The sequence below is a fragment of the Paraburkholderia piptadeniae genome, assembly GCF_900007165.1.
GTDB lineage: Bacteria > Pseudomonadota > Gammaproteobacteria > Burkholderiales > Burkholderiaceae > Paraburkholderia > Paraburkholderia piptadeniae.
The window spans coordinates 57,672-99,956 of record NZ_CYGY02000070.1; the positions used below are offsets into that span (position 1 = coordinate 57,672).

Genomic DNA, 42,285 nt, shown 5'->3' on the forward strand with positions numbered 1-42,285 from the left:
GAGGAACGAGAAAACCGGAATTGGATCGAGGTCGCCCGGCTGTTCTTCCAGCTTCGAAAAATCGATAGTGCGACCGTCGATGCGCGGCGGCGTGCCTGTCTTGAGACGGCCTTGCGGCAGTTTCAGCTCTTTCAGACGAGCTGACAGCGACACCGCAGCAGGATCCCCTGCTCGTCCGCCCGTATAGTTGTTGAGCCCGACATGAATCTTCCCGTCCAGGAAGGTGCCGGCCGTCAAAACCACGGCACGCGAGCGGAAGCGGACGCCAACCTGCGTCACCGCGCCCGCGACGCGATCGCCTTCGACCATCAGATCATCGACGGATTGCTGGAAAAGCCAAAGATTTGGCTGATTTTCGAGCCGCCGACGGATCGCCGCCTTGTACAACACGCGATCAGCCTGTGCTCGGGTCGCCCGGACTGCCGGACCCTTTGACGAGTTGAGAATGCGGAACTGAATGCCGCCTTCGTCGGTTGCGGCCGCCATTGCGCCGCCGAGTGCGTCGACCTCTTTCACCAAATGGCCCTTGCCAATGCCGCCGATCGACGGATTGCAGCTCATTTGGCCGAGGGTTTCGATGTTGTGCGTCAGCAGGAGCGTCTTGTTGCCCATGCGAGCGGACGCCAAAGCGGCTTCCGTGCCGGCATGACCGCCACCAACGACGATTACGTCAAACTCTGTGGGATAAAGCATCGCAGATCTCACGCCGGATTCGCCGTGAGCCTTCAAGGAAAATATATGGCCGAAATTATAGCGGGTTCGCTTTTGACACGAATTTCGTCCAAAGGGCATAGGAATAAAAAACGGCGTGTTTCACGTGAAACACGCCGCTCATTTGACAGCCAACCCGTCAAAAATTCCTTCCGCTACGCCACCTTTTTCGTAAGACCGAGATACGTTTCGATCACGCGCGGATTCTGGGCCAGCGCGTCGGCTGCGCCTTCTAGAGCCAGTTCGCCCGTTTCCAGCACGTAGCCATAGTCCGAGATTTGCAGTGCCGCGCGTGCATTCTGCTCGATCAAAAGCGTCGCGACGCCCGTTTGCCGCAAGGCGCTGATGATATGAAAAATCTCCTTCACGATCAGCGGTGCCAAGCCGAGGCTCGGCTCGTCCAGCATCAACAAGTCCGGCTTACCCATTAGCGCGCGGCCGACCGCCAGCATCTGCCGCTCGCCGCCCGACAGCGTTCCCGCCGCCTGCTTGCGACGCTCCTTCAGACGCGGGAAGAGTTCGAACACCGGATCGAGCTGATCCGGATAGTTTCGATCGCCGGCGCGTTTGCGACGATACGCGCCAAGCACGAGATTGTCCTCGACCGTCATCGTCGCGAATAACTCGCGCTTCTCCGGCACGAGACACATGCCGCGTGCCACGCGCTTTTCGACGGGTACGGCACTCACGTCTTCGCCGAGATACGTGATTGCGCCCTTTGCGTGTCCCGTCAGCGGCAGCGCGCCCATGATCGCGTTAAGCAGCGTCGACTTTCCCGCGCCGTTCGGACCGATCACCGTAACGATCTGACCGGGACGCACGGTAATCCTTGCGTTGTGGAGCGCTTCGACCTTCCCATAGCGGACCGACAGGCTGTTCACTTCGAGAATCGGCTGCGCCGCGGCTTGAATTGTCGTTTGATTCTCCATCACTCCACCCCGCCCAGATAGGCTTCCAGCACAGCCGGATCGTTCTGCACATCCTGCGGAAGCCCTTCCGCGATCCGCGTTCCAAATTCCATCACGACTAAACGGTCAGTGAGATTCATCACGAAGTCCATATCGTGCTCGACTAGCAGCACGCTCATGCCCTCCTCGCGCAGCTTGCGCAGCAACGTCGCCAGCTGCTGCTTTTCCTGGTAACGCAGGCCTGCCGCAGGTTCATCGAGCAACAGAAGCGTCGGGTCGCAGCAAAGCGCACGCGCAATTTCGAGAATCCGCTGTTTGCCGAGGGCGAGACTGCCCGCTTCGTCGTACATATGCTCTTCCAGACCGACGCGTCGGATCTGTCGGGCGGCCTCCGCCATCAGACGCGCCTCCTCCGCAGCATTGAGGCGCGCCACGCTGCGCCACACGCCGGCGTGCCCCCTCAGATGCGCGCCGATCGCGACGTTTTCCAGCACGGTCATGCCCGGCAGCAGCTTCACGTGCTGAAACGTCCGTCCGATGCCGCGTTTGACGATTTCACGTGAATTCATCTTGTCAATACGCTCGCCGCGGAACGTAATCGCACCGCTTGTCGCTTGCAGCACGCCCGTGACCAGATTGAACGTCGTCGACTTGCCCGCGCCATTTGGGCCGATAAGACCGATGATCTGCCCTGCCTTCACATCGAAGCTGACGTCGTTCACGGCGACCAGACCACCGAACTGCTTGCGCGCCTTGTCGACGACGAGCAGCGCTTCGCCTGCTGCCGGCTTGCTGCGCTGCGGCAGCGCGTCCGCGTGATCGGGCACATGCGCATGCGGGCCGCGAGGGAAAATTCGCGCCACAAACGGCCACACGCCTCGGCGAGCATACTGCAGCAGCAGGACCATCAGAATGCCGAAGACGATGATTTCGAAGTTGCCGTTCTCGCCGAGCAGTTTGGGCAGCAGCGTCTGCAGGTAGTCCTGAAGCACGGTCAGAATGGCCGCGCCCAGTACCGCGCCCCAGACGTGCGCGACGCCGCCCACCACCGCCATGAACAGAAACTCGATGCCGTGGTTGAGACCGAAAGGCGTCGGGTTTACCGCGCGCTGCAAATGCGCGTACAGAAAACCCGAGATCGCCGCCAGCACAGCCGCATAGACGAAGATCACGACACGCATCCACGCGGTATTGACGCCCATCGCCTCTGCCATCAGCCCGCCGCCACGCAGCGCGCGGATCGCCCGACCCGGACGGCTATTAAGCAGATTCTGAACAGACACGACTGCGCCGAGCACGACGATCCAGATCAGGTAATAGATATGCCGGCCGGATTCGAGGTTGATGCCGAGCACGTTCAGCACCGGAATCCCGTTGATCCCGTCGTATTTGCCGAGCATCTCCATGTTGCCGAACAGAAAGAACAGCGCGAGGCCCCACGCGATCGTCCCGAGCGGCAAAAAATGCCCCGACAGCCGCATCGTTACAGCCCCGAGCAGCAACGCGATCAAAGCCGTCAGGACGACGCCGGCGATCAGTGCAAGCCACGGCGAGACGCCGAACTGCGTCGTCAGATACGCGGTCGTGTAGGCGCCGACGCCGACGAACGCCGCCTGTCCGAAGCTCGTCATCCCGCCGATCCCCGTCAGCAACACGAGACCGATCGCGACGATCGAGTAAAGGCCGATGTAGTTGAGCAGCGTCACCCAGTACTCAGGCACGTGGATCGGCTGCGGCAGCACGGGCAACGCAAACATCACCACGAGAAACAGCCAGAAGAACTTGTTTTGCATGATGCGTTTCATCGCGTCACTCCTCCTCTTCTTCCGCATGCGGGCTGGCAAGACTCCGCCAGAGCAGCACCGGAATAATCAGCGTGAACACGATCACTTCCTTATACGAGCTGGCCCAGAACGACGAATATGACTCCAGCAGTCCGACGAGTATCGAACCCGCCGCAGCGAGCGGATAGCTGACCAGCCCGCCGATGATCGCCCCGACGAAGCCCTTCAGGCCGATCAGAAAGCCCGAGTCGTAGTAGATCGTGGTCAGCGGCGCGACGAGAATCCCGCACAGCACGCCGAGGCCTGCCGCGAGCGTGAACGCGAGTCGCCCAGCCTGCGTCGTACCGATGCCGACGAGCCGCGCGCCGAGCCGGTTCACCGACGTTGCGCGCAAGGCCTTGCCCGAGATCGAGCGGTCGAAGTACACGTACAGCACGCCGATCAGCACGACGGCCACGCCGACCACCCACACGCTCTGCCCCGAGATCGACATGCTGCCGACGTTGAACGTCGCATCCGTGAACGCGTTGGTGCGCGAGCCTTCCGCGCCGAACATCACGAGCCCGAGGCCGACCATCGCGAAGTGCACGGCCACCGATACGATCAGCAGCAGGAGCGTCGTCGCTTCGGCAACAGGCTCGAACGCGAGGCGATAGACGAACGGCCCCATCGGCACGACGATCAGCAGCGTCAATGCGATCTGCGCGATCATCGGCAGCGGCTGCATGAACACACCGCGCGTGATTGCATAGACGGCGACAGGGAACAGCAGATACTTACCAGCCAGCGTCGCGAGCGTACGCGCCGCATGACGCCGCCGTTCCGCATGCCGCGCCATGCCGGTCACTTCCACGACGAAGCAAGCAAGCCCCATCGCCATCAGCAGCCAGCAGGTCGCAGGAAACTTCTGCGTCTGCAACGCGGCAAGCGTCAGCGCACCGTACGAAACGAACTCCCCTTGCGGGATGAAAATGGCGCGCGTCACGGAGAACACCAGCACCAACGCGAGCGCAAGCAATGCGTAGATCGCGCCCGTCGTGATGCCGTCCTGCGCGAGGATCGCCGCAATTGATAGATCCATACTTCCTCGTCCTGGAACGTCGAAATCTAAAGTGAGAAACAGAGAGAACCGCAGTGAGAACCGGCTGATCGACCACCAGCCGCAAAGCAAAGCCGCACTTCATAAAACAACTGCCGCGCCTGAGAAAACGACGCGGCAGAGCTTGCCATTGTTACCGACCAGAAATTGCCGCGTGACTTAAGAGCCGCCCTACTGACTCATTGCCACGCGTTGCGAGAGATGCGCACCTTCTTAGTCGTTCTGAAGTTTCCACTTGCCATCGGAGATTTCGACGATCACGCGTGCGCGCTTGTCGAGACCGTTGTGGTCGGTGGCCGTCGTGTTCATGATGCCGTGCGCGAGTGGCAGATCCTTGACGTTCTCGAGCGCGTCACGCAGCGCGACGCGGAATGCTTCCGTGCCCGGCTGGCCTTTCTTCAGCGCTTCGGGAATCGCGCGCTGAAGCATCTGGCCCGCATCCCACGCGTGACCACCGAACGTCGCGACGGAGCCCGCACCATACGCCTTCTCATAGGCGTTCTTGTACGCTTCCGACGACTTCTTCACCGGGTTCGAGTCGGGCAGTTGATCCGCGACGAGAATCGGGCCTGCGGGCAGCAATTCGCCTTCGCAGTCCTTGCCGCACACGCGCAGGAAGTCGTTGTTCGCGACGCCGTGCGTCTGATAGATCTTGCCCTTGTAGCCGCGCTCTTTCAGCGCCTTCGCCGGCAGTGCCGAAGGCGTCCCCGAACCTGCGATCAGCACGGCATCCGCATTCGATGCAACGATCTTCAGCACCTGCCCCGTCACCGATGCATCGGTGCGGTTATAGCGCTCGTTGGCCACGAGCTTCAGATGATGCGCATTCGCCGCCTGGCCGAACACCGTGTACCAGTTCTCGCCATACGCATCCGCGAAGCCGATGAACGCCACCGTCTTCACGCCGTGCTTTTCCATGTAGTCGGCGATCGCGTCAGCCATCAAGCCATCGTTTTGCGGCGTCTTGAATGCCCATGTGCGCTTTCCGTCCATCGGCGAAATGATGGCGGCCGATGCCGCGAGCGAAATCATCGGTGTCTTGCCTTCGGCGATCGGGTCGAGCATCGCGAGCGAGTTCGGCGTCACCGTCGAGCCGATGATCGCATCGACGTGATCTTCGTCGATCAGCTTGCGCGTGTTCTGCACTGCGCGGCTCGTATCCGATGCGTCATCTAGCACGATGTATTGCACGCTCTTGCCTGCGATCTCCTTCGGCAGCAGCGCAATCGTGTTTTTCTCCGGGATGCCGAGCGATGCGGCCGGTCCCGTCGTCGACAGCGTGACGCCGATCTTCACTTGCGCCATCGCTCCCGTCGCGCCGCAAACGAGCGCCATTGCAATCGCGGAACGGACCCACTTCTTTGTCGTTTTCATTGCATGTCTCCAAACGCTTTAAATGCGTGTCGTAATCCAGTTCGAGAACCGGGTAACTGAATCTAGTTATCGGGTATAAGCCTGCCAAGCATGGTTTTCCCTGCTCGTTGCAATTGAGTCAACTCCAGGCTTTACCGCTTTAGTTGTCTCCCCTGTGGATCAAGCTGAAGCTGCACTGCTTTATTCGATTCATCTCGCGTGCAATAAAAAAGACGCGTCAACTGCCCGCGTCTTTTTGAATGAATTCGAGTTCGTTAATTCTTCTCGTTTAATCGGAAGCAAGCTTCCATTTGCCGTCGACGATTTGCACCATCACGCGCGCCCGCTGATCGAGACCCGCGTGGTCGTTCGCGCTCATGTTGAAGATGCCGTGCGAGCCCGGCATGTCCTTCGTGCTTTCGAGCGCGGCACGCAGCGCTTCACGGAATTGCGCCGTGCCCGGCTGGCCCTTTTTCAACGCGACGGGAATCGCGCGTTGCAGCAGCAGGCCTGCGTCCCACGCATGGCCACCGAAAGTCGAAATCGAACCAGTGCCATTCGCGCTTTCGTAAGCGCGCTTGTACGCGAGCGACGCCTTCTTCACGGGATTCGAATCGGGCAATTGATCTGCGACGAGCAGCGGACCCGCAGGCAAATACGTGCCCTCACAGTCCTTGCCGCATACGCGCAGGAAATCGTTGTTCGCGACGCCATGCGTCTGATAGTACTTGCCCTTGTAGCCGCGCGCGCGCAGCGTCTTTTCCGGCAGCGCGGCCGGTGTGCCCGCGCCGGCGATCAGCACGGCATCCGGGTTCTGCGACATCATCTTGAGCACCTGGCCCGTCACCGATGCATCGTTGCGCGCGAAACGCTCATTCGCGACGACCTTGATCTTCGCGAGATCGGCGGCCTTGCCGAACTCCTTGAACCAACTCTCGCCATACGCATCCGAGAAGCCAATGAAGGCCATCGTCTTCACGCCGTGATTCGCCATATGCTGCGCAATGGCCGTGGCCATCAGGATGTCGTTCTGCGGCGTCTTGAAGACCCACGAGCGCTTTGCATCCATCGGTTCGACGATCGATGCGGCCGCTGCCATCGAGATCATCGGCGTTTGCGTTTCGTTCGCGATGTCGATCATCGCTAGCGAGTTCGGCACGACAGTCGAGCCGATCAATGCGTCGACGTGGTCTTCACTGGTGAGCTTGCGCGCGTTCTTGACGGCTTGCGTCGAATCGGTTGCATCGTCGAGCACGATGTAGTCGATTTTCTGGCCCGCGATTTCCTTCGGCAGCAACGCGCTGGTGTTCTTCTCCGGAATGCCGAGCGAGGCCGCCGGCCCCGTTGCCGACACTGTCATGCCGATTTTCACGTCCGCCCATGCTGCGCCGCTGTACGTTGCGCACACGCCCGTCGCGACCAATGCCGCGCTGATCCAACGCAATGCCGACTTCATTCCGCTCCTCTATGCCCGATGTTCGAGTTGATTCGAATACGTTGAAATGCCGACCCGATGGTCAGCGAATGGCGAGTGTAGCGGACGCATACTACGCGCGGCAAGCGGTTTGAAGGCTTTGAATCTTTGGGGAAAATGCTGCGGGAGAAACGCGTGCGGAGGCGCCAGAATTACAATGCTGCGCGAGGGCGGAGCATGCGCCATTAAAGCGATTTTGGATGGGAAAAGTAAAAAGCGCTGTTGGACTAAATCCAACAGCGCTTTTGTATGGGCACTGAGTGCCTCATTGTCTCCTCGTTCTCCACCTGCAAAATTCGGTGCATCAGAACTGTGTGAAGATTAAACGGGGACCGTTTGACGGGCAACTAGCATTTACCCTAGTGGTGCAGCGCCGCACATAAATGGGGCGGGTTCTTGTAGTTTCGCTTCGTTTTCGGCGCAGATCAGCCGCATTACGCAATTGATTCGGATGGCGAATCAATTGCGTCATCCGCTCACGCTCGCAGCGGTTTAAAGCGCTGGACGATCTCGCCGACGATGCCGCGCCTGAACGCGAGCACGCAGAGAATGAAGATGATGCCCATCACGATCGTCGCGGACTCGCCGAGCGAGTGAAACCAGTCGACGCCCGTCACTGATGCAATTACACCGCCGATATCGCCGAGCCGGTCCTCTAGCGCGACGATCAGCGCGGCGCCGAGCAATGGCCCGAACAGTGTGCCCATGCCGCCCACCAGCGTCATCAGCACGACGAGGCCCGACATCGTCCAGTACGCATCTCCGAGCGTTTCGAAGCCGAGTACGAGCACCTTCAGCGCCCCAGCAAGACCCGCGAGACCCGCCGACAGAACGAACGCCAGCAGCTTGAAGCGGTTGGTGTCGTAGCCCAGCGAGATCGCGCGCGGCTCGTTTTCCTTGATCGCGATCAGCACCTGCCCGAACGGCGAATGCACGATGCGCACGATCAACAGAAACGCCAGCACCATCACGACGAGCACGATGAAGTACAGCGTCAAATCCGACGAAAGGCTCAGCACGCCGAATAGCTTGCCACGCGGCACGCCTTGCAGGCCGTCTTCGCCGTGCGTGAACGGCGCTTGCAGGAACACGAAGTAGACCATCTGCGCAAGCGCGAGCGTCACCATCGCGAAGTAAATGCCCTGACGGCGAATCGCGAACAGGCCGACGACCAAACCGAGCAATGTCGCGGCCGCAGTGCCCGCGATCAAGCCGAGCTCGGGCGACAGGCCGACCGTCTGGATCGCGTAGCCGGTGATGTAGCCGGCCGTCGCCAGGAACATTGCGTGGCCGAACGACAGCAGGCCCGTGTAGCCAATCAGAAGATTGAATGCGGCCGCGAACAGCGCAAAGCACAGCACCTTCATCACGAACACGGGGTACGCGCCGACGAACGGCGCGGCGATGAGCGCGATCAGCAACAAACTGTAGAGCGCTTTTCTCTGCATCATTTTTCCTTGCCGAAGAGACCTGCCGGACGCACGAGCAATACGAGCGCCATGATCACGAAGACCACGGTCGCCGACGCTTCCGGATAGAACACGCGCGTGAACCCTTCGATCACACCGAGCAGCAGGCCCGTGAGGATCGAGCCCATGATCGAGCCCATCCCGCCGATCACGACGACGGCGAACACGGTGATGATCATCGGCTGACCCATCAGCGGCGAAACCTGGATCACGGGCGCGGCGAGCACACCCGCAAACGCGGCCAGCGCGACGCCGAAGCCATACGTCAGCGTGACCATCATGGGCACGTTCACGCCGAATGCCTCGACGAGCTTCGGATTCTCCGTGCCCGCGCGCAGGTACGCGCCGAGGCGCGTCTTCTCGATCACGAACCAGGTCGCGAAGCATACGATCAACGACGCGACGACCACCCACGCGCGATAGTTCGGCAGGAACATGAAGCCGAGATTGGTTGCGCCCGCAAGCGCCGACGGCACGTCGTACGGCTGCCCCGACGAACCGTAGATCGACCGGAACACGCCTTCGACGACCAGCGTGAGACCGAACGTGAGCAGAAGGCCATAGAGGTGATCGAGCTTGTACAGCCAGCGCAGCATCGAGCGTTCGATCAACACGCCGAAAAGCCCGACGATCAGCGGCGCAAGGACGAGCATCACCCAGTACGGCAAACTGAAATACGACAGGCCCATCCACGTGAGCATCGCACCCAGCATGAACAATGCGCCGTGCGCGAAGTTGATCACGTTGAGAAGACCGAAGATCACGGCCAGTCCAAGACTCAGGATCGCGTAGAACGAACCGTTCACGAGTCCGAGCAGGAGCTGGCTGAGCATCGCCGGTAGCGGAATGCCAAAGATATCCATTGAAGCCGTCGTCAAAGTGAAAGCGGCATGCACGCGTCAGGCCTGCGAAGGCCCGACACGTCCAGCACGCAGAACATCGACGCCTGCTTTGTCTTGATGAATCAGACCAGCAGGCGCTCCTCGGCGCCGCTTATTTCCACAGCGCGCAGCGCGTTTCCTGCTTCGTCGTAAAGGCCTGTTCCCCCGGAATCGTGGCGGTGATCTTGTAGTAATCCCACGGCTCCTTCGACTCGGCCGGCGTCTTCACCTGCATCAGGTACATGTCGTGGATCATGCTGCCGTCCTGACGGATGTAGCCCTTTGCATAGAAGTCGTCGATCTTCTGCTTCTTCAGCTGCGCCATCACCTTGTCGGCGTCCGTCGAACCGACCGTCTGCACTGCCTTCAGGTAGGTCATCGTCGCCGAATAGTCGGCCGCCTGCAGGCTCGACGGCATCTTCTTCATCTTCTCGAAGTAGCGCTGCGCCCACTTGCGCGTGGTCGCGTCCTTGTTCCAGTACCAGCTGTCCGTCAGCACGAGGCCTTGCGTCGTTTCGAGGCCGAGGCTGTGGATATCGTTGATGAAGATCAGCAGCGCGGCGAGCTTCATCGACTTCGTGATGCCGAATTCCTTCGCGGCCTTGATCGCGTTGATCGTGTCGCCGCCCGCGTTCGCGAGGCCGAGGATCTGCGCCTTCGATGCTTGCGCCTGCAACAGGAACGAAGAGAAGTCCGATGCCGACAGCGGGTGACGCACAGCGCCGACCACCTGGCCGCCATTGGCCTTCACGACGTCGCTGGTCGCCTTTTCGAGCGCCTTGCCGAACGCGTAGTCAGCCGTCAGGAAGTACCACGTCTTGCCGCCCTGCTTCGTCACGGCCGAGCCCGTGCCCTTCGCGAGCGCCGTCGTGTCGTACGCATAGTGAATCGTGTACGGCGTGCACTGCTCGTTCGTGAGCGTATCGGCGCCCGCGCCGATGCTGATGTACACCTTGTGCTTCTCGCCCGCGACCTGGTTCATCGACAGCCCCGTCGCGGAGTTCGTGCCGCCGACCAGCAAGTCGACGCCGTCGCGGTCGAACCATTCACGCGCGCGCGAAGCGGCGATGTCGGCCTTGTTCTGGTGGTCCGCATACACGACCTGAATCGGCTTGCCGTTCACCTTGCCGCCGAAATCCGCCACTGCCATGCGAATCGCTTCGAGACCACCCTGCCCGTCGATGTCGGCATAGAGACCCGACATGTCGGTGATGAAACCGATCTTCACTGCATCGTCGGCAGCCCGCGCGCTGCCCGTCGTCAATGCGACGCTTGCGGCCGCCGCAAAACAGATTGACGCGAGTCGCGCGAGTGTCTTCCTTTTCATTACTGTCTCCTTCTTTCTGCGTTGTGGTTGTCAGAGGCAATCAGGTGCTTACACCCCGAGCAGATCGTGCAGCACCGGCATTTTGCTTTCGAGCTCCTTGGCTTCGAAGTGCTCGACGATGCGTCCATGCTCCATCACATAGAAACGATCGGCGAGCGGCGCGGCAAAGCGGAAGTTCTGTTCGACCATGACGATCGTGTAGCCGCGCGCCTTCAGCGTCACGATCATGCGGGCGAGAGCTTGCACGATCACAGGCGCAAGACCCTCGGAGATTTCATCGAGCAACAGCAGGTTCGCGCCCGTACGCAGAATGCGCGCGACAGCGAGCATCTGTTGCTCGCCGCCCGACAGACGCGTGCCCTGGCTCATCCGCCGTTCCTGGAGATTGGGAAACATCTGGTAGATCTCGTCGACCGACATCATCAACGACTTGTCGCCGACGGGCGGCGGCAGCAGCAGATTTTCTTCGCACGACAGACTCGAAAAAATGCCGCGCTCTTCCGGGCAATAACCGACACCGCAGTGAGCGATTCGATGCGTCGGCATCGAAATCGTTTCGCGCCCGCCGACACGGATCGCCCCCGTGCGGCGCCCCGTCAGGCCCATGATTGCTCGCAGCGTCGTGGTGCGGCCCGCGCCATTGCGGCCGAGCAGCGTGACGACTTCGCCGCGGCTCACGGTCAGATCGACGCCGTGCAGAATGTGCGATTCGCCATACCACGCCTGCAAGCCGGCGATTTCCAGTGCCGGTTCGCCGCTCACCACACTCACTGCCGTGTTTTCCTGTTCGCTCACTGTGCTCATGCATGCGCTCCGGCAAGCGCCGCGTCCGCACTGCCCATATAGGCTTGCATGACGAGCGGATTCTTCGAGACTTCCGCGTACGTGCCTTCGGCGAGCACTTCGCCGCGTTGCAGGACGGTAATCGTGTCGGAGATGCCGGCAATCACATTCATGTTGTGTTCGACCATCAGGATCGTGCGACCGCTCGATACTTTTTTGATCAGCGCAGTCACGCGGTCGACGTCTTCGTGACCCATGCCTTGCGTCGGTTCATCGAGCAGCATCAGTTCAGGTTCCATCGCGAGCGTCGTCGCGATTTCGAGCGCGCGCTTGCGGCCATACGACAGTTCTACGGTGCGCACGTCGGCGAAATCGGTCAGACCGACCTGCGTCAGCAAATCGATTGCGCGATCATCGAGTTCACTCAACGTGCGCTCGCTCTTCCAGAAATGAAATGCCGTGCCCAGCTGACGCTGCAAGCCGATGCGCACATTCTGCAAAGCCGTCAGATGCGGAAATACAGCGGAAATCTGGAATGAACGGATAATGCCGCGGCGCGCGATCTGCGCCGGGCGCTCGCCCGTGATGTCGATGCCGTTAAAGACGATCTGACCCGCAGTGGGCACGAGAAATTTGGTGAGCAGATTGAAGCAGGTGGTCTTGCCTGCGCCGTTCGGCCCGATAAGCGCGTGGATAGAACCGCGCTTCACGCGAAGGTTCACACTGTTGACTGCGGTAAAACCTTTGAACTCACGTGTGAGCCCGCGCGTTTCGAGTATCGTATCGCCGAGAATCATGTTCCCTTCCATGCGAAGTAAGGCGAAGCACTACCGCGTTTTATTTCGCGCGAGGATTCGGCGCGACTGTTCATTGGCGAAGACGTCCCCGAGCCAATCGTGGCGTGGTGCACCAACGCGGACGGTCATCCATGCCGCACCACGCAGCATGGGTGCCATTGTCTCGCCAATGATGCAGCGCAATCATTGGGATTTGCACTTAGTGTTTAATGCGACCTTCGCCGAATGAAACGTTAAACGTTGCGTGTCATGCAACGGACATCGTAGACGCGACATGCGTTTCGATCGTGACAGTGTCTCTTCGCGCGCGACGGTCGGCGCGAATCATGTCGCTCGCGCGCTCGGCGATCATCAATGTCGGCGAGTTCGTGTTGCCCGATGTGATGGTCGGCATCACGGATGCATCCACGATGCGCAGCCCTTCGATACCGAGCACCCGCAAGCGGCTGTCGACTACTGCGCCTGGATCATCGGCCGTGCCCATGCGACAGGTGCCGACTGGATGGAAGATGGTCGTGCCGACATTGCCCGCCGCGGTCTGCAATTCTTCCTCGGTCTGAAACTGGATGCCGGGCAAGATTTCTTCTGGCCTGTATCGCTTCAACGCAGGCGCGGCCGCGATACGGCGCGTGAGACGCAATGCATTAGCGGCCACATGACGGTCGTAATCCGTCGACAGATAATTCGGCGCGATCAACGGTGGTGCATGCGGATCACGCGACTCGATGTGAATACTGCCGCGCGATGTAGGCCGCAAATGACACACGGATGCCGTGAACGCATTGAAGCGATGCAGCGGCTCGCCGAACTTGTCGAGCGAAAGCGGCTGCACGTGATACTCGAGGTCGGGGCGTGTGAGCGATCCGTCGTCGACATCGGAATTCGCGAATGCACCGAGTTGCGACGGCGACATTGACATCGGCCCGCTCTGCATCAACAGATATTGCAGGCCGATCATCATCTTGCCCCACCAGTGTGCCGAGGCCGTGTTCAACGTGCGCACGCCGTGCACCTTGTACGCCATGCGCAGCTGCAAATGATCCTGAAGATTTTCGCCGACGCCGCGCAGATCCTTCACCACGTCGATGCCCAGGCTCTGCAAACGCGCGCCGTTACCGATGCCCGACAGCTCGAGCAGTTGCGGCGAGTTCACCGCGCCCGAACTCATGACGACTTCGATGCGCGCGTTCGCGATGTACTCGACGTTGTCGCCGCGATATTCGACACCGATACAGCGCTTGCCTTCGAACACGACACGCTGCGTGTGCGCGCCCGTGATGACGGTGAGATTCGGCCGCTTCATCGCGGGCCGCAAAAACGCCTTCGACGCGTTCCAGCGAATGCCGCGCTTCTGGTTCACGTCGAAATAGCCAACGCCCGTGTTGTCGCCGCGATTGAAATCGTCGGTGGCGGGTATGCCTGTTTCCCGCGCGGCTTCGGCAAACTTCTCAAGAATCTTCCATTTGAGGCGCTGCTTTTCGACGCGCCATTGACCACCCGCGCCGTGAAATTCATTAGCGCCACCGTGATGATCTTCGCTGCGCTTGAAGACAGGCAGCACGGCATCCCACGACCAAGACGCATCGTTCGTCACGCGCGCCCATTCGTCGTAGTCTTCGCGCTGGCCGCGCATGTAGATCATGCCGTTGATCGACGAGCAACCGCCCAATACACGGCCGCGTGGATACGACAACGCGCGTCCGTTGAGTCCGGGTTCAGCGCGTGTTTTATAGAGCCAGTCAGTGCGCGGATTGCCGATGCAATAGAGGTAGCCGACGGGCACATGAATCCAGTGGTAGTCGTCTTTGCCGCCTGCTTCGAGCAGCAGCACTGTGACGTCGGGATCTTCGCTGAGGCGATTGGCCAGCACGCACCCCGCCGTGCCCGCACCGATGATAATGTAATCGAACTCGCCTTCGAGTTTTCTCGCGCTCGTTGCGCGCGATTCTGCTGTCGTGCTCACCCTTGTCTCCTTCGCATGGCCACGTTGCATGGCATCTCATTGCGGCTTGGGCGTTCGGTGTGTCTCGTGCTTTCTTCTACTTTGCTGCGTGGCATTGCCCTCGAACGAAGGCAATGCCCTTGCCCTGCTATTGCACTGAAGCCGCCTTACTTCGCCACGGGCATCGTGAACTCAGCGCCCTTCGCGATGCTGTCGGGCCAGCGTTGCATCACGCTCTTGTAGCGCGTATAGAAGCGCACGCCTTCTTCGCCATAGGCATGGTGATCGCCAAACAGCGACTTCTTCCAGCCGCCGAACGAGTGCCACGCCATCGGCACGGGAATCGGCACATTGATGCCAACCATGCCGATCTGAATCTGCCGCGAAAACGCGCGCGCGATGCCGCCATCCGACGTGAAGCACGACACGCCGTTCGCGAGCTCGTTCTTGTTGATCAGCTCGACGGCGGAAGCGAAATCGGGCACGCGCACGACGCACAACACCGGGCCGAAAATCTCTTCGCGATAGATCTTCATGTCGGTCTGCACGTTGTCGAACAGCGTGCCGCCAAGGAAGAAGCCCTTCTCGTGACCAGGCACCTGATGACCACGCCCATCGACGACGAGTTTTGCGCCCGCCTCGATACCCGCATCGATATAACCCGACACCTTCTCGCGATGCGCGGCCGTGACGAGCGGACCCATTTCGGCTTCAGCTTCCATGCCGTTCATGATCTTCAGCGACTTCACGCGCGGCGTGAGCTTCTCGATCAGTTCGTCCGCGATATGGCCAACCGCGACGGCCACCGAAATCGCCATACAGCGCTCGCCCGCCGAACCATAGGCCGCGCCGATCAGCGCATCGACAGCCTGATCGAGATCGGCATCCGGCATCACGACGAGGTGATTCTTCGCACCGCCCAGGGCCTGCACACGCTTGCCGTGCTTCGTGCCTTCCGTGTAGATGTATTCGGCAATCGGCGTCGAGCCGACGAACGACAGCGCGCTCACGTCGGGATGTGCGAGCAGCGCGTCGACGGCCACCTTGTCGCCATGCACGACGTTGAAAACGCCGTCCGGCAAGCCTGCTTCCTTCAGCAATCCGGCAAGGCGGTTCGATGCCGAGGGATCGCGTTCAGACGGCTTCAGCACGAACGTATTGCCGCACGCGATCGCAACGGGGAACATCCAGCACGGCACCATCATCGGGAAATTGAACGGCGTGATGCCCGCGACGACACCCAGCGGCTGACGCAGATTCCAGTTGTCGATGCCGCCGCCGATCTGATCGGTGAAATCCGTCTTTAGCAGGTTCGGAATGCCGCACGCGAACTCGACGATCTCGATGCCGCGCATCACTTCGCCCTTCGCATCGGAGAACACTTTGCCGTGCTCACGCGTAATCAGCTCGGCGAGCTCGTCGTGGTGACGGTCGAGCAAATCCTTGAACTTGAAGAGCACACGTGCGCGCTTGATCGGCGCCGTTTCGCTCCATGCGGGAAATGCGGCTTTAGCGGCGGCGACGGCCGCATCCACTTCGGCGACGCTCGCGAGCGGCACGCGAGACGTCACGTCGCCCGTCGCCGGATTGAACACGTCGCCGAAGCGCTGGCTCGTGCCATCGACGGGACGGCCGTTGATCATATGCGTTAGCGCGCGCGCTTGCGCCCGGGTCTGATCGGTCTCGCTCATGGTGTCTCCTGTGTTGATCGGAGTTGGCGCTTTAGCGCTTACTCCCGTCCCATGCAAGTAGTTGCGAAGTGGTGCTTTTGGTCATCGATGCTGCGGCGCAATGCATGCGCCCCCTCACATGATCATTCAAGCGTAATCGGCAAACACCTTCGGAATCCAATGAGTAATGCTCAACTGCGATATAAGGCGCGTTAATATCAGCGGATGGACCTGACCTTGCTCCGCGCATTCGCAACGGTCGCGCGAGAAGGCAATCTGACGCGCGCCGCGGCGCAGTTGCACCTGACCCAGCCGGCCGTCAGCCTGCAGATAAAGAATCTGCAGGCTGCGCTTGGCGTGACGCTGTTCACGCGCACATCGCATGGGCTCACGCTCACGCGCGACGGACAGGCGCTGCTGCCTCACGCTGAGCGAGCGCTCACGGCCGCCGGCGACGTCGAACGCGCGGCGGCCACGCTGCGCCAGGAAGTGCGCGGACGCCTGCGTATCGGCACGATTCTCGACCCGGCGTTTCTGCGGCTCGGCGGCTTTCTGAAGCAGCTCGTCGAAACGTGGCCGCATATCGAAACGCAGTTGCGGCACGGCATGTCGGGTTGGGTGCGTGATCAGGTGCGGGCAGGCGAACTCGACGTCGGCTATTACATCGGCCAGCCCGAGGATGACGAAGCGCGCGAAGGCGCAATCTTCCACGCGGTCACGCTGACGCACTTTCAGTATCGCGTGCTCGCGCCCGCCGGCTGGAAGGATCGCGTGAAAGGCGCGCGCGACTGGCGCGCGCTCGCCGCGCTGCCGTGGATCTGGACGCCGCCCGCGTCCGCGCACAACCGGCTGCTCACGCGCCGCTTCGCCGAAGCCGGCGTCAAGCCAATCAAGGTCGCCGAAGTGGACCAGGAACCGTCGATGCTCGATCTCGTCAAATCGGGCGTCGGGCTCACGCTCGCGCGCGATTCGACCGCGCTTGCCGAAGCGCACGCGCATGCGCTGACGATCGTCGAAGGCGTGACCGTGCCCACGGAATTGACGTTCATCACGCTCACCGCCCAGAAGGACGAGCCGGCGATCGCCGCGGCGTTGAAGCTGATCGAACAGCAGTGGTCGACTTGAGCAGCGAGCGTGTGAAGGCACACGACGAGCCGCATCGCGCGATATCAGCCAGCCTCATGACACTGCTGCATTTTCAACGTCTTTGCGCACCATTTCAGCACCCTTCAGTCGCCGTGGCCTTTAACTACATCGTCACGAGCTTTTTGCTAGATTGACGCTTTGCCGTTTTCCGCGCTGTTCCTGAAATTCGCTTCGAATCCCTTTTGGCTCTGACGGGCCTCTGACGATCGGCGAGCGCACTCAGCTGATCGAGGCAGGCGGTCCCATTGTCAGAAGCCGTTCACGCTCACCTTCCGACAGGAGCTTCACATGGCACGCAACATCGAAATCAAAGCCCGCGCCCAGCAGTTCGAGCAGCTTCGCGAGCGCGCCGCAGCCCTTTCGCCTGACGCTCCGCTGATTTTCCGCCAGCAGGACTTCTTCTATGACGTGCCGCGCGGCCGACTGAAGCTGCGCCAGTTCGACGACGGCACGCCCGCCGAGCTGATCTTCTATCAGCGCGACGACCGCGACGGCCCGAAAGCGTCGTACTACACGCGCAGCCCGGTGACGAACCCCGAAGCGATGCACTCGCTGCTCGCCACCGCGCTCACAACGCGCGGCATCGTCACGAAGGAGCGCCACGTCTATATCGTGGGACGCACGCGGATACATCTGGATCGCGTCGACGGCCTCGGCGATTTCGTCGAGCTCGAAGTCGTGCTCGCGCAGGATGACGACGAGGAAGGCGGCGAGGCCGAAGCGCACGCGATGTTCGCGCAGCTTGGCGTGCCCGAATCGGATCTCGTCGCGGTCGCGTATGTCGATATGCTGAATCAGGAGCCGTTGAAGGCCGCCTGATCCGCAAAAGGCCCGCCGGTCAGGCGGCTGGCGCGCCCGGCGCCAGATGACCGAGCGGCAGCGGGCCGTTGCGCTTGAATGTCGTCAGCACGATGTTCGAGCGCACGCTGTCGACGCCCGGCACGCGCATCAGCTTTTTCATCACGAACGACGACAGCGCGTTCAGATCCGGCGCCACGATGCGTAGCAGATAGTCCGCATCGCCGACAACGGCGTGACATTCAAGCACCTCGGGCAGCACGTCGATCTGCTGCTGGAACTGCTCGATGATCGAATCGCCGTGATGCTTCAGCTTGAGGCTCGTGAATGCCGTCACGCCGAGCCCGAGCTTTTCCGGCCGCAGCACGACGCGATAGCCGTCGACCACGCCGATCGCCTCGAGCCGCTGCAAGCGCCGCCCGATCTGCGACGGCGACAGCGGCACCTGCTCGCCGAGTTGCTGGTGCGTCGCGCGCCCGAAGCGCTGCAGCACGTCGAGAAGCGCCAGATCGAAGTGATCGAGCTCTACCATGTGATTTCTCCGCATCGTTTGGCTATCCGATGCACGATTATCGCATCCTGCGGCCACATCGCGCCGAAGTTGCGCCCTTTCCGCGTCCCGCCCGCTCTACACTTGCACGGTCCAATTTCCCGACCGAAGCAGGTGCAGCAAGCCATGTCCGTTACGAACACCGCGAAACTCAAGGAGCAATTCGACGCCGGCCTCCAAACCCGCGCGGACTTCACCATCGACCAGCCGATGCATCGGTACGGCGCGGTCGATCATGCGGTATGGAAGCAGCTCTATATGCGGCAGACGGCGCTGCTCAAAGGGCGAGTCTGCGACGAGTTCCTGGAAGGCGTCGAGCGCCTGAATCTGTCACCGGAAAGCGTGCCGTCGTTCGATGCGATCAACGAGCAGTTGATGCCCGCGACCGGCTGGCGAATCGTCGCCGTGCCGGGCCTCGTGCCCGATCAGGTGTTCTTCGAGCATCTGGCGAACCGCCGCTTCCCCGTCACGTGGTGGATGCGCCGCCCCGATCAGCTCGACTATCTGCAGGAACCCGACTGTTTTCATGATCTGTACGGCCATGTGCCGCTACTGATCAACACCGTTTTCGCCGACTACATGCATGCGTATGGCCGCGCCGCCCTCGCCGCGCACGATGCGAACGCGTTGCCGCTGCTCGCGCGCCTCTACTGGTACACGGTCGAATTTGGCCTGATCCGCGACGCCGCGAGCCCGAACGGCGTGAAGATCTACGGCGCGGGGATCGTGTCGAGCAAGGGTGAAACGCTCTACAGCCAGCAGAGCGACGCGCCTAACCGCATCGCGTTCGACCTCGAGCGCGTGATGCAGACGCAATACAGGATCGACACGTTCCAGAAGACCTACTTCGTCATCGACGATTTCTCGCAGCTGTTCGAGGTCGCGCGCACCGATTTCGCCCCGCTGCTGGCTAGGCTCGCTGACGCGACGCCGCTTCCGGCGGGCGAAGTACGCGCGACGGATTGTGTCATCACGCACGGCACGGGCGAAGGCTGGGCGACGGACGGCGACGTCTGACGCGGCACGCTGCAGCGCACATTCAACCGTGAAAAAATAGAACGAATCCGTGCGCGGGCGCTGCGCCAGCGCGCACGGCCTCAACAGGTGACACGATGACGATCCAGAAACTTTCTTCCGATGAACGCGCGACACAGGTCGCGCAACTGAACGGCTGGCAGAGCGTCGAAGGCCGCGACGCCATCACGCGGCAATTCAGATTCGCCGACTTCAACGAAGCATTCGGCTTCATGACGCGCGTCGCGATCAAGGCGCAGGAGATGGACCATCACCCCGAGTGGTTCAACGTCTACAGCAACGTCGAGATCACGCTGTCGACGCACGATGCGAACGGAGTCACCGAGCGCGATATTCGCCTTGCGCGTTTTATCGACGAAGTGGCTAGCGGAAAATAATGCGGAAGTGACGCGCAGCAGGTTGATCTGCAGAAAGCGGATCACGCTCAAAAATACGGATGAAAGCGTGAAGTGAAAGCGTTTTGCAGGTCATCAGGCGACCAAACCTTCACTTCGTTAGGCCATTTTTAATGGACACGTAAGAATCCCATGCGGCGCGGGCATTCTCGTCCAAACCTTCCTGCGTCAGCGCGGTCTGACGCTGTACAATCATCAGCGCATACGGCTTGGAGAGCGCGCTTGCCTCCTTGCACAGAACGAGTTCGTCGCCGCTCGAAGGCGAGCGGGTACGCCAGAAATTGATCGCGGCTTCCAGTTCGTAGATCGTAATATCGGACATGGCTTGCTGATCTGTCGAAGGCCGAATCGAACGGCACGTCGCACGGCATTCTGTGCAGCAGGCGCCCCGGCGAACCGCGTGCCTCATGCCTAACCCATTGTACTTGAGCGAAATCCATGCGACTCCTTCTGATCGAAGATGACCGCCCAATCGCACGCGGCATCCAAAGCAGTCTCGAACAAGCCGGCTTTACGGTCGACATGGTCCACGACGGCATCTTCGCCGAACAGGCCCTCACGCAAAACCGCCACGAACTCGTGATCCTCGATCTGGGCTTGCCCGGCATCGACGGCATGACGCTGCTCGCGCGCTTCCGTCAGAGCAACCGTCATACGCCCGTGATCGTGCTGACCGCGCGCGACGAGCTGAACGACAGGGTGCAGGGCCTCAACTCCGGCGCCGACGACTACATGCTGAAGCCGTTCGAGCCCGCCGAACTCGAAGCACGTATTCGCGCCGTGATGCGCCGCAGCGGCCCGCACGGCGACATGCCGCGTCCCGAAGTGTCGCTGGGCGGCGTGCGTCTGTCGGGCGTCGATCGCCGCATCTTCAACGACGACAAGCCGCTCGAACTGTCGCCGCGCGAATTCGCCGTGCTCGAAATGCTGCTGATGCGCCATGGCCGCGTCGTCAGCAAGGCGCAACTGCAGGATCACCTGACGCATTTCGGCGGCGACCTCGGCGATACGGCCATCGAAGTCTATGTGCACCGCGTGCGCAAGAAACTGGAGAACTGCCGCGTCGAGATCGTCACGGTGCGTGGCTTCGGCTATCTGCTCCAGGAAATCCGACAGGCGTCATAATTGTCGTCAGACCGTCTGGTCTGACGGCGTCCGGGCTGTCCGACAGGCGACCGCGAGCGCATTGGAATGCGCGGCGGTCGCCTGTGCCATTGAGCCCGGCAGCGGCCAGCCAGGATCGCGCGAGCGTCGCGTTGCATCCGCGATGCATGCCTCGTGCGACCCGTCGAGCGCGCGCCGCTGAAACCCGCCGTTCAAACGTGCGCTGATGCTGCCGATCGTCCGTCGGCGCCAGCCTTTTATCGCGGGTTCGATCATGCCCTATCCCGCTGCGAATAGCCTGCGCCGCCAGTTGCTGCGCCGGCTCGCCGCTCCGCTTTCGCTGCTCGCGCTGATGAGCGGCCTCATCGCATACTGGCTCGCGTGGCAATACACGCAGCACGTCGTCGACCGTTCGCTCGCCGATCTCGCAACGGCCATTTCGAAGCAGATCCAGATCGCCGGTCCCGAGGCGCCGATCACCGTGCCGCCGCTCGCGCAAGCGATGTTTTCCGATCCCGTCGAACAGCTGGTGTACCGGATCAGCACGGGTGATACCGAAATCGCCGGCGACCCGAAGCTGCCGCTGCAAGGCACAAACGTGAGGCGCATGCACTACGCGTACGTGTTCGAAACGCAGCATGAAGGCACGGCTGTGCGCGTCGCACAGGTGCGGGTCGATCAGCCGACCGGCAATCCCGTCGTCATCGAAGTCGGCCAGCCTGTGCGTCATCGCTTTCGCATCGCCGCCGAGTTTCTGATCGCGATCATGATGCCGCTGCTGCTTCTGCTGCTCGCAGGATGGGTGATCGTGTGGCGCGTCGTGAACCAGCAGCTCAATCCCCTCACCGATCTCGCCGATTCACTGAACCGGCAGACGCACACGTCGCTCGAACCCGTCGACGAAACCTTCGTCCCCGTCGAAATCCGTCCGCTGACGGGCGCGCTGAATGGCCTGCTCGACCGCCTGAAAACCGCGCTCGACGCGCAGCGCAAGTTCATCGCGGATGCCGCACATCAGCTGCGCACGCCGCTCACCGCGATCAAGCTGCACGCGGAGCAGGCGGCCGTCGCACGCGATCCGCAGCAGACGCTCGCGGCCGTCAGGGAACTGCGCGCGGCCGCCGATCGCGCGGTGCGTCTGTCGAACCAGTTGCTGTCGCTGGCGCGCGCCGAGCCGGGCGAACAGGCCGCGCGTTTCGTCAATCTCGATGTCGCGTCGCTCGCGTTTGACACGGGCGCCGAATGGGTGCCGCGCGCGCTCGCCGTGCATGTCGATCTCGGTTTTCAACGGCTCGACGATCCGTCGAACGATCATCCGCTAGTCGCGCGCGGCAATCCCGTTTTACTGCGCGAAGTGATCGCGAATCTGCTCGACAACGCGCTGAAGTACGTGCCGCCATCGCGGCTCGATGGCGCGCGCATCACGATGACAGTCTCGCAGACCGTGGTGGACGGCGTCGCGATGGCGGAAGTCACCGTCGAGGACAACGGCTCCGGCGTACCGCCGAAACAGCAGCCCGATCTCTTCAAGCGCTTTTTCCGCGGCGACGGTCAGGGGCAGAGTGACGGGAGCGTCGATGGCGGCGCGGGTCTCGGCCTTGCCATCGTGCACGACATCATGATGCTGCATCGTGGCAGCGTGCATTACGAAGATGCGCCTGAAGGCGGCGCGCGCTTCATCGTGCGCCTTCCCGTCGCGACGGGCGCCGTGCTGGTCGAGCCCGATCCCGTGCGCGACACAAAAAAACCGGCGCATGCGCCGGTCGATCCGTGACAACTGTCGGATAGCGGGATCATGAACGCGCTGCCTTCGTCATGGCAGCGCGCCGCTCACTTTTTCTTCTTCGACTTCTTCTCGCTTTTCTTGTCCGGCTCCGCGAGCATCGTGCCCCGACACTTGCGCGCGCCGCAGCGGCACTCGTATTCTTTCTTCAGCTTCTTCGTCTGCCGCGCGTCGATCACGAGTCCATAGTCGTAGAACAGTTCTTCGCCGGCTCCGATATCGCGCAATGCGTCGATATACACGTGGCCGTCGATTTCTTCCGCCTCGCAGTTCGGCGCGCACGAGTGGTTGATCCAGCGAGCGCTATTGCCCTTCACCTTGCCGTCGATCACGTCCCCATTGTCGAGCGCAAAGTAGAACGTGTGATTCGGTTCCTCCGGATTGTGAGGATGACGCCGCAACGCTTCCTTCCACGAGATCCGTTCGCCCTTGTATTCGATCAGCCGCTCGCCGGCTGCGATCGGTTCGAGTGCAAACACGCCTTTGCCGTGCACGCCCGATTGACGCACAGCGATCCTGCGTGAACTCATTGAATCAATCCTTTGTAGAACGTTGGGTGAACAAGCTCTTGTTCGGCGATGCCGCCGTGTGCGCCGCATGCGTCACGCTGGTTTTCTGACGCGGATAGCAAACGCGGCGCCGTGCTGGCGCCGCGTCGACATGTGATGCACGAAGCGTCACAACCGAAATCGTACACGGATGATACGGCTTCGTTCAACCGTCAAACGTGACCATCTGCAATTGCAGTGAACGGTTCACGGCAAATCGGGAAAGCAGACATGTCAGCGCTGGCCGAACGAGATGTCGCCGAACAGCGTCTTTTGATCGCGCGGTTGCGAGCGCCAGTATTGCGGCGGGGCACTGACGCTCGCGCCGAGCTTCGCGGCCGCGTGCCACGGCCAGCGCGGATCGTAGAGCATCGCGCGCGCCATCGCGACGAGATCCGCGTCGCCTTCTTCGATGAGGCCGTTGGCGTACTCGGGGTCCGTGATGAGGCCGACGGCGATCGTCGTCATGCCCGTCGCCGCCCTCACCGCTTTCGCGAACGGCGCCTGATAACCGGGCTCGAGCGGAATCTTCTGCAACGGCGAAACGCCACCCGACGACACGTCGATCCAGTCGCAACCGCGCTTCTTCAACTCTTGCGCAAACGCGATCGTGTCTTCGATCGTGATGCCGCCGTCGACCCAATCGATGGCCGACACGCGCACGCCTACGGGCTTGTCAGCCGGAAACGCGGCACGCACGATGTCGAAGATTTCGAGCGGAAAACGCATGCGGTTTTCGCGCGAGCCGCCATATTCGTCGCTGCGCTGGTTGGCCAGCGGCGACAGGAACTGATGCAGCAGATAGCCGTGCGCGGCGTGCACTTCGAGCGCATCGATGCCGAGACGCGCGGCACGGCGCGCCGTCGCTGCGAACGCTTCGCGGATGCGATTGAGGCCTGGAATGTCGAGTGCAAGCGGCGGCTCTTCGCCTGCCTTGTGCGGCAGCGCCGATGGCGCGTGCGGCAGCCAGCCTACTTCGGCGACGGGAATCAGTTGCCCGCCTTCCCACGGCACGTGGCTCGATGCCTTGCGGCCCGCATGCGACAGCTGCATCGCGACGTGCACCTTCGAATGCTTGCGAATCGCGGCGAGCACAGGCTTCAGCGCTTCTTCCGTCACGTCGTCCCACAGGCCGAGATCGGCGGGCGTAATGCGGCCATCGGGCTCGACGGCCGTCGCTTCGATGCACAGCATGCCCGCACCCGACAGCGCGAGATGACCGAGATGAATCATGTGCCACGCCGTCGCTTCGCCGCGTTCTGCGGAGTACTGACACATGGGTGACACGACGATGCGGTTTGGCAGCGTCACGCTACGCAGCGTGAGCGGGGTGAAGAGAGTGCTCATGGCCTGGGGGTGCCCGTTCAAACTCAAGAGCGGTCGAGGATAGCACCCGGTCTGATTTGCTGCACGCGGTCGCCCGCTTCGCAGCCCTCACGTCAGACCCGCGCGGCGAATGAAATGAATCAGCGGAATCAACGTTGAGCGACGGGCGTGTCGAGGCGCTTCGTCCACGATTCGACCTGGCCGCTTTCGATGCGCCTGATCGCGATTTTCCGCCACGAAGCCGTGAGCGTATCGAGCTTCGCCATGCCTTCGAGCGCGTGGAGATCATCGCGATCGACGTACAGCACGCGCAACAGACGCTCGACGGTCCACTCGGCATGAGGACGCGCAAGCCGTTCGATCGTATCGCCCGCGCCGATCTCACCCGCTTCGAGCACGCGGTAATACCAGCCGGTGCGGCGCGTGTCCTGAACTGCGCGCGACATGTCGGCGCGGCCGAAACGCAGGTTCAGCTTCCAGCACGGCTGTCGGGGCTGAGACACCTGCACGATCGCGCCGCCGATCCGGTATACGTCGCCGACGCAGACGTTCGTTTCCGTCATGCCCGACGTGCTGATGTTCTCGCCGAACGCGCCAAGGCCATCGAGCCGCGCGAGACCGAATTCGCCGGCCTGCCATTGCGCGCGCCACGCCGCGTAGTGATCGAACGCATAGTGAAGCAGTGCCTGTTCGGGGCCGCCGTAATGCTTGAGTTCGGCTTGCTGATCGCCTTCGAGTCCCGTTTCGCCGAGCCACACGCGCCCCTCGACGGGCGTCTTGCCGATTGCGCTCGTCTTGCCATGCTCGCCGAGTGGCGCAATCTTGCCGGTCAGCACGGCATCGACGGTAAAAACGCGGTTATCCACGCGGTCTATCGAAAGATTCAGGACTTCGTTGCGAGCTGATCGAGCCATTCACCGAACATCGTGCAGGCTGCGGCTTCCAGCTTCGGGCCGTGCGTCGCCGTATCGGCACGCAGCTTGCGCACGTCGAGGCCATGACCTGCGATTTCGCCGGCATTGCCGATCAGCCATGGCTCGAATCGGTCGGTGCGGATTTCCGGATGACATTGCAGGCCAAGGACGTGCTTGCCCCATGAGAACGCCTGGTTCTGACAGGCGGGCGTCGATGCAAGATGCACCGCGCCTTGCGGAAGATCGAATGTATCGCCATGCCAATGAAGCATCGACGTGTGCGCTCCGTCGAGATGGCGCAGCGGCGAACGCTTGCCCGCGTCGGTGAGCGTCAGCGGCGTCCAGCCGATTTCGATGTTGCCCGACGGATAGACGCGCGAGCCCAGCACGCGCGCGATCAGTTGCGCGCCGAGACAGATGCCGAGTGTCGGCAAGCCCGCTGCGACGCGCTTTTCAATCATCGCGACGAGCGGCCCGAGGGTCGGGTAACGGTCGTCGTCGTACGCGCTGATCGGGCCGCCGAGAATCACCATGAGCGACGGCCTTACCGGGTCCGGCGCCTCGATGCGCGCAAAGCCGACGTCGAGATAACGGACGAGCCGCCCCCGGTCGCCGAGCACCCGTTCGAGACTGCCCAGATCCTCGAAGTGCACGTGGCGTATGGCCAGAACTTCGTGATTCATCGGCAAATCCCACCGTCAGGTTGACTAAACACGCCGAACGACGCGTCGGAAGACACGCCGCCTGCCGATGCACAGGCGACGCGCGCTCAGCCGGCGCCGATCGATCGGCGGCCGGCTTCGCAGTTTAGCCGACTCAGGCTTGCTGCGCGAAGATCTTCCAGGTCTTTTTCTGCGTGGCGGCGTCGGCCGTTTCGTGCACCGAGCAGTCCAGACGCAGATCGGTGTCCGCCATCGACAGCTCGAGCAGCATGCAGCGATGCGCCGTTTTCTTCGGGTTCTTGCTCGCGTCGAAGTGCGTGCAGGTCACGCACATCCGGTGCGGCGGAATATGGCCTTGCACTTCCAGCTGGCGCACGGTCTTCAGCAGCGTGCGATAGAACGTCGATTGTTCTTCGTCGCGCAGCGTGCCGACCGCCTTCGCGAGAAAGTCCGGCCATTGCGCGGCGCGCTTGGCCGCGGTGCGGCCGCGTGCCGTCAGACGCACGGCGAGCGCGCGTCCGTCGTCGAGGGCGCGGCGCTTTTCCACCAGGCCCTTGCTTTCCAGCGTGCTCACCGCATCGCTCGTGGTCGCGGCCGTCAGCGCGGTTTCGCGCGCGATTTCGCCGAGACGCATCGGCCCCTTGCGCTGCATCAGCAGCACGAGGATCTCGCCTTGAGTCGGCGTCAAGCCCGCGCCTTCCGCCCACTCCCATGCCTGGCTCCGCATAGCCGTGCTGAGTCGCAACAGGCTGTGGGTCACCCGCCCGGTTGCCTGCTCTCCGTATACGCCTTCGCTCATAGTCTTTCGTTCGTTTGTTGACTGCATGCCGTTGCACGTCGACATCCGATATGCGATGTCGGCGCGCCGACAGTCTGTTGGGGACGACGATTCGCCGGTCAATCCGGCTCGCCAATATCTACTATCTCAAAAAATATCTGTGATGCAGGCCTGTTCGGCCGCTTGCACAGGTGCTGCTAACGCTCTGTGTTCCGTTTGCGACTGTTTCGCTTTCCTGCCCGAAGACAGGCCGCAACGACGAAAAACGACATTCTATTCGAGAGCGGCGAATCGTACAGCTAAGTTATCCCATGCAATCTGTGGATAACCCCGGGATAAGACCGGGACGACTTGTGCGCCGATTCTTGATAACACGAAGGGCGATGAACTTCCGGCAAATCGTTGTCCCAGGTTCCCGGTCGCGATGCACGACCGATCCGCGCGGTTATCGTTTACACAGCCCGTTGAGTTTTCAGGAAATTATTCGGTTGTCCACAGGCAAACGCAATGCTTGTTAATACTACTACGCTTGTATACGTAAACATTGAAAATACCTGAAAGCACCCGCCACCGGCACTCGACAAACAAAAAACCCGCAAAAAAGCGGGTTTCGTCGGCGCGATGCCCCTTTCGCCTATTTGTCGCGCACCTGCAGCGCCGGAAGTGCATACCGCATCGAATGGTCCGCCTGGCTCACGCGCGCCATTGCAAACACTGCTGCCGCACGGCCTCATGCAGCGATTTTTCCTGCTTGACGATGTCGCGCAGCCACGTCGCATCGTTCATCTGACCGCGCGCGATCGCGCCGATTTCCTCGAGCGCGTTGCCCGAAGCCAGCGCATCCGCGTGAGGCGCGATGCGTTCGAGCGTGTGGATGATGTCTTCGGAAATCGTGCGGCGTTCGCCCGTCTGCGGATCGATGCATGTGCCGGCAAGGCCGAACCGGCAGGCCTCGAAGCGGTTGAACGTGTAGACGAGGTAGTCGTCTTCCTTTGGCATCAAGGGCTTGTCGAGCAGCAGATGCCGCGCGAGCGTCTGGATGTAGCACGCGATGGCGGCCGCGCGATCCACCGAAAGCGGCGTGTCCATCACTCGCACTTCGATCGTGCCGAAGCCGGGCTTTGGCCGGATGTCCCAGTAAAAGTCCTTCATGCTGTTGACGACGCCCGTATGGACCATCTTCGAAAAGTATTCCTTGAAGCCTTCCCACGTGAGGACGAAAGGCGCGCGGCCCGACAGCGGAAACGCGAAGACGGAATTCAGGCGTGCCGAGTGAAAGCCCGTATCGACGCCCTGCACGAACGGCGACGACGCCGACAGCGCGATGAAGTGCGGGATATAGCGCGACATCGAGTGCAGCAGGAACAGCGCGCTATCCGCATCCGGACAGCCGATGTGCACGTGCTGGCCGAACACCGTGAACTGTTTCGCCAGATAACCGTAGAGTTCCGAAAGGTATTGAAAGCGCGGCGTATCGACGATCTGCCGCTCGCTCCATTGCTGGAACGCGTGCGTGCCGCCGCCGCACAGGCCGACATTCAGGCGGTCGGCCGCGGCGACTAGCACGTCGCGAATCGCTCTCAAATCGGCGACGGCCTGTTCGTGCGTCGTGCAGATGCCCGTCGACAGCTCGATCATGCTTTCGGTGATTTCCGGCGTGATGCTGCCGGGAATCTTTTCGTCCTTGATGAGCCGCATGAGATCCGTGCCCGCTTTGGTCAGATCATAGTCGTGCGTGTTGACGACCTGCATCTCGAGTTCGACACCGAACGTGAACGGTTTCGAATCGACGAAGGCTTCGAGTGACATGGCGTTTCCTGATTCTTGTCGGCCGGACGGCGAACGATGTCGAACGCGCCCGGCCGGATTGACTGTCGGATGCGGCGGCTAGGCGCGGAAGGCGCGCGAAAAATTTGCCGCGCTTTTTGCAGCCCTTCTTGCTGCGCTCATTTGCCGTGCTCACCCGCGCTGATGCGTATTCACTCGCGCCGCTCGCCGACGAGCGCGAGCGAGCGGTACACGAGCCAGGGCCCGACGAGCTGCAATACGACGATCGTGCACATGACGATCGCGCGCAGCGTCGGGTCGAAATTCGGATAAAGCTGGTAGGTGTCGTCGACGAGCAGATACGCGAGCGCGGACATCGGCGACAGCGACAGGCCGAGCGCCATGCCCTGCTTCATGTTCAGACCGCTCGGCCTGGCGAACGCGAGCACGCCGACCAGCTTCGCGATCAGGCGCGCGACGATCAGTCCGACGGCCGCGATACCGCCTATCAAGATGTCCTTCCATTCGAAGGTCGTCAAGGTGAGCACGAACAGAATCACCGTCAACAGCCAGCCGGCCGTGCCGAAATGCTGCGGCCAAAGCTGCGGACGCGCTTCCAGATTCTTCACGATGATGCCGGCGGCGAGCAGGCTGAGTATCGTCGACAGCTTGAAGACATGCGCAACCGCGATTGCCAGCAGCACGAGACCGAACAGCGCGACGAACGAGTGCTCGTCCTGAAGATTCACACGCTTGTAAAAGAACGTGATGGTCCGCGCGACCAGGTACGCGAGGATCAGCGAACCGATCAGCAGATAAAGCGGCTGAAGAATCGTCGCGAGCAGATTGCCGTAGGCCTCCTGATGCAGCCAGCCTGACGCGAGCTTTTCGACGATCACGGCATACATGCTGTTCAGCGCGGTGAGCGTCATCAGACGCTGCGTGACCTGGCCTTCCGCGCGCAACTCAGTTTTCAGCTGGATCACCATTGCGGGCGACGTCGCCATTGCGATCGATGCGAGCACGAGCGCCGTCACCGTCGGCACTTTCAGGAACAACAGCACGAGCAGCACGAGCACGAACGTGAGCGTCGATTCGGCGACGCTCGACACGATGAGCCATGTATTGCGGCGAATCCAGCGCAAGTCCAGCCGGCTGCCGAGTTCGAACAGCAGAAGGCCGAGCGCGACATCGAGCAACGGCCGCGCGGCCGACAACGACTCCGGGTCGATCACGCCGGACCCGGCCGCGCCCGCGATCAGTCCGATCACGGCATAGCCGGAAACGCGCGGCAGATGCCACGCGCGGTAGCACAACTCGCCGACGAGCCCCGCGGCGAGCAATGCGAGGCCGGCCCAGAAAATGGCGTCGGGCGTGAGCGGCCAGGCTGGAAAGAATGAAAACGCCGACTTCATTGTGGTGGCTTCTCCTTTACGACAACCGTTGGCAACGCGAACGGGCAAACGCCAGCGGCACGCGAGGCGCAAGCCGTATCCGTTGCCGCGAGCGGTTCGCGTCTGCCGGCGTTGCGAGTTGTCAACGATCGGATGAAAAACTGAAACGAACACGCCGATGCCGCGTGACTACGGGCGGCCCGACGTGAGTGAAAAGAGCGCCGTCGACTTTTGAATCAGATTCTGGTGGTCCGGCAACCGTTCCATTGGCGCGCCGGTTGCGGAAGCAAAAACACGACGCGGAAGAACGGCGATTGTGCCATAGCTTTTTTACGATTGACGGAAAAGCGTCGAACGGACAGGCAAAGCGGTAAAAACGTACGCTAATTACCTGACAACAGGAAAAACCGACCGGAGATAGCCCAGTGCTTGCGGCTGAATGCCTTGCCGCGACGACTCATAGCAGCGGGTTCGCCTGGAAGATCCTGCGTTGGATCGTCATTGAGTTCTGCCGTTCAAGAAGCCCACGCCTTTGAGCTTCGCGCACGGAGGTTCGCTCGCGAAGCGAAGCCAGCCGAGCGGACTTTTGAACAGAAAAGAAACGATGCCGCCGCGCGTCGATTGACCGCGGTCTTTTTATCTGTAGGTTTACCTGTATGTATACGTAGTAGAAGTTAACAAGGCCGCCGCATTTCTGTGGACAAGCCGGGTTTACCGAAACGAATCAGCGTCTTGCCGAACGCATAACCGGATGTGTTTGATGTGCGCGCCGGATAGGCTTCAGCGGATAACTTTTCGCGCAATTTGGGTAGCGTTCGAGTTACCCCGTTTACGTCCACATCGATTCCACATGAGTTTCGCGTGCAATTCTCCCGGTTATCCACAGACCGCCGCGGATAACTTTTCGACGGGAATGAAAGATCAGCGCGCGGTCCCCTGGCGCAGCGCGCGCAACAGAAAGCGCGCGGGGTCGAGGGCTTCCGCGAGCTCGCGCTCGACCGGCCAGGGCTCGCCCTCGATCTGCGACGCGATCAGTTCGGCGCCGAGCGACGCCCATATCAGTCCGCGCGAGCCGAACGCAAATGCGCCATAGAGTCCCGGTGTACGCGGCAGATCGAGTGGCCATGCGCCGCGCAGTTTGTCGGCGTCGTCGATAGCGGCCGATTCGTCGGCGAACATGCCGATCATCGGCAAGCGATCGCTCGCCACACAGCGAAAGCCGACGCGCCCGTCCAGCGACGCCTGCCGGGCGGTATCGATCGCTTCGCCCATCTCGGGCAGCAGGCGCGCGATGCGCTCGATGTTTTCGATGTGCGCGTCGGCGCGCAAGGCAGTGTCGGGATCGTCGATGTCGTAGCTCGCGCCCGTCAGCGTGACGCCGTTGGGTAGCGGCACCGCGTATCCCTCGCCGATCACCGGTACGCGCAGCGCTTTCTCCGCGCTCCCGGGCAGCAGCGTCAATTGGCCGCGCACGCTGCGCGTCGGCGCATGCCGCAAGCCGGCGACACGCGCCGCTTCGTGCGCATTGGCAAAGATGACGACTGGTGCGCTGGCGATCGCGGCGCCGTCGGCACCGAGCACGATCCACTGGTTGCCCATGCGTTCGATGCGCGCCACTTCGACATTGAAGCGCCGCTCGAGTAACGCTTGCGACGCGTCGCACTGCGCCGCGCACAGCGACGCAGGCGAGATCCAGCCGCCATGCGGAAAGAACCAGCCGCCTCGCGCAACGCGCATGTTGGCGATTCGCTGCGCATCGTCGGAGGAAACGGGTGTCACGTAGTCCTGTGGATAGGCGAACGCGGCAAACGCGCGAGCCATCGCCAACGCTTCGTCTTCATCGGCGGCGATTTGCAGAAGTCCTTCAGGACCACGCATAGGACGATGACCGCGCCGCTCGAGCGACGACCAATGTCGCAGTGCATAGAGGAAACCGGCGCGTGTGATGCGCGAACCGACGCTATCGTCGCGGGACATCATCGGATGAAACACGCCGGCGGGATTGCCCGATGCATCGCGGGCGATTCCCGGATGCCGTTCGAGCGACGTCACGCGCCAGCCGCGCGCAGTCAGACGCTCGATCGCGGCGCAACCCGCGAGTCCCGTGCCGATGACGATCGCATGCCGTTCATCGGCTGCAAGCGGCAGCGGCGGCTCGTGACGCCGTACGCGATAGCGCGGCGCAAAGCGTCCGACGAGCATCGCCCGCTTCCATCCGAAACCGTCGACCTTGCGATACTCGAAGCCGGCCTGTTGCAGCCCGCGCTTCACGTCGCCCGCGCTCGTATAAGTGGCGAAGGTTGCCTGATCGCCGGCGAGGCGCGCGAGCGACTTGAAGATCGCGGGCGTCCATAGCTCGGGATTCCTGACGGGCGAAAAGCCATCCAGATAGAACGCATCGGCGCGCAGCCAGAGCGAGTGCAGCGTCTGCGCGGCATCGCCGAAGACGAGCGTGAGCGTCACGCAACCGTCTTCGAATTCGAGCCGATGGACGCCGGGCACGAGTGTCGGCCACGCATCGGCGAGCTGCCGGGCGAGCGGTGCAATCGATGTATCAGCAACGGCTGGCGCGCTTGCCGCGATCAGATCGGCTGACGAGAACGGATGCTTTTCCGTCGAGACGAAGTGCAGCCGCTCGCAGCGATCGGGGTCCGCGCGCCATGCGGCCCACGTCGCGAGAAAGTTGATGCCGATGCCGAAGCCCGTCTCCAGCACGGTAAAGAGCCGCCGCTTTTGCCAGCGCTCAGGCAGATCGTTGCCCTTGAGAAAGACATATTCCGCCTGCTCAAGCGCGCCGACCGCGCTGTGATAGATGTCTTCGTAGCGCGGGGAATACGGCGTGCCGTTGTCGCGAAAGGCAAGAACGGCGGGGACGAGCGGCTCGGTCATGCGCGATGAAATGCAGTGCGGAAGAATGTATTCGCGAGGTATCCGGGAGAAGTCCGGGTGTCGGCGAACGTGCTCATGAACGCTGATCGCGACGCAGGAAGCCGAGGCCAACACCCGTTAAAGCCCGTCCAGACGCCGCCTGGAGGCCGTTCCAAGCCGGCCGAACGTTGGCAAAAACCAACGCTGACGGGGCTTTGAGCGCTGCCAATAGCGTCTATTCGAGGCGCTCGAAGTCAAAAAAGCTGCTTTCCATGCTGTATAAGGCATTGCAGCGTGTAATTCTTCGAAACCCTTATCCAGATTGGGTTTGCGCTGCGCTATCATAGCAAGCGCCGCGAGGGAAGCGGCAGCACGGTGCTCTGCGCGGTGCCTGGCGTGCCGCGGGAGTGCGGGGTATTCCCGAGCCGTCGCTGCTCGACGGCGCGGCGCGCGCACGTATAATCGGCGCGTTCGCGCTGTTCGTGTCAACCTAAACCAGAAAGGAACCTTAATGAACAAACAGGAACTGATCGACGCCGTCGCAGGTCAGACGGGCGCCAGCAAGGCTCAAACCGGCGAAACGCTGGACACGCTGCTTGAAGTCATCAAGAAGGCTGTGGCGAAGGGTGATGCAGTCCAGTTGATCGGCTTCGGCAGCTTCGGTTCGGGCAAGCGCGCAGCACGTACGGGCCGCAACCCGAAGACGGGCGAAACCATCAAGATTCCGGCCGCGAAGACCGTCAAGTTCACGGCTGGCAAGGCGTTCAAGGACGCAGTCAACAAGCGCTAAGCATCAGCGCCTGATTTGTTGACACCCGCCATTGGCGGGTTTTTTTTCGTCTTCGCTTCGCGATGACGGGCGTCAGTCGATCATGCTCAATGATGGTGGTGATGACCGTCGTCATCGTGATGGTGATGATGCGCATGATCGTGGTCATGATCATGTTCGTCGTCGTCGAGATCCCAGGCGGGGAACGGGTCCGGCAGTCGTCGCCAGCCTTCCGCGCCCAATGCGTATTCGGCGTCCGTCAACAGGCACGCATCGAACTTTGCGCGCCACTTCGCCGGTTCGATATCGACGCCGATCAGCACCAGCTCCTGGCGACGGTCGCCGATCGTGAAGTCGTCGGCGTCGCCATACCAGTCGGCCGCGATCTCTTCCAGCAGTTCGTCGTCCCCTTCGGGCCATTCGCTGCGATCCTGCGCGGCCCACCATGTTCCCGCGGGCACGGGACGGCATGCGCCGCCCGCCTGCGACAGCGAACCGCCGATGTCGTCGCGCGTCGCGAGCCAGAAGAAGCCCTTGCCGCGCAGCACGCCCGTCCATTCCTCGTGAAGCAGCGCCCATAGACGCCCCGGATGAAACGGCCGCCGCGCGCGATAGACGACGTGCCCGACGCCTTTGCCGTCGCCCGCTTCCTGATGACTGAGCGGATCGTGAAGCAACGCGAGCCAGCCCGCTGCATTCGACGTTGCGTCGTAATCGAAGCGCCCCGTATCGACCACTTCGTCGATGGGTGCGTTGCCGTAGCTGCTGGCGATCTGCGCCGCGCGCGGATTGAGCGCGGCGAGGATCGCTTGCAGATGCGCGAGATCGTCGGCGGAAACGAGGTCTGCCTTGTTGATCACGAGCACGTCGCAGAACTCGATCTGTTCGATCAGCACCTCGACGATCGTTCGATCATCGTGTTCATGGACGGCGATGCCGCGCTCGGACAGCGCATCCGTCGATGCATAGTCGCGCAGAAAATTCGCTGCATCGACAACCGTCACGGCAGTATCGACACGCAAGCGCGCGGCCAGCGATTCGTCCTCGATGATCGACTCGACGAGATCCATCGGTTCGTCGATACCCGATGCTTCGATCACGACGGCATCGAAGCGATCAGTCGCCGACGCGAGTTCCAGCATCTGTTCGAGCAGATCTTCTCCGGCTTGCACGCAGACACAGCCGTTCGGCAGTTCGATGCGCGATGCCGTGGAAGACACGGGCGCCGCGTTGTCGATATCGACACGAACGTCAGCAAGATCGGCGACGATCGCCGCGACGCGCGGGCCGCCGCGATTCGAGAGAATCTGATCGACGAGCGCGGTCTTGCCGGCGCCCAGAAAACCGGAGATCACGGTGATGGGCAAAAGCGGCTGATTCATTGTGGTGCGAAAAACTTGAAGGTGAAAGACGCATGCGCCGGTCGAGCGTCAGACAGCGGACGTCGGACTCAAACGGAAGCTAGCCGGCAGCAGCACGAAGCCGCATTGTGCATCAATTGGCGCGGGACCGATGCGTGTCGTTGTCCGCGGTGACGGATGTGCGTGCCCGGCTATTTTCGGGGGGCATCAGGTTCCACTTGCGAAGTATCGCAACGATTTGCCTCGCGTACTCGTCGCGCAGCGATGGCGTTTCGGAATGGTAAGCACCGACGGCCGCCCATGTATTGCCGTACTTGTTCATCTTCTGCCGCAGATGCCACGCGGCGATGTACACGTTCTTGCACGGCTCCATCAGCGTGCCCTGCGAGATGCCGTACTGCGCAAGCGTGGGCAGATGCACGGAGTTGATCTGCATGACGCCGTAGTCGGTCGAGCCGTTGGCGTTCTTGTGCACGGCGGCGGGACGGTTATGCGATTCCTGCCAGGCGATGGCCCGCAGGATCAGCGGATTGACCTTCTGATAATTAGCGGCCTCGTCGAAGCAGTCCGCGCGCGCAGACCCTGCGCCCAGCAGCGCGGCGAGTCCAACGGCGACGGTGAGTGAGGACGGCTTCATCGGTCAAGATGGCGAATTATGTCGGTGTGCGAACGGAAAAAACGGTAAAGACGACTCGAGACCCTTATCCGGCGGGCCTGCATTCGGGAAAACCCGCTAAGCATGTTATGCTCGAATGACTGAATCCGCCCGTATCATACCGGCTGGATATGTCGCGTTAAAGTTGGCCAACCGACATAAGGCAGTAAATTGCGGCCAAAGGGAAACCGTGTGTAACAACGCGCGGTGCGAGTCACAAACTTTCAAGAACGTAACGAAGCACGCAATCGGACGATAGTCTGATCTGAATCGTTAGAGGAATCTCACGCGCCTTTCGGTTTTTGTGACATTTCCGACACGAAAAGCTGTTACTGTTCATTGTTTTCGGTTACAGGGAAGCAAGGCGTACCTGGCATTCACTGCTGTGGGAGCGTCGTGTCAGACCGAGGACGACACTGTGTCGGCCGGTCGTCCACTGTGCATGATCGTCGGCGGATCACACCGTCGACTTCGAAATCCTATCCATGAGAAGAAATCGTATGGCATTGCGTCGCGTGGCGACAGCGCTGCTGGTCGCTGGCATGATCACCGCGCACACTGCACACGCACAGGTGACGCTCAATTTCGTCAACGCGGACATCGATCAGGTGGCCAAGGCGATTGGCGCGGCAACGGGCAAGACGATCATCGTCGACCCGCGCGTGAAGGGGCAGCTGAATCTCGTCTCTGAGAATCCCGTCCCTGAAGATCAGGCGTTGAAGACTTTGCAATCCGCGCTGCGGATGCAGGGCTTTTCGCTGGTGCAGGATCACGGCGTGCTGAAGGTGGTGCCCGAAGCGGACGCGAAGCTGCAGGGCGTGCCGACCTACGTCGGCAATGCGCCCGCGGCGCGCGGCGATCAGGTCGTCACGCAGGTCTTCCAGCTGAAGAACGAATCGGCGAACAACCTGCTGCCCGTGCTGCGTCCGCTCATCTCGCCGAACAACACGGTCGCCGCGTATCCGTCGAACAACACGATCGTTGTCACCGACTACGCGGATAACGTGCGCCGCATCGCGCAGATCATCGCGGGCGTCGATACGGCGGCGGGCCAGCAAGTACAGGTCGTGCCGCTGAAAAACGGGAACGCGATCGACGTCGCGACGCAGATGTCGAAGATGCTCGACCCCGGCTCGATCGGCAATACGGATGCGACGCTCAAGGTCTCCGTGCAGGCCGACCCACGCACGAATTCGCTGCTGCTGCGCGCATCGAACGCAGCGCGCCTCGCGGCGGCGAAGTCGCTCGCGAAGCAGCTCGATGCGGCGACGGGGCAGCCTGGCAACATCCACGTCGTGCAGTTGCGCAACGCGGACGCCGTGCGTCTCGGGAAGACGCTGCGCGGCATGCTCGGCAAGGGCGGCGGCGAAACGTCGTCGTCGGGCGGCGGCAATGCCGCGAACACGTTCAACCAGGGCAACACGAGCTCGTCGACGGGCACCTCGGGCCAGCCCCCGCTGCCGGGCGGCTCGCTCGGCGGCTCGTCGTCATCGTCGATGGGCGGCAATCCGCTCGGCGGCGGCGGCGCCTATGGCGGCCAGGGCAACAAGGACGCCGCGTTCCTCGGCGAAAAGGAAGGCGGCGGCGGTGGCGGCGGCGAGGAGAACCAGCCCGGCGGCATGATCCAGGCCGATGCGGCGACGAACTCGCTGATCATCACCGCGTCCGACCCCGTCTACCGCAACCTGCGCAGCGTGATCGACCAACTCGATTCGCGCCGCGCGCAGGTCTACATCGAGGCGCTGATCGTCGAGCTGTCGGCGACGTCGAGCGCAAATCTCGGCATCCAGTGGCAGGGCGCGCTGCTGTCGAACGGCGGCAACAACGGCCTGTACGGCAGTTCGAACTTCAATTCGAACGGCAGCCAGGGCATCGTGAACCTGACCGCGCAGGGCGCGATCATTGCGAACAATCCGGCTGCGGCGCTCGCGACAACGGGCACGAACCTGCTGAACAATGGCCTGAACGTGGGCCTGCTGCACCGCTTCGGCAATGTGTTCGGTCTGGGCGGCCTGCTGCAGGCGCTGTCGCAATCGAGTGACGCGAACATCCTGTCGACGCCTAATCTGATCACGCTCGACAACGAAGAAGCGAAGATCGTCGTCGGCTCGAACGTGCCTGTCGTGACGGGTTCGTACGCGACGCCGACCGCGAACGCCGCGACGTCCGTGACCGCGTTCAATACGTTCGATCGTCAGGACGTCGGTATCGTGCTGCACGTGAAGCCGCAGATCACCGACGGCGGCATCATCAAGCTGCAAATCTATTCGGAAGACTCATCCGTCGATCCGACTTCGACGAACAATCCGGGCGGCGTGACGATCATCAAGCGCTCGGTGCAGTCGACGGTGCTGTCCGACGATGGCGAGATCATCGTGCTGGGCGGCCTGATGCAGGACAACTACTCGAACGGCAACAGCAAGGTGCCGCTGCTCGGCGACATCCCGTGGCTGGGCCAGCTGTTCCGCTCGGAAAACAAGACGCGCACGAAGACCAACGTGATGGTGTTCCTGCGCCCGGTGATCGTGCGCGATCAGGCGACCAGTTCGTCGATTGCGCTGAGCCGTTATGACTATCTGCGCGCGCAGCAAGGCGACTATCAGACGGACAATAACCTGATCCGCGACAAGAACATACCGATGCTGCCACCCGCGCCGCCGGGACCGAACGAAGGCGGCGTGCCCGCGCAAAATCTGCTCGACTACAACAACATGACGCGCCGGCCGCAGGCGCCAAATGGTGCGAGCGATGTGAACGGTCCGAATGGCGCGAAAGGGACAAACGGTACGAACGGCGTGAACGGCACCAACGGCGCGAATGGTGTAAACAGCATGAACGGCACGAACACCGCGAACGGTGCCAATGGCACGAGCGGAACGCCGGGCACGCCAGGTGCTGCAACCCAGGGCACGATTGCCTCACCCGGAGCAAGACCGTGAGCACGACGCCGCTTTCCGGGCCGCACGCCGCCGCTACGACGGAAGGCGTACGCGACGCACCGGAAACAACCGCTCAACCAGCGCGCGAAGCGCCCTCTCCGCTCGCCGCGCGGCTCGTACCGTACGGCTTCGCGAAGAGCGGCCAGATTCTCGTCGCGCATCAGCACGCCGATACGATCGAAGTGTGGATCAGCGAGCGCACGAGTCAGGCCGCGCTAGCCGAAGTCGCGCGCAATTTCGGCGCGGTATCGGTCGTGCGCACGAACGCGGACGAACTCGCGCAGGCGATCAACCAGGCGTATGCGCGCCAGGACGGCAGCGCGGCGCAGGTGGTCGGCGAAGTGGAAGGCGAAGTCGATCTGTCGCGTCTAATGCAGGACATTCCCGAAGTGGAAGACCTGCTGGAATCCGAAGACGACGCGCCGATCATCCGTATGATCAACGCGCTGCTCACGCAGGCCGCGCGCGAGCAGGCATCGGATATTCACATCGAGCCGTTCGAAAATGCATCGGTGGTGCGTTTTCGCGTCGACGGCACGCTGCGTGATGTCGTGCGTCCGAAGAAGGCGCTGCACGGCGCGCTGATTTCGCGGATCAAGATCATGGCGCAGCTCGATATCGCCGAGAAGCGTCTGCCTCAGGATGGCCGCATCACGCTGCGCGTCGGCGGACGGCCTGTCGACGTGCGCGTCTCGACGCTGCCGACGGGCCACGGCGAACGCGCGGTGCTGCGTCTGCTGGAAAAAGACGCACAGCGTCTGAATCTCGAAGCGCTCGGCATGGCGCCCGATACGCTCGCGCAGTTCGACAAGCTGATTTCGCGTCCGCACGGCATCGTGCTCGTCACGGGCCCGACGGGTTCGGGCAAGACGACGACGCTCTACGCGTCGATGTCGCGGCTCGAAACGGCGACGACGAACATCATGACCGTCGAAGATCCGATCGAATACGACCTGTCCGGCATCGGGCAGACGCAGGTGAACGAGCGCATCGGCATGACATTCGCCCGCGCGCTGCGTTCGATTCTGCGTCAGGACCCGGACATCATCATGATCGGCGAGATCCGCGACCTCGAAACGGCGCAGATCGCGGTGCAGGCCTCGCTGACGGGCCACCTCGTACTCGCGACGCTGCACACGAACGATGCCGCGTCGGCCGTGACGCGTCTGACGGATATGGGCGTCGAGCCCTATCTGCTCGCGTCGTCGCTGCTGGGCGTGCTCGCGCAGCGTCTCGTGCGGCGTCTGTGTCCCGTGTGCAAGGAAGAGCGCGAAGAAGAAGGCGGGCGCAAGGTGTGGCACCCGGTCGGCTGCGACAAGTGCGGGCATTCGGGGTACGCGGGGCGTCGCGGCGTGTATGAACTCCTCAACGTCGACGAGTCCATCCGCACGCTGGTTCACCGCAATGCCGCCGACGCCGAAATTGCCGAAGCGGGTCACAAGCAGGGCATGCGCACGTTGCGCGAGGACGGCGAGCGCTGGCTCGCATCGGGCATGACGTCGCTCGAAGAAGTGATACGCGTGACGGGCGGAGCCTGAGCCCATGCCCGCATTCCGCTTCGAAGCAATCGACGCCGCAGGCAAGGCGCAAAAAGGTGTGCTCGACGCCGACAGCGCGCGCGGCGCGCGCACGCAGTTGCGCACGCAAGGGCTCACGCCGCTCGTCGTCGAACCGGCCGCGACGCGCACGCGCGGCGAGCGCAGCCAGCGTCTGTCGCTGGGCCGCAAGCTCTCGCAGCGCGAGCAGGCGATTCTCACGCGGCAACTCGCAAGCCTGCTGATCGCAGGCCTGCCGCTCGACGAAGCGCTCGCCGTGCTCACCGAGCAGTCGGAGCGCGACTACATCCGCGAACTGATGGCGGCGATCCGAGCCGAAGTGCTCGGCGGCCATTCGCTCGCCAACGCGCTGTCGCAGCATCCGAAGGATTTCCCCGAGATCTATCGCGCGCTCGTCGCAGCGGGCGAACATACGGGCAAGCTCGGACTCGTGCTGTCGCGCCTTGCCGATTACATCGAGCAGCGCAACGCGCTCAAGCAGAAGATCATCCTCGCGTTCACGTATCCGACCATCGTGACAATCATCGCGTTCGGCATCGTCACGTTCCTGCTGAGCTACGTGGTGCCGCAGGTCGTGAACGTATTCGCGAGCACGAAGCAGCAGCTGCCCATTCTCACCGTCATGATGATGGCGCTCTCGGGCTTCGTGCGGAACTGGTGGTGGGCCGTGCTGATCGCAGTCGTGGTCGTCGTCTATGTGGTGCGTTCGATACTCGCGCAGCCGGCGCCGCGCCTCGCGTTCGACCGCTGGACGCTAACGGCTCCCCTCTTCGGCAAGCTCGTGCGCGGCTATAACACGGTGCGCTTCGCGAGCACGCTCGGCATCCTGACGGCAGCGGGCGTGCCGATCCTGCGCGCGTTGCAAGCCGCAAGCGAAACGCTCAGCAACCGCGCGATGCGCGGCAACATCGACGATGCGATCGTGCGCGTGCGCGAAGGCACGTCGCTGTCGCGCGCGCTCGGTAACACGAAGACGTTTCCGGCCGTGCTCGTGCACCTGATCCGCTCGGGCGAAGCGACGGGCGACGTCACGACGATGCTCGACCGCGCGGCCGAAGGCGAAGCGCGCGAACTCGAGCGGCGCACGATGTTCCTGACGAGCCTGCTGGAGCCGCTGCTGATCCTGGCGATGGGTGGCGTGGTGCTGGTGATCGTGCTGGCCGTGATGCTGCCGATCATCGAGCTGAACAACCTGGTGCAGTGACGACGGGTGTCACGCCGACAGCACGGCGCGCTGTATCGAAGCGTCGCGCCGCCACCGCAGCGGGATGAAATCAGCGCACGTAGATGGTCGGGCCGGGCGCGTTCGCGGGCAGGAACACTTCGGAGCGCGCGCCGTTGCGATCGATGATGATCGAGCGGGCGCGCACTTCGGCGAGCTTCGCGCCCTGCATGATCGTGCTGCCGAGCGAGACGGCATGCGGCGGCTCGCCGCCCGTGCTGACGATCGCAGCGGCCCCCTCGCCCAGCGCGAGGATGCCGGACAGGTGGATGTCCTGGTTCGCGGTGCGCGTCAGCTGGCCGCCGAACAGCGTCGCCGCCTGCTCCGTGGAAATGGGCGCGCGCACGGCGGCTGCGGGCACGGGCGGCGCATGCGACGTGAGCGTGACGACCCAGTAGGTGAGCGTCGCGCAGAACACCGCGAACAGTGCGAGCGAAATGAGGCGGATCTGGAGTGCGTTCATGCGTGTCATTGTACGGACTCTCGTGAATTTTGCGGCGTGCCGAAAGCCTTCAGC

The 42,285-nt window shown here is 62.2% G+C and carries 37 protein-coding genes and 1 pseudogene (1 of these 38 cut by a window edge); 10 read left to right on the top strand and 28 right to left on the bottom strand.

Annotation, left to right across the window (positions count from 1 at the left end; translation table 11 throughout):
• From mnmG to BN2476_RS33900, 13 genes are all read right to left on the bottom strand, one after another.
• Positions 1 to 693 carry the 5' portion of a tRNA uridine-5-carboxymethylaminomethyl(34) synthesis enzyme MnmG gene (gene mnmG, locus BN2476_RS33840; RefSeq protein ID WP_087738586.1) on the bottom strand. It extends 1,266 nt beyond the left edge of the window, so only the first 693 of its 1,959 coding nucleotides appear in the window; the start codon lies at positions 691 to 693; its stop codon lies off the left edge, out of view.
• A 173-nt stretch (positions 694 to 866) separates the two neighbouring features.
• Entirely contained in the window at positions 867 to 1,640 is a 774-nt protein-coding gene (locus BN2476_RS33845; RefSeq protein ID WP_087738549.1) for an ABC transporter ATP-binding protein, read from the bottom strand.
• A complete protein-coding gene (locus BN2476_RS33850; protein ID WP_087738550.1) occupies positions 1,640 to 3,424 on the bottom strand; it encodes a branched-chain amino acid ABC transporter ATP-binding protein/permease in 1,785 nt (594 codons plus the stop codon). The genes BN2476_RS33845 and BN2476_RS33850 overlap by 1 nt, the downstream gene beginning before the upstream one ends.
• Before the next feature lie 4 nt (positions 3,425 to 3,428).
• On the bottom strand, positions 3,429 to 4,484 hold the full coding sequence (locus BN2476_RS33855; RefSeq protein ID WP_087738551.1) for a branched-chain amino acid ABC transporter permease: 1,056 nt from the start codon (positions 4,482 to 4,484) through the stop codon (positions 3,429 to 3,431).
• A 231-nt stretch (positions 4,485 to 4,715) separates the two neighbouring features.
• Positions 4,716 to 5,876, bottom strand: a complete 1,161-nt coding sequence (locus BN2476_RS33860) for an ABC transporter substrate-binding protein (RefSeq protein WP_087738552.1) — start codon at positions 5,874 to 5,876, stop codon at positions 4,716 to 4,718.
• Positions 5,877 to 6,144: 268 nt separating this feature from the next.
• A complete protein-coding gene (locus tag BN2476_RS33865) occupies positions 6,145 to 7,311 on the bottom strand; it encodes an ABC transporter substrate-binding protein (protein ID WP_087738553.1) in 1,167 nt (388 codons plus the stop codon).
• Between the two features lie 494 nt (positions 7,312 to 7,805).
• Positions 7,806 to 8,777: a branched-chain amino acid ABC transporter permease gene (locus tag BN2476_RS33870; protein WP_162497902.1), complete on the bottom strand. Its 972-nt coding sequence runs from the start codon at positions 8,775 to 8,777 to the stop codon at positions 7,806 to 7,808.
• Complete coding sequence (locus BN2476_RS33875) at positions 8,777 to 9,661, bottom strand: branched-chain amino acid ABC transporter permease (protein ID WP_087738555.1); 885 nt, start codon at positions 9,659 to 9,661, stop codon at positions 8,777 to 8,779. The genes BN2476_RS33870 and BN2476_RS33875 overlap by 1 nt, the downstream gene beginning before the upstream one ends.
• Before the next feature lie 130 nt (positions 9,662 to 9,791).
• Positions 9,792 to 11,006, bottom strand: a complete 1,215-nt coding sequence (locus tag BN2476_RS33880; protein WP_087738556.1) for an ABC transporter substrate-binding protein — start codon at positions 11,004 to 11,006, stop codon at positions 9,792 to 9,794.
• A 48-nt stretch (positions 11,007 to 11,054) separates the two neighbouring features.
• On the bottom strand, positions 11,055 to 11,810 hold the full coding sequence (locus BN2476_RS33885; protein WP_087738557.1) for an ABC transporter ATP-binding protein: 756 nt from the start codon (positions 11,808 to 11,810) through the stop codon (positions 11,055 to 11,057).
• Positions 11,807 to 12,586 (bottom strand): ABC transporter ATP-binding protein, encoded by a 780-nt coding sequence (locus tag BN2476_RS33890; RefSeq protein ID WP_087738587.1) that lies wholly within the window; start codon positions 12,584 to 12,586, stop codon positions 11,807 to 11,809. The genes BN2476_RS33885 and BN2476_RS33890 overlap by 4 nt, the downstream gene beginning before the upstream one ends.
• Before the next feature lie 247 nt (positions 12,587 to 12,833).
• Positions 12,834 to 14,549, bottom strand: coding sequence for a GMC family oxidoreductase (locus BN2476_RS33895; RefSeq protein WP_235851082.1), 1,716 nt, complete (start codon positions 14,547 to 14,549; stop codon positions 12,834 to 12,836).
• A gap of 146 nt (positions 14,550 to 14,695) precedes the next feature.
• Positions 14,696 to 16,219, bottom strand: a complete 1,524-nt coding sequence (locus tag BN2476_RS33900; RefSeq protein WP_087738559.1) for a CoA-acylating methylmalonate-semialdehyde dehydrogenase — start codon at positions 16,217 to 16,219, stop codon at positions 14,696 to 14,698.
• Between the two features lie 204 nt (positions 16,220 to 16,423).
• Here BN2476_RS33900 and BN2476_RS33905 point away from each other — a divergent pair, with 204 nt between their 5' ends.
• Positions 16,424 to 17,323: a LysR family transcriptional regulator gene (locus BN2476_RS33905; RefSeq protein WP_087738560.1), complete on the top strand. Its 900-nt coding sequence runs from the start codon at positions 16,424 to 16,426 to the stop codon at positions 17,321 to 17,323.
• Between the two features lie 309 nt (positions 17,324 to 17,632).
• Positions 17,633 to 18,163 (top strand): class IV adenylate cyclase, encoded by a 531-nt coding sequence (locus BN2476_RS33910; RefSeq protein WP_087738561.1) that lies wholly within the window; start codon positions 17,633 to 17,635, stop codon positions 18,161 to 18,163.
• 19 nt (positions 18,164 to 18,182) lie between these two features.
• Here the strand turns inward: BN2476_RS33910 and BN2476_RS33915 are convergent, their stop codons facing one another.
• Positions 18,183 to 18,674, bottom strand: a complete 492-nt coding sequence (locus tag BN2476_RS33915; RefSeq protein WP_087738562.1) for an Lrp/AsnC family transcriptional regulator — start codon at positions 18,672 to 18,674, stop codon at positions 18,183 to 18,185.
• Between the two features lie 144 nt (positions 18,675 to 18,818).
• On the opposite strand from BN2476_RS33915, the gene phhA reads away from it, so the two are divergent.
• Together phhA and BN2476_RS33925 are read left to right on the top strand one after the other, a co-directional pair.
• Entirely contained in the window at positions 18,819 to 19,709 is an 891-nt protein-coding gene (phhA, locus tag BN2476_RS33920; RefSeq protein WP_087738588.1) for a phenylalanine 4-monooxygenase, read from the top strand.
• A 92-nt stretch (positions 19,710 to 19,801) separates the two neighbouring features.
• Positions 19,802 to 20,104: pseudogene (locus BN2476_RS33925) on the top strand (4a-hydroxytetrahydrobiopterin dehydratase); the annotation flags it as partial.
• A 109-nt stretch (positions 20,105 to 20,213) separates the two neighbouring features.
• Here BN2476_RS33925 and BN2476_RS33930 read toward each other — a convergent pair.
• Positions 20,214 to 20,444, bottom strand: a complete 231-nt coding sequence (locus BN2476_RS33930; RefSeq protein ID WP_087738564.1) for a DUF3717 domain-containing protein — start codon at positions 20,442 to 20,444, stop codon at positions 20,214 to 20,216.
• A 116-nt stretch (positions 20,445 to 20,560) separates the two neighbouring features.
• Between BN2476_RS33930 and BN2476_RS33935 the strand changes: the two genes are divergently transcribed.
• Positions 20,561 to 21,247, top strand: a complete 687-nt coding sequence (locus tag BN2476_RS33935) for a response regulator transcription factor (protein ID WP_087738565.1) — start codon at positions 20,561 to 20,563, stop codon at positions 21,245 to 21,247.
• A gap of 6 nt (positions 21,248 to 21,253) precedes the next feature.
• Here the strand turns inward: BN2476_RS33935 and BN2476_RS33940 are convergent, their stop codons facing one another.
• On the bottom strand, positions 21,254 to 21,502 hold the full coding sequence (locus BN2476_RS33940) for a hypothetical protein (RefSeq protein WP_087738566.1): 249 nt from the start codon (positions 21,500 to 21,502) through the stop codon (positions 21,254 to 21,256).
• Between BN2476_RS33940 and BN2476_RS33945 the strand changes: the two genes are divergently transcribed.
• Positions 21,501 to 23,000, top strand: coding sequence for a sensor histidine kinase (locus tag BN2476_RS33945; RefSeq protein WP_087738567.1), 1,500 nt, complete (start codon positions 21,501 to 21,503; stop codon positions 22,998 to 23,000). The genes BN2476_RS33940 and BN2476_RS33945 overlap by 2 nt on opposite strands.
• A 56-nt stretch (positions 23,001 to 23,056) precedes the next feature.
• Here the strand turns inward: BN2476_RS33945 and BN2476_RS33950 are convergent, their stop codons facing one another.
• From BN2476_RS33950 to mnmC, 8 genes are all read right to left on the bottom strand, one after another.
• Positions 23,057 to 23,539, bottom strand: a complete 483-nt coding sequence (locus BN2476_RS33950) for an SET domain-containing protein (protein WP_087738568.1) — start codon at positions 23,537 to 23,539, stop codon at positions 23,057 to 23,059.
• 252 nt (positions 23,540 to 23,791) lie between these two features.
• Entirely contained in the window at positions 23,792 to 24,904 is a 1,113-nt protein-coding gene (locus tag BN2476_RS33955; RefSeq protein ID WP_087738569.1) for an NADH:flavin oxidoreductase/NADH oxidase, read from the bottom strand.
• A gap of 128 nt (positions 24,905 to 25,032) precedes the next feature.
• Complete coding sequence (locus tag BN2476_RS33960) at positions 25,033 to 25,758, bottom strand: MOSC domain-containing protein (protein ID WP_218274570.1); 726 nt, start codon at positions 25,756 to 25,758, stop codon at positions 25,033 to 25,035.
• An 8-nt stretch (positions 25,759 to 25,766) separates the two neighbouring features.
• Entirely contained in the window at positions 25,767 to 26,480 is a 714-nt protein-coding gene (locus BN2476_RS33965; protein WP_087738571.1) for a glutamine amidotransferase, read from the bottom strand.
• A gap of 133 nt (positions 26,481 to 26,613) precedes the next feature.
• Complete coding sequence (locus BN2476_RS33970; RefSeq protein ID WP_087738589.1) at positions 26,614 to 27,258, bottom strand: MarR family winged helix-turn-helix transcriptional regulator; 645 nt, start codon at positions 27,256 to 27,258, stop codon at positions 26,614 to 26,616.
• A gap of 672 nt (positions 27,259 to 27,930) precedes the next feature.
• Positions 27,931 to 29,046, bottom strand: coding sequence for a YbdK family carboxylate-amine ligase (locus BN2476_RS33975; protein WP_087738572.1), 1,116 nt, complete (start codon positions 29,044 to 29,046; stop codon positions 27,931 to 27,933).
• A gap of 170 nt (positions 29,047 to 29,216) precedes the next feature.
• On the bottom strand, positions 29,217 to 30,419 hold the full coding sequence (locus BN2476_RS33980) for a cation:proton antiporter (protein WP_087738573.1): 1,203 nt from the start codon (positions 30,417 to 30,419) through the stop codon (positions 29,217 to 29,219).
• Between the two features lie 900 nt (positions 30,420 to 31,319).
• Complete coding sequence (mnmC, locus tag BN2476_RS33985) at positions 31,320 to 33,287, bottom strand: bifunctional tRNA (5-methylaminomethyl-2-thiouridine)(34)-methyltransferase MnmC2/FAD-dependent 5-carboxymethylaminomethyl-2-thiouridine(34) oxidoreductase MnmC1 (protein ID WP_087738574.1); 1,968 nt, start codon at positions 33,285 to 33,287, stop codon at positions 31,320 to 31,322.
• A gap of 490 nt (positions 33,288 to 33,777) precedes the next feature.
• On the opposite strand from mnmC, the gene BN2476_RS33990 reads away from it, so the two are divergent.
• Positions 33,778 to 34,056 carry an HU family DNA-binding protein gene (locus BN2476_RS33990; protein WP_007581741.1) on the top strand — a complete coding sequence of 93 codons (279 nt, stop codon included), beginning with the start codon at positions 33,778 to 33,780 and terminating at the stop codon, positions 34,054 to 34,056.
• On the opposite strand, the gene BN2476_RS47065 is transcribed toward BN2476_RS33990, so the two are convergent.
• The 3 genes from BN2476_RS47065 to BN2476_RS34000 form a co-directional block, all read right to left on the bottom strand.
• Complete coding sequence (locus BN2476_RS47065; RefSeq protein ID WP_162497901.1) at positions 34,043 to 34,204, bottom strand: hypothetical protein; 162 nt, start codon at positions 34,202 to 34,204, stop codon at positions 34,043 to 34,045. The genes BN2476_RS33990 and BN2476_RS47065 overlap by 14 nt on opposite strands.
• The gene (locus BN2476_RS33995) at positions 34,143 to 35,417 is read right to left on the bottom strand and encodes a GTP-binding protein (protein WP_087738575.1); all 1,275 of its coding nucleotides are present in this window, start codon (positions 35,415 to 35,417) and stop codon (positions 34,143 to 34,145) included. The genes BN2476_RS47065 and BN2476_RS33995 overlap by 62 nt, the downstream gene beginning before the upstream one ends.
• Positions 35,418 to 35,529: 112 nt before the next feature.
• Positions 35,530 to 36,033 (bottom strand): lytic transglycosylase domain-containing protein, encoded by a 504-nt coding sequence (locus BN2476_RS34000; protein WP_160111808.1) that lies wholly within the window; start codon positions 36,031 to 36,033, stop codon positions 35,530 to 35,532.
• Between the two features lie 518 nt (positions 36,034 to 36,551).
• Here BN2476_RS34000 and gspD point away from each other — a divergent pair.
• From gspD to gspF, 3 genes are read left to right on the top strand one after another with little or no spacing between them, the layout of a single operon-like run.
• Positions 36,552 to 38,990, top strand: coding sequence for a type II secretion system secretin GspD (gspD, locus tag BN2476_RS34005; RefSeq protein ID WP_087738576.1), 2,439 nt, complete (start codon positions 36,552 to 36,554; stop codon positions 38,988 to 38,990).
• On the top strand, positions 38,987 to 40,528 hold the full coding sequence (gene gspE / locus BN2476_RS34010) for a type II secretion system ATPase GspE (protein ID WP_087738577.1): 1,542 nt from the start codon (positions 38,987 to 38,989) through the stop codon (positions 40,526 to 40,528). Before gspD ends, gspE begins: the two co-directional genes overlap by 4 nt.
• A gap of 4 nt (positions 40,529 to 40,532) precedes the next feature.
• Positions 40,533 to 41,750 (top strand): type II secretion system inner membrane protein GspF, encoded by a 1,218-nt coding sequence (gene gspF, locus BN2476_RS34015; RefSeq protein WP_087738578.1) that lies wholly within the window; start codon positions 40,533 to 40,535, stop codon positions 41,748 to 41,750.
• A 70-nt stretch (positions 41,751 to 41,820) separates the two neighbouring features.
• On the opposite strand, the gene BN2476_RS34020 is transcribed toward gspF, so the two are convergent.
• Positions 41,821 to 42,231 carry a type II secretion system protein N gene (locus BN2476_RS34020; RefSeq protein ID WP_087738590.1) on the bottom strand — a complete coding sequence of 137 codons (411 nt, stop codon included), beginning with the start codon at positions 42,229 to 42,231 and terminating at the stop codon, positions 41,821 to 41,823.
• Positions 42,232 to 42,285: the final 54 nt, after the last annotated feature.

What these genes read in the sequence shown, in the direction of transcription:
- BN2476_RS33845 (WP_087738549.1), bottom strand. Translation starts at nt 1,640, where the DNA reads ATGGAGAATCAAACGACAATTCAAGCCGCGGCGCAGCCGATTCTCGAA.
- BN2476_RS33850 (WP_087738550.1), bottom strand. Translation starts at nt 3,424, where the DNA reads ATGAAACGCATCATGCAAAACAAGTTCTTCTGGCTGTTTCTCGTGGTG.
- BN2476_RS33855 (WP_087738551.1), bottom strand. Translation starts at nt 4,484, where the DNA reads ATGGATCTATCAATTGCGGCGATCCTCGCGCAGGACGGCATCACGACG.
- BN2476_RS33860 (WP_087738552.1), bottom strand. Translation starts at nt 5,876, where the DNA reads ATGAAAACGACAAAGAAGTGGGTCCGTTCCGCGATTGCAATGGCGCTC.
- BN2476_RS33865 (WP_087738553.1), bottom strand. Translation starts at nt 7,311, where the DNA reads ATGAAGTCGGCATTGCGTTGGATCAGCGCGGCATTGGTCGCGACGGGC.
- BN2476_RS33870 (WP_162497902.1), bottom strand. Translation starts at nt 8,777, where the DNA reads ATGCAGAGAAAAGCGCTCTACAGTTTGTTGCTGATCGCGCTCATCGCC.
- BN2476_RS33875 (WP_087738555.1), bottom strand. Translation starts at nt 9,661, where the DNA reads ATGGATATCTTTGGCATTCCGCTACCGGCGATGCTCAGCCAGCTCCTG.
- BN2476_RS33880 (WP_087738556.1), bottom strand. Translation starts at nt 11,006, where the DNA reads ATGAAAAGGAAGACACTCGCGCGACTCGCGTCAATCTGTTTTGCGGCG.
- BN2476_RS33885 (WP_087738557.1), bottom strand. Translation starts at nt 11,810, where the DNA reads ATGAGCACAGTGAGCGAACAGGAAAACACGGCAGTGAGTGTGGTGAGC.
- BN2476_RS33890 (WP_087738587.1), bottom strand. Translation starts at nt 12,586, where the DNA reads ATGATTCTCGGCGATACGATACTCGAAACGCGCGGGCTCACACGTGAG.
- BN2476_RS33900 (WP_087738559.1), bottom strand. Translation starts at nt 16,219, where the DNA reads ATGAGCGAGACCGATCAGACCCGGGCGCAAGCGCGCGCGCTAACGCAT.
- BN2476_RS33905 (WP_087738560.1), top strand. Translation starts at nt 16,424, where the DNA reads ATGGACCTGACCTTGCTCCGCGCATTCGCAACGGTCGCGCGAGAAGGC.
- BN2476_RS33910 (WP_087738561.1), top strand. Translation starts at nt 17,633, where the DNA reads ATGGCACGCAACATCGAAATCAAAGCCCGCGCCCAGCAGTTCGAGCAG.
- BN2476_RS33915 (WP_087738562.1), bottom strand. Translation starts at nt 18,674, where the DNA reads ATGGTAGAGCTCGATCACTTCGATCTGGCGCTTCTCGACGTGCTGCAG.
- phhA (WP_087738588.1), top strand. Translation starts at nt 18,819, where the DNA reads ATGTCCGTTACGAACACCGCGAAACTCAAGGAGCAATTCGACGCCGGC.
- BN2476_RS33930 (WP_087738564.1), bottom strand. Translation starts at nt 20,444, where the DNA reads ATGTCCGATATTACGATCTACGAACTGGAAGCCGCGATCAATTTCTGG.
- BN2476_RS33935 (WP_087738565.1), top strand. Translation starts at nt 20,561, where the DNA reads ATGCGACTCCTTCTGATCGAAGATGACCGCCCAATCGCACGCGGCATC.
- BN2476_RS33945 (WP_087738567.1), top strand. Translation starts at nt 21,501, where the DNA reads ATGCCCTATCCCGCTGCGAATAGCCTGCGCCGCCAGTTGCTGCGCCGG.
- BN2476_RS33940 (WP_087738566.1), bottom strand. Translation starts at nt 21,502, where the DNA reads ATGATCGAACCCGCGATAAAAGGCTGGCGCCGACGGACGATCGGCAGC.
- BN2476_RS33950 (WP_087738568.1), bottom strand. Translation starts at nt 23,539, where the DNA reads ATGAGTTCACGCAGGATCGCTGTGCGTCAATCGGGCGTGCACGGCAAA.
- BN2476_RS33955 (WP_087738569.1), bottom strand. Translation starts at nt 24,904, where the DNA reads ATGAGCACTCTCTTCACCCCGCTCACGCTGCGTAGCGTGACGCTGCCA.
- BN2476_RS33965 (WP_087738571.1), bottom strand. Translation starts at nt 26,480, where the DNA reads ATGAATCACGAAGTTCTGGCCATACGCCACGTGCACTTCGAGGATCTG.
- BN2476_RS33970 (WP_087738589.1), bottom strand. Translation starts at nt 27,258, where the DNA reads ATGAGCGAAGGCGTATACGGAGAGCAGGCAACCGGGCGGGTGACCCAC.
- BN2476_RS33975 (WP_087738572.1), bottom strand. Translation starts at nt 29,046, where the DNA reads ATGTCACTCGAAGCCTTCGTCGATTCGAAACCGTTCACGTTCGGTGTC.
- BN2476_RS33980 (WP_087738573.1), bottom strand. Translation starts at nt 30,419, where the DNA reads ATGAAGTCGGCGTTTTCATTCTTTCCAGCCTGGCCGCTCACGCCCGAC.
- mnmC (WP_087738574.1), bottom strand. Translation starts at nt 33,287, where the DNA reads ATGACCGAGCCGCTCGTCCCCGCCGTTCTTGCCTTTCGCGACAACGGC.
- BN2476_RS33990 (WP_007581741.1), top strand. Translation starts at nt 33,778, where the DNA reads ATGAACAAACAGGAACTGATCGACGCCGTCGCAGGTCAGACGGGCGCC.
- BN2476_RS47065 (WP_162497901.1), bottom strand. Translation starts at nt 34,204, where the DNA reads ATGACCACGATCATGCGCATCATCACCATCACGATGACGACGGTCATC.
- BN2476_RS33995 (WP_087738575.1), bottom strand. Translation starts at nt 35,417, where the DNA reads ATGAATCAGCCGCTTTTGCCCATCACCGTGATCTCCGGTTTTCTGGGC.
- BN2476_RS34000 (WP_160111808.1), bottom strand. Translation starts at nt 36,033, where the DNA reads ATGAAGCCGTCCTCACTCACCGTCGCCGTTGGACTCGCCGCGCTGCTG.
- gspD (WP_087738576.1), top strand. Translation starts at nt 36,552, where the DNA reads ATGGCATTGCGTCGCGTGGCGACAGCGCTGCTGGTCGCTGGCATGATC.
- gspF (WP_087738578.1), top strand. Translation starts at nt 40,533, where the DNA reads ATGCCCGCATTCCGCTTCGAAGCAATCGACGCCGCAGGCAAGGCGCAA.
- BN2476_RS34020 (WP_087738590.1), bottom strand. Translation starts at nt 42,231, where the DNA reads ATGAACGCACTCCAGATCCGCCTCATTTCGCTCGCACTGTTCGCGGTG.